The 57671-nt window shown below is 47.0% G+C and carries 50 protein-coding genes (1 of these 50 running past the window's edge); 24 read left to right on the top strand and 26 right to left on the bottom strand.

Features of this window, described 5'->3' with window-relative positions:
• Positions 1-131 carry the final stretch of a DUF1501 domain-containing protein gene (locus DXN05_RS23060; RefSeq protein ID WP_116849702.1) on the top strand. The gene continues 1153 nt to the left of window position 1, outside the view, so only the last 131 of its 1284 coding nucleotides appear in the window; the start codon falls outside the window, past its left edge; it ends in the stop codon at positions 129-131.
• Positions 132-237: 106 nt separating this feature from the next.
• On the opposite strand, the gene trxA is transcribed toward DXN05_RS23060, so the two are convergent.
• Positions 238-555 (bottom strand): thioredoxin, encoded by a 318-nt coding sequence (gene trxA / locus DXN05_RS23055; RefSeq protein ID WP_116849675.1) that lies wholly within the window; start codon positions 553-555, stop codon positions 238-240.
• Positions 556-1006: 451 nt separating this feature from the next.
• The gene (locus DXN05_RS23050; protein WP_116849674.1) at positions 1007-1465 is read right to left on the bottom strand and encodes a response regulator; all 459 of its coding nucleotides are present in this window, start codon (positions 1463-1465) and stop codon (positions 1007-1009) included.
• Between the two features lie 184 nt (positions 1466-1649).
• On the opposite strand from DXN05_RS23050, the gene DXN05_RS23045 reads away from it, so the two are divergent.
• From DXN05_RS23045 to DXN05_RS23030, 4 genes are read left to right on the top strand one after another with little or no spacing between them, the layout of a single operon-like run.
• Entirely contained in the window at positions 1650-3923 is a 2274-nt protein-coding gene (locus tag DXN05_RS23045; protein ID WP_158559416.1) for an Rv1355c family protein, read from the top strand.
• Positions 3924-3935: 12 nt separating this feature from the next.
• Positions 3936-4640 (top strand): hypothetical protein, encoded by a 705-nt coding sequence (locus DXN05_RS23040; protein ID WP_116849672.1) that lies wholly within the window; start codon positions 3936-3938, stop codon positions 4638-4640.
• A complete protein-coding gene (locus DXN05_RS23035; RefSeq protein ID WP_116849671.1) occupies positions 4619-6787 on the top strand; it encodes a sensor histidine kinase in 2169 nt (722 codons plus the stop codon). Before DXN05_RS23040 ends, DXN05_RS23035 begins: the two co-directional genes overlap by 22 nt.
• A 9-nt stretch (positions 6788-6796) precedes the next feature.
• Complete coding sequence (locus DXN05_RS23030) at positions 6797-7909, top strand: hybrid sensor histidine kinase/response regulator (protein WP_116849670.1); 1113 nt, start codon at positions 6797-6799, stop codon at positions 7907-7909.
• 26 nt (positions 7910-7935) lie between these two features.
• Here the strand turns inward: DXN05_RS23030 and DXN05_RS23025 are convergent, their stop codons facing one another.
• From DXN05_RS23025 to dnaE, 7 genes are all read right to left on the bottom strand, one after another.
• Positions 7936-8997, bottom strand: coding sequence for a Gfo/Idh/MocA family oxidoreductase (locus DXN05_RS23025; protein WP_116849669.1), 1062 nt, complete (start codon positions 8995-8997; stop codon positions 7936-7938).
• 89 nt (positions 8998-9086) lie between these two features.
• Complete coding sequence (locus DXN05_RS23020; RefSeq protein ID WP_116849668.1) at positions 9087-9581, bottom strand: hypothetical protein; 495 nt, start codon at positions 9579-9581, stop codon at positions 9087-9089.
• A 260-nt stretch (positions 9582-9841) separates the two neighbouring features.
• The gene (locus tag DXN05_RS25215; RefSeq protein ID WP_116849667.1) at positions 9842-10603 is read right to left on the bottom strand and encodes a LytR/AlgR family response regulator transcription factor; all 762 of its coding nucleotides are present in this window, start codon (positions 10601-10603) and stop codon (positions 9842-9844) included.
• A gap of 15 nt (positions 10604-10618) precedes the next feature.
• The gene (locus DXN05_RS23010; RefSeq protein ID WP_147314060.1) at positions 10619-12727 is read right to left on the bottom strand and encodes a histidine kinase; all 2109 of its coding nucleotides are present in this window, start codon (positions 12725-12727) and stop codon (positions 10619-10621) included.
• Positions 12728-13075: 348 nt separating this feature from the next.
• Positions 13076-14344: an alkaline phosphatase family protein gene (locus DXN05_RS23005; protein WP_116849665.1), complete on the bottom strand. Its 1269-nt coding sequence runs from the start codon at positions 14342-14344 to the stop codon at positions 13076-13078.
• Positions 14345-14665: 321 nt separating this feature from the next.
• On the bottom strand, positions 14666-15184 hold the full coding sequence (locus DXN05_RS23000; RefSeq protein WP_147314059.1) for a hypothetical protein: 519 nt from the start codon (positions 15182-15184) through the stop codon (positions 14666-14668).
• A 72-nt stretch (positions 15185-15256) separates the two neighbouring features.
• Complete coding sequence (gene dnaE, locus DXN05_RS22995) at positions 15257-18952, bottom strand: DNA polymerase III subunit alpha (protein ID WP_116849663.1); 3696 nt, start codon at positions 18950-18952, stop codon at positions 15257-15259.
• 330 nt (positions 18953-19282) lie between these two features.
• Here dnaE and DXN05_RS22990 point away from each other — a divergent pair, with 330 nt between their 5' ends.
• From DXN05_RS22990 to DXN05_RS25165, 13 genes are all read left to right on the top strand, one after another.
• A complete protein-coding gene (locus tag DXN05_RS22990; RefSeq protein WP_158559415.1) occupies positions 19283-19990 on the top strand; it encodes an NlpC/P60 family protein in 708 nt (235 codons plus the stop codon).
• A 139-nt stretch (positions 19991-20129) separates the two neighbouring features.
• On the top strand, positions 20130-20309 hold the full coding sequence (locus tag DXN05_RS22985) for a hypothetical protein (protein ID WP_116849661.1): 180 nt from the start codon (positions 20130-20132) through the stop codon (positions 20307-20309).
• 356 nt (positions 20310-20665) lie between these two features.
• Positions 20666-24580: a hypothetical protein gene (locus tag DXN05_RS22980; protein ID WP_147314055.1), complete on the top strand. Its 3915-nt coding sequence runs from the start codon at positions 20666-20668 to the stop codon at positions 24578-24580.
• A gap of 47 nt (positions 24581-24627) precedes the next feature.
• The gene (locus DXN05_RS22975; protein WP_158559413.1) at positions 24628-30885 is read left to right on the top strand and encodes a DUF6443 domain-containing protein; all 6258 of its coding nucleotides are present in this window, start codon (positions 24628-24630) and stop codon (positions 30883-30885) included.
• 2 nt (positions 30886-30887) lie between these two features.
• Positions 30888-31382: a hypothetical protein gene (locus DXN05_RS22970; RefSeq protein ID WP_116849658.1), complete on the top strand. Its 495-nt coding sequence runs from the start codon at positions 30888-30890 to the stop codon at positions 31380-31382.
• 175 nt (positions 31383-31557) lie between these two features.
• A complete protein-coding gene (locus DXN05_RS22965; RefSeq protein WP_317125887.1) occupies positions 31558-31875 on the top strand; it encodes an immunity 53 family protein in 318 nt (105 codons plus the stop codon).
• 137 nt (positions 31876-32012) lie between these two features.
• Positions 32013-32327 (top strand): immunity 53 family protein, encoded by a 315-nt coding sequence (locus DXN05_RS22960; RefSeq protein ID WP_116849656.1) that lies wholly within the window; start codon positions 32013-32015, stop codon positions 32325-32327.
• Between the two features lie 133 nt (positions 32328-32460).
• Complete coding sequence (locus DXN05_RS22955) at positions 32461-32937, top strand: hypothetical protein (protein ID WP_116849655.1); 477 nt, start codon at positions 32461-32463, stop codon at positions 32935-32937.
• A gap of 163 nt (positions 32938-33100) precedes the next feature.
• Positions 33101-33652 carry a hypothetical protein gene (locus DXN05_RS22950; protein ID WP_147314054.1) on the top strand — a complete coding sequence of 184 codons (552 nt, stop codon included), beginning with the start codon at positions 33101-33103 and terminating at the stop codon, positions 33650-33652.
• A 12-nt stretch (positions 33653-33664) separates the two neighbouring features.
• Positions 33665-33943, top strand: a complete 279-nt coding sequence (locus DXN05_RS22945; RefSeq protein ID WP_116849653.1) for a hypothetical protein — start codon at positions 33665-33667, stop codon at positions 33941-33943.
• Positions 33944-34182: 239 nt separating this feature from the next.
• Complete coding sequence (locus DXN05_RS22940) at positions 34183-34560, top strand: hypothetical protein (RefSeq protein WP_147314052.1); 378 nt, start codon at positions 34183-34185, stop codon at positions 34558-34560.
• A 269-nt stretch (positions 34561-34829) separates the two neighbouring features.
• A complete protein-coding gene (locus tag DXN05_RS24535; RefSeq protein ID WP_147314050.1) occupies positions 34830-35012 on the top strand; it encodes a hypothetical protein in 183 nt (60 codons plus the stop codon).
• Positions 35005-35133 carry a hypothetical protein gene (locus DXN05_RS25165; protein ID WP_262511516.1) on the top strand — a complete coding sequence of 43 codons (129 nt, stop codon included), beginning with the start codon at positions 35005-35007 and terminating at the stop codon, positions 35131-35133. Before DXN05_RS24535 ends, DXN05_RS25165 begins: the two co-directional genes overlap by 8 nt.
• Before the next feature lie 156 nt (positions 35134-35289).
• On the opposite strand, the gene DXN05_RS22935 is transcribed toward DXN05_RS25165, so the two are convergent.
• From DXN05_RS22935 to DXN05_RS22910, 6 genes are all read right to left on the bottom strand, one after another.
• Complete coding sequence (locus DXN05_RS22935) at positions 35290-35769, bottom strand: NUDIX hydrolase (RefSeq protein ID WP_116849651.1); 480 nt, start codon at positions 35767-35769, stop codon at positions 35290-35292.
• A gap of 71 nt (positions 35770-35840) precedes the next feature.
• The gene (locus tag DXN05_RS22930) at positions 35841-38306 is read right to left on the bottom strand and encodes a TonB-dependent receptor (protein WP_211330129.1); all 2466 of its coding nucleotides are present in this window, start codon (positions 38304-38306) and stop codon (positions 35841-35843) included.
• On the bottom strand, positions 38270-39634 hold the full coding sequence (locus DXN05_RS22925) for an HTTM domain-containing protein (RefSeq protein WP_116849649.1): 1365 nt from the start codon (positions 39632-39634) through the stop codon (positions 38270-38272). The genes DXN05_RS22930 and DXN05_RS22925 overlap by 37 nt, the downstream gene beginning before the upstream one ends.
• Entirely contained in the window at positions 39618-40745 is a 1128-nt protein-coding gene (locus DXN05_RS22920; protein WP_116849648.1) for an imelysin family protein, read from the bottom strand. The genes DXN05_RS22925 and DXN05_RS22920 overlap by 17 nt, the downstream gene beginning before the upstream one ends.
• A 77-nt stretch (positions 40746-40822) precedes the next feature.
• Positions 40823-41935: a DUF4856 domain-containing protein gene (locus DXN05_RS22915; protein WP_116849647.1), complete on the bottom strand. Its 1113-nt coding sequence runs from the start codon at positions 41933-41935 to the stop codon at positions 40823-40825.
• 295 nt (positions 41936-42230) lie between these two features.
• Positions 42231-43169: a magnesium transporter CorA family protein gene (locus DXN05_RS22910; protein ID WP_116849646.1), complete on the bottom strand. Its 939-nt coding sequence runs from the start codon at positions 43167-43169 to the stop codon at positions 42231-42233.
• Positions 43170-43324: 155 nt separating this feature from the next.
• Between DXN05_RS22910 and DXN05_RS22905 the strand changes: the two genes are divergently transcribed.
• Together DXN05_RS22905 and DXN05_RS22900 are read left to right on the top strand one after the other, a co-directional pair.
• A complete protein-coding gene (locus DXN05_RS22905) occupies positions 43325-43699 on the top strand; it encodes a hypothetical protein (protein WP_116849645.1) in 375 nt (124 codons plus the stop codon).
• Between the two features lie 51 nt (positions 43700-43750).
• Positions 43751-44221 (top strand): hypothetical protein, encoded by a 471-nt coding sequence (locus tag DXN05_RS22900; protein WP_116849644.1) that lies wholly within the window; start codon positions 43751-43753, stop codon positions 44219-44221.
• A 58-nt stretch (positions 44222-44279) separates the two neighbouring features.
• Here the strand turns inward: DXN05_RS22900 and dapF are convergent, their stop codons facing one another.
• The 6 genes from dapF to DXN05_RS22870 all read right to left on the bottom strand — a co-directional run bounded on the left by dapF (position 44280) and on the right by DXN05_RS22870 (position 49238).
• Complete coding sequence (gene dapF, locus DXN05_RS22895; protein WP_116849643.1) at positions 44280-45065, bottom strand: diaminopimelate epimerase; 786 nt, start codon at positions 45063-45065, stop codon at positions 44280-44282.
• Positions 45066-45274: 209 nt separating this feature from the next.
• Complete coding sequence (locus tag DXN05_RS22890) at positions 45275-46087, bottom strand: 2,3,4,5-tetrahydropyridine-2,6-dicarboxylate N-succinyltransferase (RefSeq protein ID WP_116849642.1); 813 nt, start codon at positions 46085-46087, stop codon at positions 45275-45277.
• A 65-nt stretch (positions 46088-46152) separates the two neighbouring features.
• Positions 46153-46902: a LytR/AlgR family response regulator transcription factor gene (locus DXN05_RS22885; protein WP_116849641.1), complete on the bottom strand. Its 750-nt coding sequence runs from the start codon at positions 46900-46902 to the stop codon at positions 46153-46155.
• Positions 46899-47975: a sensor histidine kinase gene (locus DXN05_RS22880; protein WP_211330128.1), complete on the bottom strand. Its 1077-nt coding sequence runs from the start codon at positions 47973-47975 to the stop codon at positions 46899-46901. The genes DXN05_RS22885 and DXN05_RS22880 overlap by 4 nt, the downstream gene beginning before the upstream one ends.
• Positions 47947-48306, bottom strand: coding sequence for a DUF4288 domain-containing protein (locus DXN05_RS22875; protein ID WP_116849640.1), 360 nt, complete (start codon positions 48304-48306; stop codon positions 47947-47949). Before DXN05_RS22875 ends, DXN05_RS22880 begins: the two co-directional genes overlap by 29 nt.
• Before the next feature lie 140 nt (positions 48307-48446).
• Positions 48447-49238 carry a LiaF transmembrane domain-containing protein gene (locus tag DXN05_RS22870; protein WP_116849639.1) on the bottom strand — a complete coding sequence of 264 codons (792 nt, stop codon included), beginning with the start codon at positions 49236-49238 and terminating at the stop codon, positions 48447-48449.
• 238 nt (positions 49239-49476) lie between these two features.
• Between DXN05_RS22870 and DXN05_RS22865 the strand changes: the two genes are divergently transcribed.
• The 3 genes from DXN05_RS22865 (at position 49477) to DXN05_RS22855 (ending at position 51544) form a co-directional block, all read left to right on the top strand.
• Complete coding sequence (locus DXN05_RS22865) at positions 49477-50625, top strand: glycosyltransferase family 4 protein (protein WP_116849638.1); 1149 nt, start codon at positions 49477-49479, stop codon at positions 50623-50625.
• Positions 50622-51197: an L-threonylcarbamoyladenylate synthase gene (locus DXN05_RS22860; RefSeq protein WP_116849637.1), complete on the top strand. Its 576-nt coding sequence runs from the start codon at positions 50622-50624 to the stop codon at positions 51195-51197. The genes DXN05_RS22865 and DXN05_RS22860 overlap by 4 nt, the downstream gene beginning before the upstream one ends.
• 134 nt (positions 51198-51331) lie before the next feature.
• Positions 51332-51544: a hypothetical protein gene (locus DXN05_RS22855; RefSeq protein WP_116849636.1), complete on the top strand. Its 213-nt coding sequence runs from the start codon at positions 51332-51334 to the stop codon at positions 51542-51544.
• Between the two features lie 80 nt (positions 51545-51624).
• Here DXN05_RS22855 and DXN05_RS22850 read toward each other — a convergent pair whose 3' ends face one another.
• The 5 genes from DXN05_RS22850 to DXN05_RS22830 all read right to left on the bottom strand — a co-directional run bounded on the left by DXN05_RS22850 (position 51625) and on the right by DXN05_RS22830 (position 55397).
• Positions 51625-51822 carry a hypothetical protein gene (locus tag DXN05_RS22850; RefSeq protein ID WP_116849635.1) on the bottom strand — a complete coding sequence of 66 codons (198 nt, stop codon included), beginning with the start codon at positions 51820-51822 and terminating at the stop codon, positions 51625-51627.
• Positions 51823-51951: 129 nt separating this feature from the next.
• Entirely contained in the window at positions 51952-52131 is a 180-nt protein-coding gene (locus DXN05_RS22845) for a Sec-independent protein translocase subunit TatA/TatB (protein ID WP_116849634.1), read from the bottom strand.
• 326 nt (positions 52132-52457) lie between these two features.
• Positions 52458-53015 carry a DUF1543 domain-containing protein gene (locus DXN05_RS22840; protein WP_116849633.1) on the bottom strand — a complete coding sequence of 186 codons (558 nt, stop codon included), beginning with the start codon at positions 53013-53015 and terminating at the stop codon, positions 52458-52460.
• 45 nt (positions 53016-53060) lie between these two features.
• Positions 53061-53798, bottom strand: a complete 738-nt coding sequence (gpmA, locus tag DXN05_RS22835) for a 2,3-diphosphoglycerate-dependent phosphoglycerate mutase (protein ID WP_116849632.1) — start codon at positions 53796-53798, stop codon at positions 53061-53063.
• Between the two features lie 48 nt (positions 53799-53846).
• On the bottom strand, positions 53847-55397 hold the full coding sequence (locus DXN05_RS22830) for an ArnT family glycosyltransferase (RefSeq protein ID WP_116849631.1): 1551 nt from the start codon (positions 55395-55397) through the stop codon (positions 53847-53849).
• Positions 55398-55709: 312 nt separating this feature from the next.
• Here DXN05_RS22830 and DXN05_RS22825 point away from each other — a divergent pair, with 312 nt between their 5' ends.
• Positions 55710-57068 (top strand): glycerate kinase type-2 family protein, encoded by a 1359-nt coding sequence (locus DXN05_RS22825; protein ID WP_116849630.1) that lies wholly within the window; start codon positions 55710-55712, stop codon positions 57066-57068.
• Positions 57069-57671 lie beyond the last annotated feature (603 nt).

Below are 57671 nucleotides of genomic sequence, written 5' to 3'. Positions count from 1 at the left end.
ACGACAATATTGACATGCAGCACGATTTCAGGTCGGTATATGCCACCGTATTACAGCAGTGGTTTTATCTTGATGCGGCCGATGTGCAGCGTGTGTTAGGTGGTGTGCATCCCTTGCTGCCGATTGTGTAAGTGTGGTTTTGCAGGGAAAATTCAAGAGAGCAAATCGTACAAAGTAAAAAGGTCCCCGAAGGGACCTTTTGATTTACAACCCATCATAATGAGTTCGGCCACCTTATCAGAGGTTAGCCTGTATTTTTTTATCGAGTACTGATTTAGGCACAGCACCGATTTGTTTGTCTACTACATTGCCACCTTTGATAAACAGGATGGCAGGGATAGAAGTGATGCCATACTCAACGCTGAGGTTGGGGTTATGGTCAACGTTTACTTTGCCAACGTTGATTTTGCCATCGTATTCTTTAGACAGTTCTTCAATAACGGGTCCGATAGCGCGACAAGGTCCGCACCATTCTGCCCAGAAATCTACTACTGTTAATTTGTCGCTATCCAGTACGCTGGTCTGGAAGTTCGCATCGGTCAGTTCTAAAGCCATATCAGAGAATTTAAATTGTTTAATAATTGTTACTGTGATAGAAGGTCAAATTTAGCTCCAATTCTCAAATGCAACTGTTTTGACTTTTCCACCTATGTGATTTGTGACGGAATAGCGGGAAAAACCTGACAGTGAGGCAGCGGGTGACAAAACTGTGTAAAGGATTAATTGATTGATTATTAAACTGTTATAGAAAGAGAAGTGGAAAATCTGCCTTAATAGATTTCTTCTATGAGGCGATAGAATTTGACAATGAGCAGCAGGAATGATGGATAACCTGTGTATGAGGCAGTGGTGACGGTATTTCAAAAAAGGCATGTGCACGCGGGCATAACGGCGACGATGTATACATGTGTGCCGCCTCTATATTGGCTGGTAAAAAACAGTAGGTTTTGAATAGGAAATGCAGCGCGTGCGGTAAAACTACACACCTGCAATGGGGGCAGTGATGTTATGACAATAAATTCTGCCTGGCCAGGAACTCCAGCTTTCTGTTGGCATCTATCAGCTGGTCGGTAAGTTCGATGTTTTCTTTGCGGAGGCGGAAAACTTCGTAGGCTTTTTCGATGTAAATGCGGATATCATCTTCCTGCCAGGGCTTGGTCAGGTACTTATACACCTGGCCGCGGTTGATGGCGTCGATCACTGCATTGATATCGGTATAACCGGTAATTAAGATGCGGATGGGGTCGGGGTACTGGTTGAGTATGGCTTCGAAAAATTCGATGCCGGTCATCCGGGGCATCCGCTGATCACTGAGCAAAATATGAATGTTTTCTTTTGCCAGTATGCCCATTGCTTCTTCTGCTGATTCTGCTGTGAAAACGGTAAATGTTCTTCTGAAAGCAGCTTTAAACGCCAGCAGATTGTTGGGTTCGTCGTCTACATAAAGTACTGTAATCTCTTTCATGCTGTCACACGATGCAAATAACCTGCTTTTTTAATGGGGGTAATTGCTAAACAAATCTCTTAAAAAGCTGCTACACCAGCAATTAATTATAGCTAAAAATTTGTCTATTCTGCTTTTTGTTGTCAATATTGCTACACCATAACTTTTTAATATGCCGTTAACCCCTGTTTTCCTTGTTGAAACTTTGAAAAATAGTGCAACAAACTCGCTGAAAGAGAACAATTTACACACCCCTGTTTTTTACCGTTTAAACAATGAAAAAGATGCTGCAGCACTGCAACAATTGTTGCATCAAAACACGCATATAAGGGTGTACAATACACTTGCTTCACAGCTGAAAGAACTGGTTAAATCACGCACACCTTCACGCACCTTAACAACAGCTGAAATTGAAGCAGGCATTAAGCATATTTTAAATGATACGGATGCCGATGCCTATGGTGTATGGGTGTATTATCCATGGAGCAGCAGGCTGGTGCATATACTGGATGAAGCAGAGTTTATTGAACTGCGTACAGATCGCAACCGCTATAAAATTACACTGGCAGAACGCGAGTTGCTGGCAAAGAAAAAAGTAGGTGTGATAGGGCTTTCCGTTGGTCAGTCTGTATCGCTTACATTGGCCATGGAGCGTACGTTTGGTGAGTTGCGTATTGCTGATTTTGATGAGCTTGAAATTACCAATCTTAACCGTTTGCGCAGCGGTGTACACAACATGGGTTTAAAGAAAACGGTAATGGTGGCAAGAGAGATTGCAGAGATAGATCCGTTTTTAAAAGTAACCTGTTTTCATGAAGGCATTACTGCTGAAAACATGGATACGTTTTTACTGGGCAATGGCAAGCTGGATGTGCTGATTGATGAATGTGACGGCGTGGATATCAAAATCAACTGCCGCATAGCTGCCAAGAAACACCAGATACCGGTGCTGATGGAAGCAAGCGACCGCGGCACGATTGATATGGAGCGTTTTGACCTGGAGCCCAACCGCCCTATACTGCATGGTTATGTAGAGCACCTGGATATTTCAAGGGTGAAGGAACTGAAAACAAACGAAGAGAAGCTGCCGTTTATATTGCCGATTGTGGGTATCGAAACCATGTCTGTTCGCCTGAAGGCATCGGCGGTGGAAGTAGGCAAAACCATTTCTACCTGGCCGCAGCTGGCCAGTGCGGTTACTTTTGGCGGTGGTGTTACAGCCGACATATGCCGCAGAATGCTGCTGGATCAGCTGCGCCAGAGCGGCCGCTATTTTCTTGACCTGGATGAGCTGATCAGCGACCCGGTAAAACCTGCTCCTGTGCTGGATGATTATGCGGGCATAACACCGCTTACCCAACAGCAGATGGCTGAGCTGGCGGCCCAGGTAACCGTGCCTGCCACAGCAACACCTGTTACAGGTGATGAAGCAAGGCAACTGGTAGAAGCCGCTGCACTGGCGCCTTCTGCAGGCAATAACCAGCCATGGAAATGGTATTTCAACAAAGGCAGCCTGCTGCTGTTTCATGAAGCATCCCGTTCGGCTTCCTTTGCCGATGTTGACAATATGGCCTCGTATGTGGCGCTGGGCACTGCGCTTGAAAATATAGCGCTGAAAGCAGGCGCTATAGGCCTGAAAGCAGGCGTGCAGTTATTCCCGCTGCAGCACCAGCCGCAGAACCCGGTAGCGCTGGTGCATTTTACCAGGGAGCAGCAACCGGCTGATGAACTGGTGAATTATATCGCTACACGTTATACCAACCGCAACAATGGTTCGGGCAAAACAATTGATACGGCTGTTTTTGATGCCATGCAGGCTGCCATAAGCAAGGTGCCGGGCGCACAGCTGCATGTGCTGCATACCACAGAACAGGTGGCTGCCATGGCCGATATTATCGGCCCCTCAGAAAAGCTGCGCCTGTTTATACCGCAGGGGCATTACGATTTGTTTGCCCGTGAACTGCGCACCACAGTAGAAGAAGCAGAAGCAACCCGCGATGGCCTGGATATGCGTACATTAAGTCTTACCGCACTCGAAGCAATCGGTTTAAGGGTGTCCCGCGATTACCGGGCATTGGATTTGCTGGATCAATGGAACCTGGGCTCAGCCATGGAAACCATGGCGCGCAAGGGGGTAACCAGTGCCGCTGCGGTGGGTGTGGTAACCATGCCGGGATTTACGGGCGAAGATTTTATTAACGCGGGCAGGGCCGTAGAGCGGATTTGGCTTACCGCCAGCCGCAGCGGGCTTTCCATGCAGCCGATGCTGGCCCCGCTGTTTCATTTTGCCCGGTTAAACCACCACCATGGCAAAGGCATGGCCGATCATATTCAACGCCAGTTTGCGGCATTACAGGCAAATTTTCGTAAACTTGTCAATACCCAGTCAGAACCTGTTTTCATGTTCAGGCTGTTTTACGGTGACGAGCCCCTGGTGAAATCCCTCAGGCTTAATCTGGATGATATTTACATACAATAGAAGAGACAATCAATGATTTCGGTAAAATTCAGGGCTTTTCCTGCGGTGAACGATCCTGAATCATGCCGCAGGTTTATTTTAGGGCATCGTAAAGTATTAGAGGCTTATGGTATTACCATGATCACTTCCAATAATGCCTACTGGATGGAACATGCCAATACCTATGTTATATTGGCTGAAGATGCCGATGGTAATGCAGTTGGCGGCGTGCGCGTGCAGATAGCCGATGATACCCACCTGCCCATTGAAGATGCGGTGGGCAATGTTGACAAGCGTATTTACGAGGTGGTGAGCAAGTACAAATCGTCACGCACGGCAGAGGCATGCGGTTTATGGAATGCAAGGGAAGTGGCCGGTATAGGACTGAGCTTTTCCCTGCTGCGTGCAGCCATAGCCCAGGCCGGTTTGCTGGGTGTACAAACGTTGTTTGCCCTTGCTGCACCCGTTACCGTGAATATGTGTCTTAATGCAGGTTTTGTTATTGAACGAAGCCTGGGAAAGGATGGCTTTTTCAACTATCCCAAGTTAGACCTGGTGGCTACCGCGATGTTTATTGATAATATTGCCGACATGAACAATGCCAGCGATGAAGACCGCAGCCATATTTTTGAGATCAGGAAAAATCCCAGTATTGTACGTATGGAGACAGGGCCCAAGGGCACGGCTATTATTGAATATAAACTTTTAGAGAACGCTTGCGAAACAGAAAACAAATAACTCTCCGGCTCATTTACCTGTTTGTTGCCCTGGTGCTTGGGGGCAATAGTATTGTAAAGGCACAGGCCCCTGTTATTACAAACGAAGCAGGACTTACCTGCCGGTTGTCGGTGCTGGAAGACAAAACTGCGCAGCTTGATGCAGATGCGGTAAAAAATGCCGCCTTTACACCTTTGCAGAGCAATGCGGTGAACTATGGCCTGTCTAACTCGGCTTACTGGATTAAAATAGATGTCACCAACCCCTCTCCACAGAAAGAATTTCTTTTCGGCATACGCAATGGCACCATTACAGAAGCTACGCTGTATGTAAAAGACAGTACCGGCCATTACCGGCAAACCGGCGCAGGCGGATCTACCATACCGGTTAGCCTGAAAATATTCAGAACACAGTACCCGGTATTTGATATGTACGTGCCGCAGGGCAATAGTGTTACCTACCTGCTGCGCATTAAAAGCGATGATGTACTTGACCTGCCTTTCCAGCTGAACACCGAATCAAAAATCCACGACAGCATCAGTGCCGATCTCTATATTTTCGGGATATACCTCGGTATTATCCTGATCATGTTTTTGTACAACCTGTTTATCTATCTTTCTGTAAAAGACAGCAACTACCTGTATTATGTGCTGTATATTTTAACCATCGGCATTACGCAGGCTTCGCTGAAAGGTTTTTCCACCCGGTTTTTCTGGCCCGATAGTCCCTGGCTTATCAGCCAGGCGCACAATGTATCCATCGCCCTGTCTGGCATAGGATCGCTGTTGTTTGTGTTACAGTTTCTGCATGTGAAACGGTTCAGCAAGCGGGTGTTCTATTTCTTCCTGCTGCTGATGGCAGTGTATGTGGCAGGTATTGTTATCAATCTCTCGGGCAATTATATGCTGTCGCAGCAAATTTTGCAGCAGAACGCAACGGTGGTAGCGCTGTCTATTATGTCGTGCGGCATATGGATCATGCGCAAGGGCGTGCGCGAGGCGGTATATTTCAATATCTCCTGGTTCTTTTTCCTTGCAGGCGTGATAATTTATATCCTGAAAGATGCGGGCATACTGCCGTTTAACGATTTTACCAGCAATTCGATACTGATTGGTTCGGGGCTGGAAGTTTCTTTGCTGTCGTTTGCGCTGGCAGATAAAATCAATACCTATAAAAAGGAAAAAGAAGAATCGCAGGCCATGTCGCTGCGCATATCACAGCTCAACGAACAACTGGTAAGGGAACAGAACGTGGTGCTCGAACGTAAGGTAACCGAACGTACCGAAGCGTTACAGCAGGCCAATGCCCAGCTCAGTGAAACGTTACAGGATTTGAAGGAAGCGCAGATGCAGCTGGTGGAAGCAGAGAAAATGGCCTCACTGGGCCAGTTAACGGCCGGTATTGCGCATGAGATCAATAACCCCATCAACTTTGTAAAATCGAATATCAAGCCCCTGCGGCTGGACATACGTGACCTGTTTGAAGTAATTGGCGAATACGATGCCCTGCACAGTAAAGACATCAACGACATACCTGCAGCCCTGAAAAAGATCGACGCACTGAAAACAGAGATTGATATGGGGCTGGTGAGTGCAGAAATTACCAACCTCATTAAAGGCATTGAAGACGGTGCAGAACGTACAGCAGAAATTGTACGCGGACTGCGCACCTTCAGCAGGCTCGATGAAAGTGAGTTGAAACTGGTGAATGTGCACGATGGTATTGAAAGCACCCTGGTATTGCTGCGCAACAATATACCGCACCAGGTAAGCATCATTAAAAAATTTGAGGCAGAAGGCAATATTGAATGTTATCCCGGTAAACTTAACCAGGTGTTCATGAACATACTCAATAACTCGGTTCAGGCTATCAATGCAAAAAAAGATAGCATGGAAAATGAGTTTATTAGTATCTTAACAAGAGATATTGCAGACAACTGCATTGAAATTTCTATCAAGGATTCGGGTATCGGGATGACGGAAGAGGTGAAACAGAAAATATTTGAGCCATTTTTCACTACCAAGGAAGTAGGGGAGGGAACAGGTTTAGGCATGGCTATTGTTTTCAAAATCATCGGATCGCATCATGGTAAAATCAATATCGTATCTGAACCGGGAAAAGGTGCGGAATTTATTATTACACTGCCATATCTGCAATCTATCATCTAAAGCAAGCCCATGAATGTCACTGAAAAAATAACGGTTCTATACATTGATGACGAGCCCAATAACCTGCAATCCTTCCAGGCTACCTTTCGCAGAAAATACCATATTTTAACGGCGTCTTCGGCTGCCGAAGGCATGGGGGTACTGAACGAGCACCCCGAAGTGCATGTGGTTATTGCCGACCAGCGCATGCCTTATTCCACCGGTGTGGAATTCTTCAATATCGTACGCAAATCGCATCCAGAACCCATTCGCATACTGCTTACCGGTTATACTGATGTAGAAGCCATTGTAGACGCGATTAACAAGGGTGAAATATACCGTTACATAAAAAAGCCCTGGGATGAGGTGGAACTGCAGAACGCCATCCAGAACGGCTATGATATGTACATCACCCGCGGACAGCTGCACCAGAAAATTGATGAGCTGGAGAAAAAGAACAGCGAACTGAACCGCTTTGTGTACAGCATTTCACACGACCTGCGTTCGCCGCTGGCTTCCATTATGGGGATATTAAGCCTCGCAAAAATGGAAGATTCTGTAAAAGACCCCAATAATTACATGGGGATGATTGGTACCTGTGCAGACCGGATGGATTTATTTATCCAGAAAATTATTGAATACTATAAAGGCCTGCGGGCTGATGATGAGATTGTGCCTATTGATTTTACTTCTTTGCTGAACGAGAGCATCGAGATGTGCCGCATGCAAAACCCGGCCATACAATTCGAGCTGTCTGTTTCGCAGGAGGATGAGTTTTACAACGATGCATTCCGGTTGTCGATTATTATGAATAACCTTATCTCCAACGCCGTAAAATACCAGAAAACCACGGAAGTGCAGCCAAGGGTAAAAGTGAGTGTGCATACCACCGCCGAAATGGCCAAGGTAAGTATTGAAGACAATGGCATTGGTATTCTTGACCAGCACCTGAACAGTATATTCAAGATGTTTTTCCGCAGCAGCAGCAACACCTCCATTTCAGGTGTGGGCATCGGGTTGTTTATTGTAAAAGAAGCCCTGCAGCATATTGGCGGCGACATCAGCGTACACTCTGTATTTGGTGTGGGCACCACGTTTACGCTTACTTTACCCAATAAGTCGCCGGTGGTGTATGCACGCTGATGCCGTTATGCGGCAGGGCTTGTACACTACATGTCAAACAGGCCTGTGCAGGGTACAGGCTGCTTCAGGCGGTTGCTTTCAAACGCCAGCTCAATAATGCGGATATTGTTGTACGATTGCTCGGGTTTTACCTGTAATGGTGCGCCGTTCACAATGGTATTGTATAAATCCACATAGTAGTTTCCGTAATGGCCTTTCTTTGAGGGATATTTCTTTTTAATCACTTCACCGTTCACTGCCGTGTGCAGCAAGCCAAAATGTTCTTCCGGTTCCTGGCCCCAGTTGTCCCCCACAGGCATGGCGCCCTGCTTCAGTAATGCTTCCTGCGGGTCTTCCCCATATTTAATAAAAGAACCTTCGCGGCCGTGTATCATGTAGCGCGGGCCTGGTTCACGAACAAGCATCCCACCTTTAAGTATTACTTTGTTAAAACCATAATCCAGGTGCAGTTCAAAAAAATCATCTACCCGTGCATGCGGGCGCTGGCAACGGATATCGGCATACAGCGCTTTGGGTAAACCAAACAAACAAAGGGCCTGGTCAACAATATGCGGGCTCAGATCGAAAAATACACCGCTGCCGGGTATGTTTTCTTCGCGCCATGCATTGGGTTTGGCTTCGGGACGGTAACGGTCGTAATGCGCCTCGTAAGTATGTATTTCGCCCAGCAGCTGCTGGTCTGTTATTTCCCTGATGGTTAAATAATCCGATACATAGCGCCTGTTCTGGTACACACTTAACACTTTGCCGCTGTTGCGTGCGGTGGCTATTAACCCGAGTGCATCATCGCTGGTAATGGTGAATGGTTTTTCTACCACTACATGTTTCCCGGCGCCCAGTGCTGCTGCGGTATAGGGTACATGGGTATCGTTGGGTGTGGTAATTACCACCATGTCTATGTCTTCCTGCAGCATGGCATCAATGTCGCGCACAATCTTCGCATCGGGAAACAGCTGTTTCGATTCTTCCCTGCTGCGTTCGAGTACGGTTGTTACTTTAAACTGCGGGAGGGTGGCCAGAAAGGGGGCATGCATAACTTTGGCCGCTACGCCGTAACCAATTAATCCTACTTTGATAACTGTTTCCATCTGTTTGTTTTTTCAACCAGGCTTACCGCATACTTTATGCCAGCCCGCTTTGTGAATGCAAACAAAAGTAGGAAGAAGCGGTGAGATGGTTAGCGCTGATTTTCGAATGCTTTGGTTACCTGCCAGTCGCCATTGTGCCACTGTATGGTTTTAAACCGGGTGTTGTCTTTGTTGTGGATATTGATGAAGTACACATGATCGGTGGGCAGTTCCAGCTCGGCTATGTTGTTGATTTTATATTCGTCGAAGTTTCTGCGAATATCTTCTGCTACATTATAGGGCAGGTGTTCTTCGGTATATACCAGTTCATGGCATTGCCATACGCCGCCTGCGGTATAAAACTGCATGTGTTTTACATTGTTTGCTTCAAAGCTGGCTACCCATCCGCCGTCTGATGTAATGCTCCAGTTTTCATCTGCAGGTGAGCCGGATTGTTTTCTGAAATCACGCACGGCTTTTATGTTTACGGTTTTACGTACTTCTGCAGGTAATACAGAACTTACGATGGTGGCGGTTTGTGCGCTTGCTTTTTCTGCACCTGCCAGCAATAATGCAAGCAGCAGGATGATGAGGTTCTGTTTCATGGCTGTTGATTTTATTGTATGCCATAAAGCTACTGTGCTATGCAGGGCAAGTCCAGCGCGGTTGTGTGGTTGGGGTGTTTGGGTGAGTGGATGGGAGACAATCGTGAGTGGGAAAACATCGAGAGCCGAGAATGGACAGTCGAGATGACCGAAGCGGAGATTTTTACCGCAAAGTGCACAGAGGAATACACACGGAGCGCACGGAGGATTTGAGCGGAATATTCACCAAGGAGCCATTGAACAATGACACCATTGAACCATTAACCAGCGGTTCTTCCGGGTTGCAGTTTGCGCAGCAGGGCGTCTTTGCGGCTTTTGGATACGTCGACGTGGCTGTTATCGGTCATAACAAGGTAGCCGCCTTCGCCGCGGATGTATTTGGTGATTTCGTCGAGGTTAACAAGGTAGCTGTTGTGTACACGTGTGAAGCTGTATTCATCCAGCATTTCTTCTATTTCCTTGAGCGTGCGCGATACGGTGAGCTTTTGCTGCTGTTTCAGGTACAGCGTGGTATAGTTGCTGGCAGAGGCACAGTAAATGATGTGGGCAATATCAATAAGCTGCAGCCCTTCAAAAGTAGGCATGGCTATTTTACGCATGCTGGCAGCGGGTTGCTGCATTTTTTGCAGCAGCAGGCCCAGTTGTTCGTTCAGGTTGTTGCCTGCAGGTGTGCGTTGCAGTTTTTGTATGGCCTGCTGTAACTCTTCACGGTCTATCGGTTTCAGCAGGTAATCCATGGCGCTGAAGCGGATGGCTTTAATGGCATACTTGTCGTAACTGGTGGTGAAGATGAGGTTGAACGATACGTCCTGCAACTGTTCCAGCAGCTCAAAGCCATTCATGTGCGGCATTTCCACATCCAAAAAAACCACATCGGGTGTTTGCTGCCTGATGGCGATCAGTGCTTCGTGGGCCGAGTTGCAGCTGGGTAATATATAAATACCGGGGTGGTATTTCTCCAGCAGGGTTTGCAGCACCTCGCATGAATTGGGTTCGTCGTCTACAATCAGGGCTTTCATCATAACAATGGATTTGTATTAATCAGGTAAAATCGGGAATGGTTGTTCAACAGGCAGCTTTATGAGTATCTCAGTGCCACAGGCTTCACCATAGGAATCAACAAGATCAGTTACTTCCAGCGTTACTTTTTCCTTGCGCTGCTGTTGCAGCAGGCCCAGCCGTTCTGATGTAATGCGCATGCCAAAGGATTTGCGGTTGTTGGCAGATTTGCTTTTGAGCTCTGCTGCTTTTGCGCGGCCGATACCATCATCGGTAATACGGCAGCACAGGTAATCTCCTTCGCTGTACAGGTGTATGGTTACCAAACCCCTGGTAGGCTTGTGCAGCAGGCCATGCCAGATGGCGTTTTCTACAAAGGGCTGTATCAGCATGGGCGGTGTGTACAGCATATCTGCATTCAATGCTTCTTCGCATTCAATGTGGTAACTGAAGCGGTCGCCAAAGCGTACCTGTTCCAGTTTAAGATATATATCCAGCATCTCCAGTTCTTCTGCCAGTGTAATCTGGTTTTTATCGCCGTTCTGCAATACCAGCCGTATCAGCCTGGAAAACTTGGTGAGGTAATCAGCCGCGGTTTCCGTTTCATTTTTCAGGATAAAGCGGTTGATGGAATTAAGACTGTTGAAAATAAAATGCGGATTCATTTGTGCATGCAGGGCGCGCATCTTCAGTTCTGCCGTATGTTTTTCAAATGCTGCCTGCTGCCGTTCACTTTCTGTTTTCTGCAACTGCAATTCCTGCTCCAGCTGTTCGCGGCGTATGTGTTCGTTCCTGCGTTTGAGCATGTTGTTGCGCAATACCACAAAACCCAGCAGCAGTAAGGCGCCTATGCCTGCCAGCAGCATGTTGATGCGCATGTTGTTGGTTTCGCGCTGTTGCTCCAGCTGGCAAATGCGGGCCTCGTTTTCCTGGTTCTTGATAGAGGCTTTGTAAAAAGCCAGCTTGCGGGCCGATTGCTCCACGTCTATCGAGTTGTTGAGCGCCGTGTAACGGGTAAGGTACACGTAAGCACTGTCTGTATTGCCGGTGCTGTGATACGCGTGCCATAACAATGCATTGCCATCGCGCAGGTATTGTGCTGCACCGGTGCGCATGGCCAGGTCTATGCTTTCGCGCCCGTATTGCAATGCATCCTGGGGGCGGTTAATATCGAGACTGGCCTGGCCAAGCAGCTGCAGCGTTTTGAGCACCTGGTTATTGTCTTGCCCGTGCTTAAAAAACTGGTAAGCGGTAAGCAGCATTTCCATGGCCTGTGCATGTTGCCCCTGCGTAAGCAGTATCTGGGCCATATCTGTTTTGGGAAACATGGCATACCGCAGTTTCAGCAGCGAATCTACCTGCATGGTATCTATATGGTGCAGCTGTTCCTGGTAACAGGCAACGGCCGAATCGTACATGCCACGTTTGAAGTATACATTGCCCATGTACAGGTACGGTGCTTTTTGCGATACATGGTATTTGCGCCTTTGTTCTTCTGCCTGCCTGAAAAAATCCATTGCCGCATCAATGTCATCTATCGTATTGTACAACTCGCCAAATATCACCAGTGCGTATACTGTGCCCACAGAATCTTTAGCCCGTATGCTGCGCTGCAGGCCTTCGTTGCAGTATTCAAATGCTTTGCCGTAGTTGCCCATTTCCTGGAACATACAGCCCAGCATGCTGGTGGCTGTGGCTGCAATGCGGGCTCCTTCTATATCAGCAGGGTTAGCGGCTGCCGTGGATATCAGCGCACGGTATACTTTTTCGCCTTCTGTAAACCGGCTCTGTGCATACAGTGCAAAGGCTAAACAATTCAATGCATCCAGCACTTCCCGGTGACGGCCCAGCTGTTCGTTTAATTCAAAGGCTTCCCGCGCGGCAGTTTCTGCTTCCGGAAAATTGCCGATCTCTGTTTGCAGTTTGCTTTCCAGGTAACGGGCGTCTGCCAGGGCCGAGGTGTATTCCAGCTCTTCCGCAATAGCAGCAGCCTGTTGTAATTGCTTCATTGCCGCGCCGGTGTGCTGCAGCAGCTGGCGCCTGGCCTGCGCAATCAGGGTATCGGTGCCGGCCTTTGTAGCAGGCTGTTGCCGGGCTGTAGCGTACTGGCAAACGCAAACGAGCAGGGTAATGAAAAATAGCCGCATGTGCACTTTCCTTTTCTCTTTATAATGTACAAACAATTGTGCGCACGGAAGTACGCTTTTTTATGAACGGCAGGCAAGAGGGAATGAGTGTTTGACGGGTTTGGGTGAGTGAGTGGGGGACGAGAATCGTGAGTCGTGAGTCGTCAGTCGTGAGTGATCTTAGCGGGTATTATTATCTTAGCGGAGATTTTAACCGCAAAGAACACAGAGGCAAAACCCGCTAAGATCACAAAGGGAGGTGGTAACGGTAAAACAATGCCCCGCGATCGAAGATGGCGGGGCATTTTATTCACTATTGACTATTGACTATTCACTGGCTTTTATCACTCACCACTCACTACTCACCACTCACTGTTTCAGCGTGGGCGCCAGTACTTTGGGGTCGCCATCGATTTTTTCGGTGTAGTGGAGGCCCAGGATGCGGGCTACAAGAGGGTATACATGTACATTTTCGAAACCTGCAATGCGCTGGCCCTGGTTAAAGGCCGGCCCCCAGGCATAAAAGGTGGCGTGCATATCGGGCAGGGCCGGGTCGAAGCCGTGTTTGCCGGGCATGGGCCTGCGGGTGTTCATGCTGAAAAAGCGGGGCAGGTGCGGAACCAGTATAATGTCGCCAAGGCGGTTGTAACGGTCGTCTTTTTTGCTGTAATGCCAGCGTTCGGGCATGTTGGCAGGGAGGTAAACATCAAACGAACCGGAATCTTTGGCCTGCTGCTGCAGGGCTTTGTAAGTGGGTTGTACGTCTTTTTTGTCTTTCGCGTACAGGTGCAGCAGCGCATCGCCCCAGGGAATGTAAAATTTGGTGGTGTCAATCACTGAAGGCAGGGCTATCGGGTGTTCAATATCCGTTTGCGTCATGCCGTGGTCGCTTACAAAAATGAAGTTTACCGGGAGGTGCAGTGAATCGACTGTTGCTACCAGTTTGGCTACGCTGGAATCGACAAACTGAACGGCGGCAGCGGCTTCCTTGCTGTCTGGCCCGTACATATGCTCCTGGTGATCAACGTCGGATAAATAAAAGGTAATGAAGTGGGGTCGCTGGTTTTCAGGCAATTGCAGCCATTTTTTCACTGTGCCGATGCGCTCGTCGATGCCTGTTGCATCGTTGAAATTGTAATAATAGGTAGGACGAACACCCTTGATGGCGCTTTCTGAGGCTACCCAGAAATAGCTGGCGGTTACCATTTGCTGTTGCTCGGCAAGCACCCACAGGGGCGTGCCGCCATACCAGGAGCTGTCTGCCACGGCCTTTTTATTGCCCATGGTATAGGATGCCTGGCGGTTTTCATCGTAAAAACCATTGTCTACCAGTCCATTGTGAGCAGGGTACAAACCGGTAACAATGGTATAATGGTTGGGAAAGGTAAGTGAAGGGAATGATGGCTGCATATAATCGGCCTGTACACCGCCGGCGCGCAGGCGCTGGAGGTTTTTAGCGTTGAATTTGTCGGCCAGGTCAGCGCGGAAGCCGTCTGCAGAAATCAGGATAACATAGGGTTTTTGTTCCTGGGCCGGGCTGTTGAAGCGGTTAGGGACTATTTTCTGCGTGGTATCCTGGGCAAAACTGTGCTGGGTAAAGGCCAGCGCCAGGAGAAATGCGACTTTTCTAAGCACCATAATTTGTTTTTTACGCGCGCAAAATTCGAGTAACGGGACGAGAAATGAGCGCCCACGGCAAAAATTAAGGGAATGATAGCAGATCTTGAATCGTGAATCAATGTCATTTAGTTAAGCGTGATTTATATTTTTACCGCAAAGAACACAAAGGGAAAACCCACAAAGTTCACAAAGGAACCGTTAACTAAACGACATTGAATCGTGAATTGTGAGTGGGAAAAATACTGTGTCGTTGTCATTGTGCGTAAGAATGTGGCTGTGGGGACACAGCCACGCGCATAATTTTATTCACTATTGACTATTCACTATTCACCGGCTTTTTTACTCACCACTCACTAATCCGTTACGCTGCAGGAGCGTGATGATATCGCTGTAGGGCATGTTTTCCAGCTGAGCCCTGGTATAGCGGTTTAACAGGCTTGTGCTGCGGCCGCCTGCTACGCTGCCCGGGATAATGACGTAGCGGAATTTAAGACCCGTGTAATTGTAAAAGGACAGCAGTTCGATTGTGCCCGGTTTTAAGCCTACCTGGCCAAAATAGGTATTGGCGTTTACCACACTTTGGGTACCATCGCTGCCGGTGAACGTAAGGTAGGTTAATACCACACCACTGTCGAGAATGGATTGTGTAATACCGGGGGCGCTAATGCTTTGAAAGTAAACGGAATCACTCCTGATTAATGACATGTTTAAAGTAATCCAGGGAGAATGGATTACGTTAGCCGTACCTGTGTCGCCCTTGGGCCCTTCTGTGCCGTTTTTTGAACAGCCGGTGTTGATGCCCATGTACAGAATGCTGCCAAAGAACAGCACCAGGAATAGCAGTTGCTTTTTGTGCATGATATGTTCTTTAATAATGGTATTAGGTTTAAAACACATTAAAGATAATCATATCATGCACACGTTACAACACTAGCGGTCGTTTAAACCCACATTTACGTCCACATCGGGGTAATCCATCAGGAAAAGGGCCATTTCATCGTTCATCTGGAACCCGCGTTCCATGGTATACATGCTTATTTTGAGGTTTTCTCTTGGTTCGTAAAAGTTGAAGCGCAGGGAAGCCTTGCCGGGGTTGGCTTTTACATTGTTCTCGATAAACTCCACAAACTCTTTGGAGATGGCTACAGGGTGTGCACTGATCTCCAGCTGTTTGGTGAGCGATTGTTTTACGGTTTCGAGCAGGTTGATGCTGCTTACCTTAAACTCGTAGCTGTCGCTGTTGAAGCGTTGTTTAAAGAAGCCGTTCACCATTACGTTCTTGCCTTTTTCAATGTAGTTCTGGAAGCGCACGTAATCATCACTCCACAACATGATATCGGTTTTGCCGGTGAAATCTTCAATCACCAGTATGCCGAAGTTGCGGCCTGTTTTGGTAATGCGGTGCTGGGCATCGGTTACCAGGCCGGCGAGCCTGAAGTTGCGGCTGCCAACGGTTTGCAGGTTAGATGGGGTGTCTTTTATTTCATTGAAATCGGCCAGCGTCATAATGCCGTAATGCTTCAGCTCAAACTTGTAATGATCCAGCGGGTGACCACTGAGGTAGATACCGGTGACTTCCTTTTCAAAGTCGAGCCTTTCGGTTAGCGACCATGTTTCGCAGGGCGGTAATTTAGGCGGCGGTATTTCCTGCATTACTGCATCGCCAAACAGGCTGTGGGTTGACTGGTGTTTGTTGGCCTGGTACTGGTTGCCAAACATAATCACACGTTCCAGCCCGCTTTTTTGCTCGTTGGGTGCTGTAAAAAAATACTGTGCACGGTGTATATCGGTGAAGCAATCAAATGCGCCGGAATAAATAAGGCTCTCCATTGATTTCTTGTTCACCGCACGCTGGTTAATGCGCTTTACAAAATCGAATATGTCTTTGTAAGTGCCATTCAGCGCGCGTTCTTCAATTATGCTTTCAATGGCTGCTTCGCCCACGCCCTTCAGGCCACCGAAACCAAAACGGATAATGCCCGGTTCTTCAATGGGGGCGCCGGGTTTTTTATTTACCGCGAAGCCTTTGGTTGATTCATTGATGTCTGGTCCCAATACCTGCAGTCCCATGCGTTTGCACTCTTCCATGAAGAAGGTGATTTTTTCAATGGCACCTGCGTGGTTGAGTACGGCGGCCATGTATTCGCTGGGGTAGTGTGCTTTGAGATAAGCGGTTTGGTAAGCCACAAACGCATAACAGGTACTGTGCGATTTGTTGAAGGCGTATTGCGCGAAGGCTTCCCAGTCGGTCCATATTTTATCCAGCTTATCGGCAGGATGTCCTTTGGCCTGTGCGCCTTCCAGGAACTGCGCTTTCATTTTATTCAGTACCGCGATCTGCTTTTTACCCATGGCTTTACGCAGTACGTCGGCATCACCTTTCGAGAAGCCGGCAAGACTTTGTGACAGCAACATTACCTGTTCCTGGTATACGGTGATACCATAGGTGTCGGCCAGGTATTCTTCCATCTCCGGCAAATCGTAGGTAATGGTTTCGCGGCCGTGTTTACGGTCAATGAAGTTGGGGATGTAAGCGATAGGGCCCGGGCGGTACAGGGCGTTCATCGCAATAAGGTCTGCGAATTTATCGGGCTTCAGCTCGCGCAGGTATTTCTGCATGCCCGGACTTTCAAACTGGAATGTACCGTTGGTTTCTCCTTTCTGGTACAGCTGGTAGGTTTTTTCATCATCCAGCGGTATGTAGTCGATATCTATTTCAATACCGAAATTCTTTTTGATAAGGCCCAGTGCGGTTTTGATGATGGACAGGGTTTTGAGACCCAGGAAGTCCATCTTGATTACGCCTGCATCTTCAATAATACTGCCCTCGAACTGGGTAACCCATAAGTCAGAATCCTTTGCGGTAGATACGGGCAATAATTCCGTAAGGTCTTTCGGGGCAATGATGATACCTGCGGCGTGTATACCGGTGTTACGTACCGAGCCTTCCAAACGTTCGGCTTCGCGCAGCACCTGCCCGCGGATATCTTCACCCTGGTATATATCGCGCAGCCTGCGTACGTTATCGAGGTCTTCAGGGCCAAGGCCTTCTTTTTCTTCGAGTGATTTGGCGCCGTCTTTCGATGTAATGGGGGCCTGTAACACGCGACCCAGTTCAATACCCGGCTTGTCGGGCACCATTTTGGCCAGGGCATTTGATTCAGGCAATGGAAGATCCAGTGCGCGTGCCACATCTTTGATACTCATTTTGGCGGCCATGGTACCATAGGTGATAATCTGCGCCACCTGTTGTTTGCCGTATTTCTGCACCACGTAATCAATTACACGCTGGCGGCCTTCATCATCAAAGTCGGTATCAATATCCGGCATGCTTTTACGATCCGGGTTCAGGAAACGTTCGAACAGCAGGTTGTATTTAATGGGGTCGATATTGGTGATGCCAATGCAATAAGCCACTGCACTGCCTGCGGCCGATCCGCGGCCCGGGCCGATGAATACACCGAGGTCACGGCCTGCCTTGATAAAGTCACTCACAATAAGGAAGTAACCGGCAAACCCCATGGTTTTAATGGTGAACAACTCAAAGTCTATACGCTCGCGTATGTCTTCCGTAATCTCGCTGTAGCGCGCTCTTGCACCTTCGTAGGTAAGGTAGTGCAGGAAGTTCCACTGGTTGATGTTGGCATCTTCTGTTGTCTGAAACTCTTTGGGAATAGGGAATGCAGGCAGCAGGATGTCTTTCTTCAGGTTCAGCACCTCGATCTTGTCAACAATGGCGTTGGTATTGTCGAGCGATTCGGGTATGTCGTGGAAGAGGCGGTTCATCTCTTCCGTTGTTTTGAAATAGAACTGGTCGTTCGGGAATTTAAAGCGGCGGTTTTTGAACTGCAGCTCATCATTCACAAAGTCGTCGAACCCGGGTGTGCTTTGCTTTTCACCAGTGTTAATACAAAGCAGGATATCGTGGGCATTGGCATCTTCGCGGTCGGTGTAGTGACTGTCGTTTGTGGCAATGACGGGTACATTGAATTTCTTCGCGAATTTCAGCAGCACTTCGTTGATGATGCCCTGCTCTTTAATGTCGTGGCGTTGTACTTCAATGTAGTAGTCTTCACCAAAAATATCCAGCCACCATTTGAATTCCTTTTCTGCTGCTTCTTCACCATCGTGCAGGATGGTTTGGGGCACATAACCGCCAATGCAGCAGGTAGTGGCAATAAGTCCTTCGTGGTATTTTTCAATCAGCTCCTTATCTATACGCGGGTACTTGCTGTACATACCTTCGATAAAACCGAGCGAGGTAAGTTTGATGAGGTTCTGGTAACCAACTTTATTTTTGGCGAGCATTACCTGGTGGTAACGTTCGTCTTTTACTTCTTTGGAGAAGGATTTTTTGTGCCTGTCTTCCACCACGTAAAATTCGCAGCCTACCACGGGTTTAACCACGGGCTCGGTAATGTCTTTGCCTTTTTCGTCTTTCCCGATGACGCGGGTATTTTTCCATGCCTGGCTTACAAATTCAAATACGCCGAACATATTGCCATGATCGGTGATGGCGAGTGCGGGCATATTGTCTTTCGCTGCTTTTTTATACAGGCTGTCAATAGAGGCCGCCCCGTCGAGCAGGGAGTATTGCGTATGGGTGTGTAGATGCGAAAATTTCATAATCGTACGTAGCGCTGTTTTTTAACCGCAAAGGGCGCAGAGGGAAAACCCGCAAAGGCCACAAAGCGATATGGAACTAACGGCGTAATACGCTTGTGATGAGATCGCTGGCGCGGAGGTTGGTATGATGCCGGATTCTGTAATTCCGGTTGCGTTTGCACTTATTCCCAGGTTCTGCATCTCAGGCGTCCGCCGTCTGCAAATGTCGTAAAAAAGCAGGGTTTGAACAGCTTGCAGTTATCCACAAACTGGTATTATTTAACAATATACAAAAACTTGTGCAGGTTTGTTGGTGGCAAAGCGCAGGACAATTATATTGCGCAAATGTTGATGAAGAACCGGAAATTGGGCCTGTGCTGCTGTGTAGCCTTATTGGTGTTTTCAAGCTGTAAGAGCCTGAAAAACGCAGGATCGGCCGACCATTCCAATTCAGCACCTGCAAAACAGGGCAAAAAGAGCGGTAATGTACAGTTTATTGACGGCATCGCCGTAACGCCGGGTACAATCGTTACTTCCAAACACAGCTCTAACGGCGATATTCCCGGCAACAAAAAAGTGATTTATGCACCGCCGGATGATGTGAACTCCACCCATTTTAATATTGAAACAGCCGACTGGCTGCAGCTGAAATACGCCATTGTGCTCGATGCCTCCATCGAGAAACTAACCAATGTTGATCTCCTGAAGATAATTGACCATTGGTGGGGCACCCGCTATGCACTTGGCGGCAGCACCGAAAACGGGATTGACTGCTCGGCTTTTTCACTCACAGTAGAGCGGGATGTATACGGCAAATCGGTACCACGCACCGCACAGGAACAATACGACCAAACCCAGCGTGTAGAAGAAAATGACCTGCGGGAAGGTGACCTGGTATTTTTTCATACCAGCGGGCGCAAAATATCGCATGTAGGCGTTTACCTGCTTAACAACAAATTTGTACATGCATCTACCAGCGGTGGGGTAATGGTAAGTGATTTGAATGATACGTACTGGCGGCCGAGGTACAGGGGAGCGGGGAGGATCGGGAAGTTGTGAGGGGTGAGTGGCGAGTGGGGAATCATTGGTGAATAGTGAATAGTCAATAGTCAATAGTGAATATAAAAAAGCAATCGTCCCGGTTAGTGTCGGGGCGATTGCTTTTTTGTTATAAAGCGGTTGGCAAAATATCCGGCAGGTGTGGCAAAATGTTGCGCAGGTGTGTGCGCAAGGCCGGCAGGTGTCTCCGCAATTGCGGCAGGTGCGTACAAACAGGGCGCAGGTACCTGCGTTAAGGCGGCAGGTAACTCCCCAACTGCGGGCGATGACTGCGCAGTTGCTGCAGGTGGCTGCGGTAGTTCCGCAGGTAGCTGCGTAATATGGGCAGGTGGCTGCCGGGTTAGCGTTGGCGCCGCAATTTCGTGCGGAGGGAATGCCGGAATTTGAATTTTCTGCTATAGATTCGCGGGCAATTATTTCAACTCAAAATATAAACCTGTAACCATATTTAACTGCATGTCGTTTTCCTGTTGCCTTTTTCCCCAACCATTTATTGTTTTATAATACCAGCTTTTTGATGTGTTCCGGCAGGGGCCTTCAAAAACTGTTAACCGTTTTGGCCTATGCTGCTGAAGATGGTGGGTGCGTGTTTGCGGGTACCGGAGGGCGATGTGTTGGCTTGTGTGTATGGGTTGGAGTTGAATATGGATTGTAGAATATCTAATGCACCTAAACATGATGAGAAGGATTGTTACCGTTGTTTTATTGCTGTGTTATTTTCCGCTGGTACAGGCGCAGGTGATGAAAGCTGCGTCATCCGGAAGCGGTGGGCCGTTCCAGGTGGCGATACCGGAATTATTGCCTGCTTCGCCGGATGCCACTGCGTTTGTGAAAGAAGGGATAGGTAATGTAAACCTGTCAACAGGTGCCATTGGCACGAGGATACCGCTGTATGAAATAAAACTGGGTAAATTCTCTTTCCCCATCAGCTTATCGTACAGCAGCCAGGGGATGAAGGCCGATGAAGTGCCGGGCAGGATGGGACAGGGATGGACCATCAGCAATACAGGGATGCTAACCCGCAGTGTGAAAGGTACGCCCGACGAAACATCGCAGCGTATACCGATGCCGGCTGGTATTCTTGACCCCGCCGATTTTTCTGATGCTGTTTACCTGTATGCAACTGCTGCGTCGGAAGGCACCAGTATTATGGACACGCAACGCGACGAATACAGCTTTAATGTAAACGGTGTTTCCGGGAAGTTTGTAATGGATGATAATGGGGTGCCCTTGTTAACCAGCCAATCGAATGTAAAGCTTACCGGTGTACCGGGTGGTAATTTTACTTTAACAACACCTGATGGTGTGGCGTATACCTTTGGCGGTATTACTGAGATTACCAAGAGCTTTACTGTTGCAGGGACTATTGTAAAGAAAGACAGGATTATTACTGCGTATTTTTTAAAACATATCACGCTTTCTAACGGGGAATATATTGATTTTAGTTATGCGCCTATTACCACGCAGGTGTATACCGGATTGAACCAAACGTTGCAGGAAGGTGTGATTGGTGGTACAACCTGCGATAATGGCTGCGGTACTATTTTATACAATAATGTAATGAATCGTGTGGAATATGAAACCAACTATCTTACCGGTATCACGGCATCTAATGGTTTGGTGATAAATTTCGCTTATGAAAACAGGCCTGACCAGAGCGGCGATAACAGGCTGGTGACCATGACTGCGCCGGGCAAGACTTACCATTTTCAATATTATGATGTTCCTTTCTCCAGGAATGAAGTGCAAAATGTAAACGACCGTTTCTTTCTTACCAAGGTATCGCAGGTGGAGATTGACCAGCACGAAAATACAAGTACGCATGACTATTTACTTGAGTATGACCATATAGAAGGTGTTGCAGGACCAGTATCGGGGCGGCAGGACTTTCTCGGATTTTATAACGGGCAAACCAATACCTGCGCCTGTTTAATACCGCCTGTAACGGATAATAATTACCAGATTGACTGGGGTTTCCGCAATCCTGACTGGAAAGCGGCCATGCAGGGTGTATTAAAGGCAATTACGTACCCTACAGGCGGGCGCGAAGAATACACTTATGAGCCCAATGTAACCTCGGCCTGGGGTACGCCTGCGCCTGTATACCGGCATACTGATGTGAGTGGCGTTGGTACAGATGGAATTGGGACTATCTACACATCAGATATAGTAACCGCCACAAAAGACCAAAGCGCTGCACTTACTGCAACCTGTGATGTTCGGGATGCAAGTGATCATATACGTGACCCTAATGCCAAAGCGGTAGAAGTGGTTGTATATGACAATGGTACACAGGTGTACCGGAATTTCGTAATTGGTGAAGATCGTTCTTTGTTAAGGAACATAGACTTTTTTGCCGGTCATACTTACTATTATACGATCAGGGTAATCGGCGCTAAATATGTTGGTACCGGATCAATTCAGTATGACATAAGCGGAACACAGCAGGTAGTTAATTTTGCCGAGGTGCCAGGCATTCGTGTAAAACAGATCACCTACCGTGACCTTGTTTCGGGCCAGTCTCATAACAAATACTATAAATATACGTCGCTGGATAAGCTCAATGAATCCAGCTGCCAGTATACGCCACCGTCTTTTCAAAACAGGATTCAATTTGCCAATACAAGTTGTAATGGAGAAGTGGGAGTTTGTACAAGAGATTTGTACACATCCAGTGGTACTACCAGGGCTTATGAAATATCCGGCAATTCGCCTGTTTACTATAAATCTGTGATAGAAAGTGACGATGCGGGTTTTGCAAACGGCGGTACTGAATACACTTTTGCAGACCTTGACAATGGTTCCCTGTTTGTTGTTGCCCGCGGTCAGCAGCAGTTTCTGCTTCCTACAGATCAGCAACCGACATTAACAGGTACCGTTCTGCGCACCAGGGTGTTTGATAACAGGTTAGTTATACTGACAGATAAAAAAGATGAGTATGAAGTGTTAAACGGCACTGATACACGCAACCTTTCTTCGGTATACGTGCGTAAAAATTATCAGCCTGATATAAACCTGGGTAACAGGATGGATTGCTTTGATATAATAGTGGCGCACTATGTAAATCGCTGGAACAGACTGAAGCAAACCACTACTACCGAGTACCTGGCAGGAGGGGCGGTAACGAAAACAGTGCAGTATGCCTACGGCGATGTGGTGAATACAGAACCGGTTGCCATTACTACCAATGACAGCCGCAAACAGGTGTTGCGCAGTGAAAAGAAATATCCCACGGATTTCCCGGCTGATCCTATTTATGCCAAACTGGTAGCCACCAACCAGATTGCTACACCGGTTGTGGAAACCGCTTACCTGAACGGGGCTTTGCAGGAACAGAAGAAGACCATTTATGATGACTGGTTTGGAGACAGCAAGGTGCTGGAACCGAAAACAGTACAGGTGCAATTATCGCCCGGTGATGCACTGCGTGATGAATTGCTGTACAGCCAATACGACCAGCTTGGCCACCCCATGCAATTGCAGAAAGTTAACGATAAACCCATTACTTACCTGTGGTACCAGCAATACGGCTTACCGCTTTGCCAGGTGGATAATGCGCAGAGTGACCAGGTGGCCTGTACCGGTTTTGAACTGGATACCTGGGGCAATTGGGTGATGGATAACGGAAGTATCAGCAATGCAGCCTATTTCACGGGTACCGGAAGTTTTACCGGCGCTATTCATAAAAATATTGCTACAGCCGGAACCTATGCAGTGAGCTTGTGGACCAACAGTACTGCTACCGTTAACGGTGCAAGTGGTAAGCTGGTAAAAACACACCAGGGCTGGCGCATGTATTACTGGGAATTGCAGAACCCTTCGGTTGTTACGGTGCAGGGAACCAATATGGATGAAGTGCGGTTGTATCCTAAAAACGCGGCGATGGTTTCGTATAACTATATTCCCTTTGTAGGTCCGACATCAAAAATGGATGCCAACGGAATGGTGCAGTATTACGATTATGACCAGTTAAACCGCCTGGTTGCAGTGCGCGATATAGACAATAATATTCTGAAACAATACCGTTACGATTATATGGCAAGCGGTGTATTAAACGATGCTGCTACCTGGCAGCCAACCGGTAATACCCGTGCAAAGCCTTGCCCCGCAAACAGCAATTATAAAACTGCTTTATTGCAGGTGGAACAAAAAGATGTAAATACCTCCAGCAGCACTTATGCACAAACGCGCTGGACTGATGCGGGTATTGATGTTTCACTTCAAAACAATGGTGTGTGGGTAAATACAGCTACTCCTTTGCGTTGTGTGGTAAGCAATTTTACAGACAATACCGGTGAGCAGGAGCAGGAACAGACTGATGTGAACCCGTGCAGCAGTACGTACAATCAGAAGCGGTGGAACAAGCTGGCCGGACAGAATTTTACTGCCTGCCCGGTGCCATGTGTCAATTGTGTGGCGGAAGGGATGAAGTGCATTAACAGGGTTTGTTATGCAGGCACCAAAGTGGTTACGGCTTCGGTAAAAAATTCGGAAACCAGCTGGACGTGTACGTACCACTACGAGTTCCCGGATGGAAGCCGGTCTGCTGACTATACTGTTCAGTCATCCCAATCCTGTAATGCACAATAATCTATTGCCAAGGTTAAACCATCATGCGTTATTTTCAATCTGAGCCCATGTTTCATTCAAAACGTATTCTTTCTTTTCTTAGCTATATATGCATTGTGCTGGCGGTATGCTGTACTACAGCCCGTGCGCAGATGCAGATACTGGGGCCTGTTAGTGTAACAGGCAATTCAAGCCAATGTTATTCCACCCGTACAGATACTTACAATTGCAGCCCCACAGGTTTTTGCTGGACGGTTACCAACGGTACCACCAGTTCTTCCCAATGCGGCGGTGGCGAGGTATTTGCTGCCCTTGCTGCACCTGTTCCGCCCCCGGGCAGCTGCAGCGACTATCCTTCAACCAGCGTGACCTTTGCCGATGTGGATGTGGTGACGAGTGCTACCGTGCAGGTAAATGACAATTGCGGGCATAGTAAAACCATTACCGTAACCGTTAATCCACGCTTAAAAAACGTGGTTATCAGCCCCGGTTTGCTCAATGCCTACGTGGGCCAGCAACCGGGTACTTTTACCACCAATACACCCACCGGTGGTAACGGCACGTATACCTACCAGTGGCAGGTATCGGCCAATAACACCAGTTGGACCAATGTTAGCGGCGCTACGGCTAAAAATTATAGTCCGGCCATACCCACAGCAGCAGGGGTACTGTATTACCGCGTACTGGTAAGTTCCGGTGCAGAAACATTTACCACTGCATCAGCCAGTTTAAATTCAGGCGTATATGCCACACTTGACGGCGGTACGGCTTACCCGGATGCAGATGCCATTTACCCGGGAACATCAACCGCCTTCTTTTATGGCACGCAGGCAACCGGTGGTATTGGCACCTATACCTATCAGTGGCAGGGTTCAACAGACGGTGGCGCGCATTGGTTTAACCGTACAGAAGCTACGGCCACAGCACTCTACATGATACCGCCTGTACAAACTGTAACCACCTGGTACAGGCGCATGGTAAGCGACGGGGTAAGCCAGGCATACACCAATGTATTTGCCGTGAATGTGTTTCCGCCATTGAGCGATGCAGGAACCATTACAGCTACTGCAAACACGTGTTTTTCCGGAGGTAGTCCGGGGTCAATAACCGGCACCACACCAACAGGTGGTATAGGCGGATATAATTATCAATGGCAGTCATCGGCAGATGGCAACAGCTGGACAAACGTATCCGGTGCTACTGCTGCTGCCTATACACCTGTAAACCTCACCACCAATATTTATTTCCGTCGCCAGGTTAACTGCGATGGCACCCTGCTGGCAAGCAATAGCGTATTGATAAACGTATACCAGCCATTGCGTGTTGCTATAAACCCGGGCGGTGTGGTATATATTGAACCAGGCAATTCATTGCCCACCTTTGCGGTATGGCAGGTATCTGGCGGAGACGGCAGCTATACTTACCAGTGGCAGGTATCGGTAGACGGCAGCAACTGGACGAATATAACCGGCGCGAATGCCGGCAGTTATACACCTGCTGCGATAACGGCCAACAGTTTGATACGATTGCAGGTGAATGATCTTGGCAGTTATGTTTACAGCGCTGTAGCCAGTATCATATACCCATTGTCAGGCGGCACTATACAGGCCAGCGCCGGAACCGTAGCGCCAAACGGCAACATTACCCTTTCAAGCGTTCAGGCACCCTCTAACGACCGGTGCGAGGGAAATTATATCATCATATGGCAAAGCAGCACAGACCAGGCAAACTGGAGTGACCAGCTATCAGCCAGCTACAGCGGACTTACACAGCCTACCTGGTTCAGGCGTATGGCGAAATGCGGTATAAATACTGCTTATTCCAATACCGTGTTTGTAGGTATCGGCCAGGTTGCACAGGGCCATTTACCCACTACAGAAACAGGAGCAAGCGCAGGCAGCGGCACGGCTTATTTGCCTGCAGCTTCACCAATGGCCACACCGCAACACTTCAACGCTATTCAAACAAGGGATTTCCTGAAACCGGGCATACTTGATTTGAATACAGCTGATGGGCAGACCGCATTAACCGATATGCACCAGGCCACTGCTTACTTTGACGGGCTGGGCAGGGCTGCGCAACAGGTAAGCTGGCACGAAGGAGCAGGCGAAACCGATATTGTTACACCTGTTATATATGATGAATACGGAAGGGAAACACACAAGTTTTTGCCCTATGCCAATGGTACAGACGGTAACTATAAAACAGATGCGTTTACCAGCCAGGCCAACTTCTATAAAAGCAGTTATGCAGCACAGCAACCTGCCTTAACCGGTGAACATTTCTTTTACAGTAAAACCGTGGTAGAAGCATCCCCGCTGGCGCGGCCGCTGAAAAGCCTGCAGGCCGGCAATAGCTGGGTAGGCAGTGAGCGTGGCGTGCAGCAGCAGTATATGACCAATACAGCAGCAGGGGATAATGTACGCGTGTGGACGATTGCCAATGATGCTGCCATACAGGATGATATCAATATCCCGGTTGCCGGCAATGCTTATGCAGACGGTACATTATATAAAAACGTAACCCTTGACGAGAACGGCAATGCAGTAGTAGAGTACAAGGATTTTGATGACCATGTGATCCTGAAAAAAGTACAGAACGGCGCAGTGAATGCAGACTTCAGCGGTTACACCAACTGGCTTTGCACTTACTATATATACGACGATTTGAACCAGCTGCGGTTTGTAATACCACCCAAAGCAGTAAACGCCGCCATTGGTGCCAACTGGATACTGCAGCAGGATGTGGTGAACGAACTTTGTTTCCGCTATGCCTACGATGCCCGCCAGCGCATGATTGCCAAAAAAGTACCGGGCGCAGGCTGGGTATACATGGTATATGATGTGCGCGACAGGCTGGTATATACACAGGATGCCAATATGCGGCAGAACAGCAATGCCTGGATGGAGACGGTGTACGATGACAGGAACAGGGTTATCCAGTCTGGCATGCTGCAAGGATACACCGGGGATCGTGCTGCCCTGCAACAAACATTAACCGGGTTGGTAAACGTTGCGGCAAACCTGGTGGTGAGCCAGTATCAAACCGGCCAAACGCTTTACCAGGCAAGTAACAGCATTGAGTTTACGGATGGATTTGCAACGCCTGCAGGTGTTGAGATTACCGGGGAAATAATTAATTCAGATGTTACCAACCCAGCACCTGGTTCAGGCAATTTTGTGCCGCTGATTTATACCTATTACGATAACTACGAGTGGACACAGAAGAACCTGGTGACTGCTTATAACACGTTGCTGCCTGCTGGTAATAGCCTGTATGCAGAAACAGTGCCTGGTGCGCGTAATGAAATGTTGAATGGTGTGGTAACAGGTAAGCGTGTTCGCGTGCTGGAAGACCCCAATAACCTGGAAGCAGGCAAATGGCTGGAATCAGTAAACTTCCCTGATGAAAAAGGCCGCATGACCCAGGTACAGCAGGAGAATTACAAGGGAGGACTGGACGTTGTTACCAGCCGGTATGATTTTTCGGGCAAGGTGCTGAGCAGTTACCTGGTGCACAACAACCCTGCGGGTAATATCAATAATCACCGTGTGCTGACGCAGTTTAGTTATGACAATTACGGCAGGCAAACTGTCATTGCCAAAACCATCAATGACAATGGCCAGCCACGCATTATTGCAGTGAACAACTACGACCTGCTGGGCAAGCTGCAAACGAAACAGCTAGGCCAGAAATTGGATAACAACGGCCAAACCCTGCCTAATCAATACCTGGAGCAGCAGGATTATGCTTACAGTATACGCGGCTGGTTAAAAGGACTGAACTGGAAAGATTACGGGCAAACCAAAACCTCGGCCATTGACCAGCGCTGGTTTGCGATGGACCTGAGTTACGACTACGGCTACCAGTCGCCCGCTTTTAACGGCAATATATCCGGTGCCCGCTGGAAAACACAGGGCGACCCGCAGGAGCGTTCTTTTGGGTATGGCTATGATAATGTAAACAGGTTACTGAGTGCCGAGTTTAAACAGTACGATGCGGGCAATGCTTCGTGGGGCAACCCCGGCGGCATTGACTTTAGCGTTAAAATGGGGGATGGGCTTACCGCAACATCAGCCTATGATGAAAACGGCAATATACTGGCCATGCAGCAGAACGGCTTTAGTAAAATGGCTTATCAATCCATTGATCAGCTGAGTTATGCTTACACCGGCAACAGCAACAAACTAAGCAGCGTAGCAGATGCGGCCAATACTACCGGTGCCAAACTGGGCGATTTCCAGGATGGCAATACTACCGGCGCAGATTACAGCTATGATGTAAACGGCAACCTGGTACAGGATAAAAACAAACAGCTTGCAGGCATCGTTTACAACCACCTGAACCTGCCCTGGCAGATTACCGCCAACACCGATGATAACAGCAGTGTAAAAGGCACCATCAAATACCTGTACGATGCTGAAGGCAACAAGCTGGTGAAACAGGTAAACGAAGCCGCCAGTGCAGCCAACGGCAATACGGCCAAACAAACCATTACAGACTATGCCGGCGGCTTTGTGTATGAAAACAACCTGCTGCAATTCTTTGGCCAGGAAGAGGGGCGTATACGGCCGCAGCTGAACACCGATGGCAGCGTTAAAGGCTATGCTTTTGACTATTTTTTGAAAGACCACCTGGGCAACACACGCGTGGTGCTTACTGATGAAAAACAGCAGGATATTTACCCTGCTGCAACTTTGGAAGGTGATGCAACCAATGGTGCGCTGGCTGTTGAAAAGAACTACTACAGCATTGACGAAAACAATATTGTAAGCAGACCTTCCGGTGTGCCTGATTATGCCAACAACAATGGCATTGCCAACAATAATCCCAACTCGCAAACCACTGCCAACAGCGCCAAAATGTTTAAGCTGACGGGTGGCGGTGCCAGTGCAACCGGTTTGGGTATTACACTGAAAGTAATGTCTGGCGATGTGATTGATATTTTCGGTAAATCGTACTACAATACGGGTAACCCCGGCGGCAATACAGGTATACCTACGGAAAGCATACTTTCCGGCTTGCTGGGTACACCCGGTGGTACGCAGGCAGCTGCAGCGCATGGTGTAACAGCTGCCGGCCTGAATGCCATACCCTCTGCCATCTCGGAAATTCAGCTGCTGCAGGCAGACCAAACGACCGCCAGCAATGCCAGCAGCACTACACCCAAGGCCTTTATCAACTACCTGTTTTTTGATGAGCGCTTTAACTGTGTAGGTCATGGTTTTAGCATGGTAGGTGGCAACGGTACACTGAAAGATCACTACAGTGAACTGCAATCGCGCAAAGCACCTGCCAACGGTTACGTTTATGTATATTGCAGTAACGAAAGTCCTGTAGCAGTTTATTTTGATAACCTGCAGGTGGTACTTAACCACGGGCCATTGCTGGAGGAGACGCATTATTACCCGTTTGGGTTAACAATGGCGGGGATTAGCAGCAAGGCTGAGGGGAAGGTGGAGAATCGTTACAAATACAATGGTATTGAGTACGATAGTTCTTTGGGGTTAAATGAGTATGAGGCGCATTACAGGGATCTGGATCCGCAGATTGCAAGATGGTGGCAGGTGGATCCGAAGATTGATGATATGGAAATGTGGAGCCCGTATGCATCAAATTACAATAACCCAGTTAGTTACAGTGATAATTTAGGTGATTGGCCTGATTGGCTGGATAAAGCGGCCCAAGTTGGTAAAAAAATAATATCAGAAGGAGCAACCGGGCTCTTAGGTGTAGCCAATGCTTATAGTTCAGATAATGTTGGAGGAGTTGGTCGGGTAGATGGTAGCAATTTAAGTGGTGGGGCAGGAACTGCTTTTAGGTTCGGGCAGAAAGTAGGGGATGTTTTAGCTTTGGCAACCGGCGGAGTGGAAGCCTTGGGAGGGACGCTTGCGACTGTTGCCTCGGGCGGTACACTGTCTTTGGCAAGTGTAACTGTGGCATTACATGGAGGATTAACAGGAACTGTTGCTGTCAAAAATTTGATAAACAATAATGTGCATAGCGAAGGCGCATCAGATCAGTCTGCACAACAATCATCCAAATCTAAAAATAAGCCTAATGAGAGTGGTACTCCAAACTCGAGTAAGATTGAAGGAAAAGATGCATCAGGTAAAACGACAAAATATAGTACTTATGATGAAAATGGAAATATTGTAAAACAAGTAGAATCTGATAGAGGAGTTGATCGTCACGGAGTACAAGGGGCAACTAAGAAAGTACCTACATACAATACTTTGCCAAATGGGACTGTTAAACAAGGGAAATACAAAATAGAACCTGCTACCCCGGTTGAAACGCCTCCGGGTAATAATACAAGATTATAGCTATGAATATAAAGAGTTTAATAAATGCAGATCTTGATTTGCTGATTGATTATAATCAGGCAATGCAATTGAATCCGACAAATTGGGATATTAGTGAGTATGTTAACTGGAAATATGATATGAACGCGGCTTTGGCATTCAGTAAGTTCTTTTTCCCTGATTTCCTGGAAGTGGATGGATGTATTATACTTGCTTTTCGCTATAATACAGAAAGTTTCGCTGCCTGGAAGGCCCATTTTGAGGGAAACATTCCTTTAATAGAAGCTGCATGTAATAGATATGAGGTCGCTGATTATTTCTTCAATACAGATATTTATACAGACGATGAACACTACCACAGAGCTTTGATTGCATTTGCACATGTTTTAAAGTCAGCCTGGGAATTTGGCATTAAAAACCTGTTTCCGGATAGAATTTTTGTATTTGAATTATTTGAAAACCAAAAAGAAACGAGTATTACGTTTTATTCCCAAGCGGTATCGGGTGAAATAAACTAGTGCTCCACAAAAGCACCAATCTATTTAGGTTGGTAAAATTGTAATAGATTAAAGGGAACAACCTAAGTTGCCTTTTCAAATTGTTTGTGCAAGTTTTGGGAAGAGTTTGTTCTGCCTTTTTTAAGCAGAAGGCTTAATACTATATCAGCGATTGATAGATGTTAATAATTGACAGATACAAAACATTACAGATTGGATATCCGGTTGGATGGCATCGCAATGCGATGGAGACTGGGAACATGAATATGGGATAAAGACTGAGACTACGGATAATCCCGGATGGAGTGTAACGATCGATTTGGCCGATACCGCATGGGAAAACTTAGAGTTTGATTGGATTCTTATTGAGATAGATGACAATAATTGGTATGGTTATAAAGTAAAGAATAAAAAGTTTTTCGGCACAGGGGACTTGAATAAACTAGAGCTTTTACTGGAAAAGTTTAAAGAACTGATTGAGAACAATGATAGAATGCCTGGATTCAATAAATAATACATCAATTTTTATTGAAAACATTTACTTATTTAAATATTGATAAGTTCGGGTATTGGGAAGAGTTTGTTCTGTCGTTTTTTTAAATTGAAGACTTAATACTACATCAGCAACTGATAGACATTAATAATTGACAGATGCAAAACATTATAGATTGGATATCCAGTTGGATGGTATCGCAATGCGATGGTGACTGGGAACATGAATATGGGATAAAGATTGAGACACTTGATAATCCTGGATGGTTGATAAAAATTGATTTAACTGATACTGAATTGGAAAATTGGGATTTTGACGGAGGGCTGGTTGAGAAAAACGATGATGATTGGTATACTTATAAAGTGGAAGATAAATGTTTTACAGGTGTGGGTGATTTATTCAAACTGGAGTTTTTATTGGGAAAATTTAAAGAACTGGTTGAAAGCAATGGCGGTTATGAACCAGGATGTTAAACAATAACATATTTGGATGATGAGGAAATAATGAGCAAAAACAGATTATATACTGATAATATATAATTGATACAGCGGAGCAAAAAACATGTAAAGCAAACTTAAGTAAAAATAAAAGCCAAGTTAGTGAAACATGGAACGTTTTATTTTAGAAAAGATAGTTTGGACAGATGATGATTTTGAAAAAATGGGATGGCATGACAATACTGTTCATGCAATATCTTTTGGCAGCAATTACGAATTTTTGCTGGATTTAGATTATATCTTCGAATGGAGTAGCGCCAAGGGGGAAAATGTGTTTTATGAATTTTGGGTTTCACCATGCACTTTGATTTTTGAGAACGTTAGCGATTTGAATTTTAATATTACCATTACTGAGCCATTTTTGCTGGAGATTGCAGATGTAAAAAGAAGTGACCCCAAAAGGCCTCTTAATGCAGATTATATTAAACGAGAAATTGAATATCAATGGTTGATTGAGACAAATCAAGGTGACATAACTTTTAGATCAGTTGGGTATAAACAATTTGTGAGACGAGAACCGTTGTTAATAGATAGTCAACAGATTAGTCTTTCTAAACGTGGTGGAATTTCATTTGACAGGCAATAAATAATTTATTAGGTAACGTATCAATTAAGCCCGGCATAGTCGGGCTTAATTGTAGTTAGCGTCTAAGGCTGTCAATACGGATAAAAACTATGATGGACAAGTTGAACAAGCTGGAATACAAGCAGGTGAAAAAGCTGCAGAGGAGTAAAAATAAATATATCGGGTGTTTTTTGCGCTGATATTAAGCGCATGTAATGAAAGCGTAAATACAAGGTTTGATAATGCAAAAGTCGAACTAGCGGCAGCCAATTTGAAATCTAGGATGATAATGACCGCTGCATATAAAGTAGTAGTTCAGTCGTCAAATGATAGCGTTAAAAAAACAAAGGCAATATTGCTATTTGAAACTCTTTACAAAACAGATGAACTTATCAATAGGCTTAATACAGACTTGAGCACATATAAAGAGGGTAATGCAGAAAATATTAGCAAGGTAAGAGAATTGTTAGTGGATGGGGATTTAGGAGATAGTTTAAATAACTGTTTAATGAAAAATTTAATAAAGGCGCGAAATTTTTCTGGGAATCCTCAACAGGTTCATAAGATAGATAGTCTTAAAAATATTATTTTTAAAACTGCTTCTTCCGATAAAAATTGGCGGGATGAATTATTCGGCACTACTAATTCAGTAGGTGCATCGTTCATTTTACTTGGATTGCAAAAAGAAGTATACAGTATTGGGTCTATAGCTTTTTCGGGGAATGATTTAAAGTAAGATGTTTGATAAATGAATCTAGAACTATTGGTTATAGAATGCTGTAATAATCTGATTTCACGCTACGGATTTGAAGTTAAGAGCGAAGGTAAGTCAGGTAAGACAGTATTCCTTTTTAATCAAAAGTGTATTCTGAAATTTATTTATGATTACGGCGATATCGGTTGTAATATAGTAGATCCTATTGATAAAATTAAGTCAGATGCTTTATCTAAAAACGGAAAGGTGCTGATAGGTTATCCGATGTATCCGGCATGGGCGGGAACGAATTTACCCCAACGATTTAAATAGTTATTCAATTAGCGGAACTGTGTCGGAGCAGTTAATATGCATCGCCAGTTTGCTAATTGATAAATTACCACATGTGCTTGAGGGAGATTTTAGCTGGAAACATATTTTTGATAATTGAATAAATTGTTTAGGATTAATAACCTCAGTCACTGATCATCGCTGGTTTTCGATGGACTTGAGTATTTTAACTAAGTTAAATGGAGGCCTTGATTCTGTAGACAGGTTAATAGATGCTAAATATGGTAAACGCAATCAAAGAAAAATATCATGAGTTTGGTGATGCCAAAATTGAAAGGATTGAATATCGGTTAGAGGGCGAACAGTCTAAATACTACATGCTATCTATATATCTTGTTTGTTTTAACTGGCCGTCAGAGAAATGGGAAAATGTAAGGCTTGACTTTTGGGATGTATTTGTGTTCAGGTATGTAGATACGATAAAGCTTCGTAATTCGGTTGTGTTTGAAGCAATGTTAGTTGAAGATGAGACGGGAATTATATGCGACTTTTATCCAATTCAGGTTGATGGGCTGGGAAAATTAGGAGAGGATCCAAAGTCTAGTTTTGTGGTACATAGCAGAACTATTGCTTATGAAGTATTGTCTCCGATTGATTAGTATTGAGATCAATACGAGTTGTTGAATTTGTATCTAATGGCTTACAATTTATGTAGATTGGCGGGGGATGCTTGCCTTGAAATGATTACTGTTCATATATCGAAAGGTGATAGGGTGATTTCACATTTTGCTAATTATATCGAAATATTTGGATCAGAAAAAATAGGAAATGATATACTCAGAAGAGATGCGATAAGAAAGGGTATTTACTATTTGGGTTAGCTAAAACAGTTAGTGGATTTGGAATAGGAATTGACCCCTATCTTCAAGTGCTAGAAAATAATATAGATGCAAGTATTGGCGCAGCAATAAAAAAGATATTAGAGACAGATGATGCTAAAAGAGTTCCCGATCCTAAAAATTGGAGTGAACACAGCAAAGAGTTTTTGAGAAAAACAGGTTTGAAATCTTCAAAAGAACTTAATAAAACAACCACCCTTTGTTGTGGCTAAGCGGAAAGAAAGGGAGTTTGAATGGGTGCAGCGTATCATTAGCAATGCCAGAATGCTTATTGAACCAGGTAAAAAGGCATTGTTTGATGAATGGGAAAAAGAAGCCGGCAAAGCCTATTGAAATGATACAATACTCGCAAAGCTAGTCCCCAAAATAAATAAACTCTTTATTACATTCACCCACAGGATATTGCAAGGTATACCGGTACATGTACCTGATTTTGTAGCTATTTTTTTCTTCTATTTGCATTGTAAGCGGGATGCTAATGCCATTCGCCTACAACTCACTCGCCGCATGCTTCAGCTGCTGTACCACTACCTTATCTATCGGCAATGTCACCGTATCGGGGTGCAGCTCGTGCCAGGGTACCCAGCGGAAGACTTCACTTTCGCCGTTGGGGTCGGCTACCTGGTGAGGAGCGAAGTCGAAAGGTTGGGTTTTTGTTTCCAGGTTTACTGGCTCATCGGCTATGACGTAGTAGTAGATGCAGATAATCTGGTCACGGTTGTTGAAGGCCGAGATCTGGAAAAAATCAGTGGTGTACAAATGTGCACCGATGGATACATCGAGGTTGGTTTCTTCTTTAAACTCACGCTTCAGGCATTCGCGGGTGCCTTCACCAAATTCCAGTCCGCCGCCAGGGAACTTGGTAATATAGGCGCCGCGGATAAACTCGTCTGCTACCAGTACACGTTGCTGGCTGTCCATCAGGATGCCGTAAACCCGAACATTGAATAAACCGGATAAGGTGCTCATAAATGTGTTGCGTTAGGTGATTGCTTGCCCTACAAATATATTCTTATCCGGTTTATCCGCTGCATGTGGTTTTACAACCTGGCCTGCAGGGTTAAAAAGAAACTTCTGCCATCTGCAGGTACAATGCCGGGGCCGGGATAGCTATCTGCCCGGCGGGTGAAATATTTCGCATTGGCCAGGTTGTTTAGTGAACCTGACAGGCTGAAATGTTTGCTGATACGGTAATCGGCAGAAAGGTCCATGATGTTGTAGGCAGGCACAAGTCCGTCGATGGCATTATCGGTATAGGTGGCATTGGTGGCATCGGTAAACTGTTTGCCGGTGTACGAGAACTGGTAGCTGACAGCCCAGCGGTTGTGGCGAACGGCAACACCGGTTTTAAACACCACATCGGGCACAAACTCTACGCGCCGGCCTTCTATCGCGCTTTCCTTGCTGTGTATGTATTTGGCACTGATTAAAGAGAAATTCGAAAACAGCGATACAGCAGTGGTTGCTGCAGGGCCTTTTATCCATTTCCAGATATCGGCTTCTGCATAGGTTTCCAGGCCGTAGTGACGCGATTCGGCTACGTTGGTGCGCAGGTTATAGATCAGGAAATTGGTGGCATCGGTAGAAAGAATGCTGCCTATTTTGTTGTTGTAATGAATCATGAACAGGCTGGCATCAAAATTAAAAATGCCCGTGCTTTTGCGTATGCCAAGGTCTGCAGAGTACCCTTTTTCATCCTGCAGCGAACTGTCAACCCGCAGGTTGGGGTTGAGTGTGCGCAGGTCGTTAAAGTTAAGTGCCTTGTAGTTCTGCGATATGTTGGCGTACAGCTGGATGGGCTGAGTGAGATTATAGGTAAAGCCAATGCCGCCAAGCAGGAACTGCCGCTTGTTCTGTTTGTTATCGGTGATCTGTTGCGGGTTAATGGGGTTGCCTGCAAGGTCGAATACTACGTTTGTATAAGTGCCTTGCGCGCGCGTGGTAATGTTCTCGTAACGCACGCCGGGTATGATGTTGAGCTTTGGTGTAATGCGGAAAATGTTTTCGGCAAATACGGCGGTATTGTGGTTGGGAAACACGTAATCCGAGTAACGCAGGCTGTCTGATGCCTTGGTCGGGGTGAACGTGAAGTCGCTGGCATTGCCGCCTGAGCCGTTGTTGCCATAGCCCTGCTGGCGGTTGGTGTGCCCGCTATAGTAACGAAAACCAACAAGCGCGGTAGCAGGCATGTTGCCGATGTTGTATTGATATAGTAACCTGCTTTCGTTACCCCAGTTGCGGTAATGATCAATATACAGGTTGCGGTCGCTGCCGTCATCTATGCGGTTGATGAAGGTGAGCAGACCAAGTGCCTGCCTGTTGGCCAGCAGACCGAAGAAACGGGTGTTGAACGTGAGCTGCGGGTTAAGGTGGTAGTCTAACGATACGGCGCCGAGGTTCCAGTTTACTTTAAACCAGTTGCGCGCGCGTACAGACTGACGCGGGTTTTTCGCAAAGTCTGCATCGGTTAAGCCACCGGGCTGGTGCTCCAGGTAATCGAGGTGCGTGTATTGCGCGGTTACGGATAGTCTGTTGTTGAAACTATAGGTGGCCGCTGCATAACCGGTATTGGCATTGAACGCTGAATTGGGCCGGTAACCATCGCCTGATTTATGCTGGAAGAAGGCGTAATAGTTCAATTTGTTTACTGTGCCGCCAACGCTGGTTGCAGTGTTGAAAAAGCCGTAAGAACCGCCGGTGAGGCGGGTGTTGATGGCAATCTTTTCGCTGTCTGAACCGTGGTTCATTTTAAAGTTGATCATGCCGCCGAACTGTGTGCCGTATTGCAGGGAGGCCGCACCGCGCACAATTTCAATACGCTCTACTGCTTCAGCAGGTGGTGTGTAGTAACTTTCAGGGTAGCCCAGTGCATCAGCGCTGATATCGTAACCGTTTTGCCGGGTGTTGAAGTTGGATACGCGGTTAGGACTAAGCCCCCTGCCACCAATGGCCAGTTGTATGCCGGCACCATCATTTTCCCAGATGTTCAATCCTGCAACTTTTGCATATAACTGGCGGCTGTTGTTGGTGGCCTTGTTAGCCACCATGTCTTTCATTACTACCACTTCTGTTTTTTTGCCTGCGTAAATAGCCATGCCTTCTACATCGTGCAGTCGCGTAAAGCCGCTGTGCAGCTGGCCGGCGGCTTGTACCACCACGGAATCCAGCTGTCGTGTGCCGGTGGTTAAAGGCACTTGTACAAACAGGTTGGTGGTACCGGCTGTGATGTTTTTGTTAACGATGGTATAACCCACGCTGCTTACCTGCAGTATATAATTGCCGGGTGGTATATTGGTTAGCGTGAAGTCGCCGTTTTCGTTGGTAACGGTGCGATAGCCGGTGTTTTGCAATACTACCGTAGCACCGGCAACCGCATGTTTATCGCCGGTTACGGTGCCTGTAATAGAAATAGTTTGCGCGCGTGCCGCAGTACATACAAATAAAAGAAACAGGATATAAAAAGCTTTCATTACCGGCTTTGTTTGTTGGTAAAGGGTAGTACCCATGTATTGTGTTTAAACCAGGTGTTGTTTTCATTGGCCAGGTTCACTGTGCTGTCGATATACAATCTGCTGCCGCTGCCGTTCAGGGTAACATAACTGTGTACGGTTACCTGGGGCTGCGCAATGCCCTGCTGCTGGTAAACGTGTTTGAGTATGTGTGCGTATTGTAACATCATATCGGGTTGCGTTTCCATCATACGTTCCTGGTAAGGCGTAAGAAAGGCGCGGTTGTTGACTTCAAACTTTTTGCCGGTGGCTGCATCTTTTACATAAAAGAATGTGGTGCCGCCTTTTTCCATCAGCATTACACGCCATGAAAAACGGTAGCCTTCTTCTGTCCACAGCAGGGTGCCGGGGTACAGCATATAGCGGAAGGGCAATAGTACCTGGGCCGCGAAATACAGTGCCAGTAAGTAAAACAGCATACGCTGTTTACCGGGCCGTACCGGCAGCAATACGGTTTGTTCCTGCGCAATGGGTGGCCGGGAAAACCAGCTTCTTATTGAACTGATCACTTTTTTATGAAAATCTTCAGAAAAGAATATCAGGGTAGCGCTCATCATCAGGTAGGGGAACATGCCTATCTGGAAAAGCACTGCTGTTAATACATGGAAGATGATCACCAGCACATAACCAAAACGCCGCGTGGGTTTGGCCAGTAATAAAAATGCAATGCAAAGGTCGAACGAGGCACCTCCCCAACTGAAGAAGTAAGCGGTGAATTCATATTTCAGCAGCGGTCCCAGTACAGGAATGTCTGCTTTCGCTGGCAGCCATATTTTCAGTGGCATGGCATTGAGCAGCCAGTCTTTCGTGAGTTTGGACAAGCCTGCGCAGCAATAAATAATACACAGCTGGTACTTGAACAGCAGTATGCTCCATGCAGGCACCTGTGTTACTTGCAGCGAAGGTTTACGCAGTACATCTACTGAGCAATAGCGGTGTGCAGGTACCAGTGTAAGTAAAAAGGCGCAGATGGTAACAAAGTAGTAATGGTTAAGGTAATAGGTTTTATCGAGCAGTTCTGCATAACAGAAACACAGGAAAAACACCGGTGCCGCAACCCGGTAAAACAGCCCGATGCAGATGCATAGTGCTGCCAGTGCCATCACGGCGTACAGGGCATACATACCTGCTGCCGGTAACGGGTGCAGCCATTCAAAACCTTCAAAAGGGAAATGATAGGTGGGCACTACATAAAAATCGTGTACCCATCCCTTGCACATAAAACGCAGGGTGCTGATAAAAAGCACGGCCCCGAAGGCCATACGGAGTACGGCCAACGGAGCAATATGCCTGTATCGTGTAAAAAAATTAGTCGCCATCGTCATCCTGGAATGAAATTTTGATGCCCAGTGCAGAGCTCATGTCCACTTTCAGCAATACCGTCATTTTACGGATTTCGGTGTATGCATCGTTAATGGAGCTGGCATTGTTGCTCACGCCTGTTGAAAGCGGTTCAGGTAATGCCTGGAACTTCGTGATCAGGGTGGTGAGCTGGTTGGTGATTACATCATTGAGCGATGCTCCATTGTTCTGTGCTTTGGTGGCAGCTACTTTGGCATTCAGCCCGGCCAGGTAAATTTTCTGGTAAGCCTGTGCCTGTGCAATCAGCAGCTGGTCAGACAAGCCGCTGTAATAGCCTTCCACTTTGGTAGGCGCTTTGGGCAGCATCGATGGGCCGTACAAGCCAATGGGAATACCCACTTTGTAGTTCTGCAGGTTAACATCAAAGTCCAGCACATAGGCGTTCAGCAGCAGGCTCAGTGAGCTGCCTGCATCCACACCGGTTGCTTTGGTAAACCTGGCCAGGTAATTACCGCCAGCAGGCGACCATGCGGTAGCCACTGCTGCTGCCTTGGTTTTGATTGAACCAGACAATGCTGCGAGGTATTGTTTGGCGCCTGCTGCATTGGCACTGGTGGTAAAACGCGCCAGTACAGCATCGTTGCCATTGCCAAACAACAGGTAGTCGATGGCAGGAAAGCCTTGTGCTGCATAGTTGGCCAGGCCGTCGATGGCATAGGTGGCGCCGGCAGTATTGCTTTTGATCAACGCCGTATCTGTAGGAAAGCTGTTGGTGAAATGCGTGGTGAGAAAAAGGTCTGCTGCAGGACCAAATTCAAACTCACTGATTGCTGCCCAGTTTTTATACGCGGTTTTAAACGCATTTTGCGCAGCAGTTAACGTGGTGGCTGTTGGTGCTGCATTAAACGCAGTAATGGCCGCATCCAGCGCTGCTGTGCCGGTGCCCAGCTGCTGGTAGGCTGGCAGTATAACATTGGTGCCGAGGTTTACCAGTACCGTATCGCCGCCGCTGTTGCCGCCGCCGGTGGGTGGTGGTGTGGTGTCGTTGTTGCCCGACTTGCTGCACGAGAACAATACCACGGCTGCACACAAAGCGCTGCCAACGATTACTGTTGCTAATTTTTGTGATCTCATGGTCGATGTATTAAATGAGTAAGCTGATACCCGGCCATTGTGTTTGCCCAGGTATCAGCCGTAAAAAAGAAATACGTTTACAGGTTAGCTTTCACATTATCCCAGCCGTAAATGCTGCTGATTTTATTCAGGATGGCATCAATGCCGGCAGGTGTAATGTTATAAAAGTTGGTGCCATACAGGGTTAACACGGCCTGGTAATCGGCATCGCTGATTTTTTTGTGTGCGTTGTATTTGAGTGCTATCCAGAAACCGAGCGATTCAGACAGGTTGCCGCATACAGCAGCTGCACCGTTGGGCAGGTTGCCTTTTGCTTCGTTCAGTTCATGTAAAGCTGCTGCCGCTTCCATTGTTTCGAAGAAAGGAATAATGATGGCGGCCTGCTGTAATGCAGTGGCGTTGTCGTTCGCTGCCAGCGCTGCACGGCCTTTCAGGAAGGCATTGAGCAGGGTTGGGTTTGAATTGATGCCGGTAAGGTTGGCAACGGGCTTGGCGATGCCTGAATCAATCTGGCTGGTATAAGAGCCCCAGTATTTAACACCTGTTCTGTTGGCAGGGAAGTTGGCAGGCACACACCAGAGGTAGAAAGCCTGGTCCCAGGCGTGTTGTTTGGCTGCTGCGCTGATATTGCTGTTGAGTGAATCGCCCAGGTATACATCGGTAATCTGGTGGCCAATGTATACACCCATCATGGTTTTGGTAAAGAACTGGCGCCAGTAAATGCCGTTGGCTGATAACAGCGTTTTTCTTGAACTAACGCCCGCAACACCATTTGATGCTACCTGGCCCGTTGCGCTGGCAGCTGCAATGCTGTCCATCACCCCTTCAATAAGCGCTTGTGCTGCTGTGACAGTGCCGCTTTTCAGCTGTACGCCTGAAGTATTCAGGTGTAGGGTTGTGCCGTTAAACACTGTATCAGTAAAATAGTTGCCGGTATTGCTGAACATGCCTTTCAGCGTAGCGCTGCTTACTACCGTACCTGCATTGTTACCGAGGTTGATGGTGTTTTCTATTTCGGCAAGCATTGACAAGGTTGTTTTTGCCTTCAGTGAATCTGCATTGCTGAAATTATAGGTAGTAGGAACGGTGTAGCTTGGAGTTGCATTGTTGTTATCGTCTTTTTTGCAGCTGGTGGTGAATAACAATGCTGCCGATGCAAATCCTATAAAAGGAGTTAAAGTTCTTTTCATAAATGCTTTTGGTTAATTGGCGGCAACATTACAGCGCGAAAGTGTCGTACTGTTTACGCTTTCGGGAATACCGGCTTACGGAATCGGGAAACAAAAAAAAGTTGCATAAAATGGTATAGGGCAGGCAACTCCCTGCAGGAGTGTTACGTTTATACAAGGTTCGCGTGTTGTGAACGGGGGCGAGGGCAAAAAACAGTGAATAGTCAATAGTGAATGAAATACAAAATGCCACTGTCGCTGACGCGAACAGTAAACTTTAAACCTTCAAACCATTAAACATTTAAACAGTCCTTCTTTAGAACCACTTTTTCTTCATGAAATACCAGCTGATCACGATAGAGATACCCAGCGATAACAGTACGGGTATATAAAATGCGTGTGAAGAGTGGGAGAAGGGGATGTCTACGTTCATGCCGTATATGCTGGTAACAAGTGCGGGCAGCGAGAGTATGATGGTGATAGAGGTGAGCCTTTTCATCACATTGTTCAGGTTGTTGCTGATAATGCTGGCAAAGGCATCGAGGGTGCTGCTGAGGATGTTGGTATAGATGTTGGCCATTTCCAGGGCCTGGCTGGTTTCTACAATCAGGTCGTTGAGGTAGGCGCGTTCTTCTTCATTAAGACCGAGAAAATCGGTGCGTTCCAGTTTCATCATCAGCAGTTCATTGCTGCGCAGCGCGGTGATGAAATATACCAGGCTTTTCTGGATACGCATCAGGTACAGCAGCTCTTCATTGCGGTTGCTGTCGTACAGTTTCTGTTCGTACAGGTTACGCTTCTGGTTAATCTCCTTCAGGTATTCCATGAAGTTCTGTACAATTTTCTCAAACACTTTCAGCACCATCATGTTCCTTTTATCGGGATGGCGCTTCTCAAAGGTGTTGAGGAATTTTTTGATGGCGCCGTTGTCGAAGGAGTTCACCGTTACAATCTGGTTATGGGTTAAGATAATACAGATGGGAATGGTGATGTAATAAGCATCGCTGTCGTTGAAGGAATTGTTTTCAGCCGGTGTTTTGATCACGATGAAACGCACATTGTCTGCCAGCTCAAAACGGGGGCGTTCATCTATATCGAGCGAATCGCGTAAAAACTCGATAGGTATGTCCAGTGTTTCGCTGAGGTCAACAAATTCTTCTTCCTTAAACGGCGGAACAAGGTTTACCCAGGTGCCGTTTTCAGGTTTGTCGATCTCTACTGTCTGATGGTTGATATTCTTAAAAAACTGGATCATAGTTCGTTAGTCGTGCCGCGAAGTTAACCTTAGCCGGGCAATACAGGGAATTAAGTTAATAAAAAGCTTTGACAAAGCGGGCTTAATATGCATGTGGCAGGGCTTTTTATGCGTAGTAAATAGTTAACTTCACCGCTGAATTCTTATCTTTCGCCATGATCACCAAAGCAGCCATTACAGCGTTAAACGAACTATTGCAGCTACCGGCAACAGGCAATGAACAGGATTGGGAAGTTGAACTTGCAGATAAAAACAGGATTGCCGGTTTTGTAAATGTTGCGCATACGGCCAACCTTTCTGCAGCGGAGCGTTTTGCATTGGTAGCACTGATCCTTTGCTCTTACGAAGAATTTCTCTGGGACGATTTTGACAATGGCAATGTATTGTGGAAAACCATTGCGGAAGTGCTGAACCAACACAAAGGCGCGTACGATGAGCGGCTGAATTACTGGGCAGTATGGAATGCAAAAGAGCGGGCAGACTGGTTTGCGTTAACGCCGCTGGTAAGGAAATACCTGAAGCAGGGATAGTGCATCCCGGAACCAGCCCCCTTATTCTATCACTTTGTTAAACACCTGAATATGTTTATTACTGATGCTATCCGTGCATTTGGCGGCTTTTTAGATTATAGCTGGGGTACCCTCAATCCCGTTATTGCCAACAAACAATATACATCCAATGAAAACACATTGGCCGAATGGCTGCAGCTGAACTGGGAACTGCTGGTTGTACAGCCGTCATTACCCGCCGGTAATGTATTGCCAGTGTATGGCAATGGCCTGCTGGTTTGTGAAGATGGCAGCCGTATAACTGCGCCCGCAGTTGTGCCTGATTACATTATTTATGCAGTGCCTGCAGAAGAAGTGCGGGATGTACTGCATCATACAAAGGCAGGGAAAGGTGCTTTCCGTTTCAGCAGGCTGGTAGGGTTTGAAAACGGGAGCTACAGCAACAAGCCGCCGTTTGCCTATGTACTTACACACGATGAAACAGGAAGCATGGAAAGGGTTTGGCCGCTTGCGCAGGTGCAGTTTGTGTTGCAGCGTGTATAAATAAAAAGCTTCCTTACCACAATGTAATAAGGAAGCTGTAAGTTATTGTGATGGCTGTTTATTCCCCAACAGAAACCTTGCCGCTGAAAACAAAGTCTGCCGGTCCGCAGAGCCAGATGTTTTCAAAACGTTCTTCCCCTATTTTATCGTATTCAACTGCCAGGTGGCCGCCCAGTGTTTGCACTTCTATGCGGTTAAAGCCTTTTTCGTTGTGCGCAAAAACCAGCGCAGCAGCTGTTACACCGGTACCGCAGCTGAGTGTTTCATTTTCTACACCACGTTCGTAGGTGCGTACAAAAATGGCGCACTCGCTTTTTTCCTCCACGAAGTTTACATTGATGCCTTCTTTCGCAAAATCGTTGCTGTAGCGTATTTCACGGCCTTTGTTAAACACATCGAGCTTTTGCAGGTGGCCGGCGCTTTTAACATAGTGCGGTGAACCGGTGTTGAGCACAAAATCACCGTAGTATTGTTTAATGCCGTCTACATCTTTCATTTTAAGATATACCCAGCCATTGTCTTCAATGGTGGCATCATGCGGACCGTCTATGGCAATGAAATGATACTTGTTTTTATGAATACCCTGGTGGTAGGCGAATTTAACGAGGCACCGTCCGCCGTTACCGCACATGGTGCTTTCTTTACCATCTGCATTGTAGTACTGCATTTCAAAATCGTAACCCGGTTTCTGCTTCAGCAGCATCAGTCCGTCGGCACCAATGCCAAAGCGGCGGTTACATAATTTTTCTACCTGCTGGGTGGTAAGGTTGATGTTTCCTTCGCGGTCGTCAATGATAATAAAATCGTTACCCGTGCCCTGGTACTTAAAGAAATGAATGTCCATGATCTTGTCGTTACTCCTTTTATTCTAACTGTAAAGTACCTACTTTTTTGCAAATTATGCCATAACCGGCAGCAAGGTTAACAGTTTGTATTCCAGAACACTATCGGGTGTTAGTATGCAAACAAAAATCCCCGGTAAGCCAACAGCCTGCAATACCTGGTATGAATGCGGGTGGCCGGCTTGCCGGGGAAAGGTGTATGTGATAGCCGTTACACGCTTACGTTGAAATCGCGCAGTGCATCGTTGAGGCTGGTTTTAAGATCGGTGCTGGCTTTGCGCTGGCCAATGATGAGTGCACAGCTTACCTGGTATTCGCCTGCAGGGAATTTTTTGGTATAGCTGCCCGGGATAACCACGCTGCGTGCCGGTACGCGGCCTTTGTATTCAACAGGCTCACTGCCGCTTACATCTATAATTTTAGTGCTTTGTGTTAATACCACGTTGGCGCCCAGTACGGCTTCTTTTTCTACTACCACACCTTCCACCACAATACAACGGCTGCCGATAAAACAACCATCTTCTACAATAACCGGGGTAGCCTGCAGGGGTTCCAGTACACCGCCAATGCCAACGCCGCCGCTCAGGTGAACGCCTTTGCCTATCTGTGCGCAGCTGCCTACGGTAGCCCAGGTATCAACCATGGTGCCTTCGTCTACAAATGCGCCGATGTTTACATAACTCGGCATCAGCACCACGTTTTTAGCGATATAGGCGCCATAGCGGGCTACTGCATGCGGAACGGCACGTACGCCAAGTGCTGCGTAATCTTTTTTCAGCAACATTTTATCATGAAACTCGAACGGGGGCAGGTTAAATGTTTGCATCTGCTGTATGCCGAAATACATTAAAATCGCTTGTTTTACCCATTCGTTCACCACCCAGCCATTGTCTGAAGGTGAAGCAGTGCGCAGACGGCCTTTGTCAACGTCTTCAATTACCGCTCTTACCGCGTCGGTATAAGTGGCATCTTTTAATAAGCTCCGGTCGTTCCAGGCCGCCTGAATCAATTGTTGCAGTTCCATTTTGAAAAATTTTCGCAAAAATAGGGTCTTTGCAATAAAAACACCCGTAACCTGCCGGGTATCTCTCAAATCCCCAGCACATCCTTCAGTTTCGCATAGCCGCTTTTACTTACAGGCAGGCGTGCGCCGGTTTGCAGTATGGCCTGGTGATTTTCTTTTTCGTAGGGGTCAATACGCGTAATAAGCTGTACGTTGATGATGTACGAGCGGTGCACGCGCACAAATTGCTGGGCAGGCAGCAATGTTTCAAAATGCGCCATGGTTTTGTTTTTCAGAAACACGCCTTCACCTGTATGAATTTTTACATAATCATCAGCAGCTTCCAAATATTGTATGTTGGGTATGGGAATGATCTTGATTTTGGTGCCATCTTTTACCACCACGCGGTTTTGCTGCGCCGGTGTGTGTGCAGCTGTTTCCAGCAGGGCCTGTGTATTATCGGTATTCGCGGCAGCGGTGTTTTGCCTGGCTGCCAGCCATTTTTGTACGGCCTTGTCAAACCGTTCCCGGCTAAAGGGTTTCAGCAGGTAGTCGGTGGCATGCGCTTCAAATGCTTTGATGGCGTACTCCTCAAACGCAGTAGTGAAGATAACGGCAGGCGGCTGGTCAACCAGCTCCAGCATTTCAAAGCCATTGATCTTGGGCATTTGTATATCGAGAAAAATAATATCGGGCTGATGCCTGGCAATGGCTTTCACGCCTTCAAAACCATCGTTGCATTCTTCTGCTATTTCAAATTCAGGATAATGCTGCAGGTACTCGCGTACAATGCTGCGTGCCAGCGGTTCGTCGTCTATCAGTATGGCTTTCATCATGCAGGTTGTGGTATAGTTAAGGTGGTGATAAAATGGTTGCCGATGGCGCTGGTTTGTAGCAGGTCGGTTCGTGCAAACAGGAGGAACAGCCTTCGTTGTATGCTCGATAAGCCAAAGCCCGTGCCTGTACTGGCTGCTGCCGTATCAGGATCAAAGGGGTTGCTGATGGTGATCAGCAGCTGCTTGTGCTGCACAATTGCTTCCAGTGATATTACCACGGCTTCGGTGGTATCGTACAGGCCGAACTTAATGGCGTTTTCTACTACCGGCTGTAACAGCAGGGCCGGCAAACGCTGGCTGCAGGCGGTTTCACTGCATTGTATACTGGTTTGTAACCGGTGACCGAAACGTACTTTTTCAATTTCAAGGTATAACTGCAAATGATCCAGCTCTTCCTGCAGGCTTACCCAGGCATGTTCTTCCTTGCGCAGGGTGCCGCGCAAAAAATCGGACAGTTGCTGAATCATGTGCCGCGCTTTCTCGGGTTGGGCACCGGTTAATGCACTGATGGAGTTTAAGCTGTTGAATAAAAAATGCGGCTGCAGCTGCTGGCGCAGTTTAAACAATTCTGCCTCGCGTGCCAGCCGTTCCGCATCACTCTGGCGTTTGGCTGTTTGTGCCTGTTCCTGCTGTGTGTACCATAACAGGCTAAACATGGCCATGCAGCCAATCATCAAAAAATCGAGCGCAAAGCGCAGCCCGGTTGACTGCCGCAGAAACAGGGCATAATCACTGTGTATGCCGGTAAGCCAGAATAAGAGGTATTTGGATAACAACAGGCAGCATCCGCTGAGGCCAAGACTAATGATGAGTACATACCAATATTTCTCATGCCTGGGCAGGTAGTACTGCATGTTGTTGGTAATAAGCAGGCAGCTGGCTGCAAGCAGTATATTGCTCACCAGGCTGTCTTCCAGCGCCAGTGTAATATCCTGCCGGTACTGGTAAACAGCCAACGTGTGAATAAATGCACCGGCAAGCCACCAGGCAATGAATGTGTAACGGAAACTTTTATCTGAGAAGGAAGAGGCCAACAGCAATGGTTTAAAGGGTTTGCAAGAATTGTTCTGCATTTTCTGAAAGCAGGTGCGCTGCTTTCAGGTTGGTTACATGAATAAATGAATCGGCATCTTCTTCTTCCTTTATTTTCGAATACAGTTCAGCGCCGTCTATCAATGTATCGAGTTTGTGCAATTCGCTTACATTGATAAATTTCCATTGCACAAGCGTTTGTTTCGTATTTAAAAACGTTTCCTGTTCACGGTCGCCCAGCAGCTGCGCTTTATTGAATGCATGCAACTCATCTTCTGCTGCAATTAAACGCAACTGTTCATCAAACTGGGCAGTATGTTCGCCTGCGCCGCAGATGATGCGATAAACGATTTTTGCAAGATACCAGTTCATAGAAACAATTTGAAAATTTGAAAATGTGAAAATTTGAAAATGATATAACCACTTACAAAATTCACTATTGCCTATTCACTATTTACCTCCGAAGGAGTGATCACCCGTACTCCGCTAAATCATTCACTACTCACCACTCACTAGGTGAAGCTGTTCACTTCAATTCCGCCGAATACTGATGTGCCTCTCAGTATAATGGTTTTCGCCGGGTCGAGTGCGAGGCCGTTGGCAGGGCGCTTGTCTTCCATGCCTGCGAATACGGCCACTATTTCTGATTTAATGTTCCAGTGCGGCGGTACTATAATCTTGGTGCCGCCAAACACCTGTGTTACTTCCAGTATTACGGGCGACTGTATATCGGCCTGCGAAAAATCAATTTCCGAACCTCCCATAAAACACGTGATCTCGCCACCCTGGAAATTTTTGCTCACGATCTTTTTCTCAATTCCACCGAATACCACTACTGAATCGAGGTATTCCCCGGCCATCTGTTCTGTTGCACCAGTTGCAGTATTGACGGGTGCAGGTGGGTTCTCCTCAAAAAAATCGCGGTGCCTGCGTCTTGAATCACGGTAATTGCGTTTCCAGTCATCCTCGTCCTTCCACCTGCGTTTGGGGCGGAATATAAAGGCCAGTCCAATCAGTATTACAATGGCCGGTGTGCTGTACTGTTTGAAATTGGAACCCGGGAACCAGTCGTCCAGCGAAAGAAAACAGCCAATGAGCATCAGTATTAGTCCTGCCGGGCTGCGGAAATGGCTTTTAAAACCAATGAGCACACCCAGGGCAATAAGACCTGTGTTCACTGTAAACAGCCATTCGGGCAAAGGGGCGCCCATGGTGCGGGCTAGCAGTAAAATGCCAATTAAAACCATCAGCAGGCCTGTCCATATATGATTGTGCTGTTTTTTGTACCGGGTACCTTGTTCCATATCCTGATTTGTAAGTCAAAAATAGCAGATGAGCTGCGCCGGGGAAAGTCGTTTTAGGTTATGCCGCCTGGTTTTACCGGTTAACGGCATAAAAATGCCGGTGAACCGTGGCTAATTTTTGAAACAATGACCGGTAAACCAAACAAATGCATAGTTTTTGCCATCTTTGCGGGCATTTTACTGGCATCGCCCAGCAAACAACCGGAAGATCGGTATTAACCCAACAGAGATCTGTACTATGAACATTGGATTTGAAGCAAAAAGAGCCTATACAAACGGAACAGGACTGGGCCATTACAGCCGCACGCTCATCAGCTCGCTGGCGGCTTATTATCCCGGGCACGAATATTTCCTGTTTACGCCCAAACATACCAACCGCTTTAACGCACTGAATTTTGCGAATGTGCACGAGGTTATTCCATCCCGTTTTCCCGGCAATATTTTCACCTCGGCCTGGCGCAGCAGCTGGGTGAAGAAAGATCTTAGATTGCTGGATATCAATCTGTATCACGGCTTAAGTCATGAAATACCCATGGGTATTGCCCAAACAGGCATACCCTCGGTGGTTACCATGCACGACCTTATTTTTGAACGTTACCCCAACCAATACAAACCGCTGGATGTACTGATTTACCGCAACAAGTTTAAATATGCATGTAAAAATGCCAGCCGTATTATTGCCATCAGCAAACAAACACGCGATGACCTGGTGCAGTTTTACCAGGTAGATGAGAAAAAAATAGACATCTGTTACCAGAGCTGCAACCCGGCATTTGGCGAACAGCAAACCGCCACACAGCTGCAGCAGGTAAAAATGCGTTACAACCTGCCGGACAAATTTTTCCTGTACGTAGGGTCGGTGATTGAGCGCAAAAACCTGCTGCTGATTTGCCAGGCTTTGCGTGCACAGCCTTCCATTACCATTCCGCTGGTGGTGATAGGGGATGGTGGCGCCTACAAACAGCAGGTGCAGCAGTATATTAAAGACAATGGCCTTACCGGCAGGGTGATTTTTTTGTCGGATAAAACCTCGGCACAACTGCCCGGTTACCAGAGTGCGGCCGATTTCCCGGCCATTTACCAGCAGGCACTTTGCATGATATACCCATCGGTGTTTGAAGGTTTTGGCATACCCGTGCTGGAGGCCTTGTGGAGCGGTTTGCCGGTAATTACCAGCAACGTATCGTGCCTGCCCGAAGCAGGCGGTGATGCGGCATTGTACATTGACCCGCACAGTGTATCTGAAATGGCGGCCGCTTTAACGGATGTGGCCGGCAACAGCGCCCTGCGCGATACCATGATTGAAAGGGGCTACCGGCATGCACAACGTTTTTCGCAGCAACAATGTGCCGAAGCGGTAATGCAAACTTATCTTCGTACCGTATGATAGAAAACGACTTTACCGCCGATGTAGAACAATGCCTGCAGGTACTGCAGCAGGGCGGCATTATAGTATACCCCACAGATACCGTGTGGGGACTGGGTTGCGATGCCACCAACAGCGAAGCTGTGGAAAAGATTATTGCATTGAAAAAGCGACCGGCCGAAAAAAGTTTCGTGGTGCTGGTAAGTTCAGAGCGGGAAGTGCTGCAATATGTGGCAGCGCCTGACCTGGCCGTGTTCAGTTATCTTGAACAGGCGCCGAAACCCACCACGGTAATTTATGAAAATGCGATAGGGCTGGCCGATAATGTACTGGCAACCAACGGATCGGTAGCCATGCGTATTTGCAGCGATGCCTTCTGCAAGTATCTTATCAAACGGTTCCGGAAACCTATTGTAAGCACATCAGCCAACACCAGCGGCATACCTGCGCCGGCATTTTTTAAAGACATAGAACCGGTGATTGTAGACGGGGTAGATTATGCCGTACGTTACAGGCGTTCAGATACCACGCCTACCGAACCATCGGCCATTATCACCTGGCAGAACGGAATGATTCACTTTATCAGGAAGTAACGTATGAATAACCATTTGTCGAAATAGTTAAAATGCACGTTAACAGATTAGGATATTCCTGTTCTTTTTAGTAGTTTGTTAATAGAAGTGCCTTTTCTTATTTACTGTTGTGTACAGCATTGAAAAACTCCTATATGACAAGGGTTATACTTGACATACCTACAGACAAAATGCGGTCATTCGTGCGTTTGCTGCATGAATTAGGTCTCGATGGCAGCTCCATCCGCCAGGCCATCCACGCCCCTTACAGGTTAAAAAACCGCGAGAAGAACCTGCTGCGTAAAATATACCGTTCTTACCTGCTGTTCGATTGGGAATTTTACAGCAATGAGCTGGAATTTGAATAAGGAAAACAAATAACATCGATAAAAAAATCCCGGGTTGTGATACCCGGGATTTTTATGTATGGCAGCAAACGGCTGTTGTATTATACGGCAGTATTGCCCATTTTTTGCATGGCAGCAATAGTTTGTGCAATGGAGTAACCATTTTCCCTGAATGTTTGTTGTAACACTTCGGGGCTGATGTTATACTTCCTGGCCCAGTAAGCTATTTCTGGTGACTTACTGAAATTGAACTGTACATTATTGGCGCCCGGATTTTCTTTAAACACGGCCTTTGACATATTCGCTAAAGTTTGCAGTTAACAAGCAAATGGTATGCCCCGTGTTTTTTACAGTGATGCTACCGGTTTTATGTACAGTTGAACCGGCTTTTGGGGAATGGACTGTGTATTTTTGTAAGCAATGCCGCACTATTTTTTCTCTTCTTCTTTTTCCTTTTCTTTCTCTGAACTGTCTTTGTCTTTTTCGTTGTTAAACTCGCGCAATCCTTTACCCAGCCCACGCATAAACTCGGGTATTTTTCTGCCGCCGAATAATATCAGTACTACTACTGCAATAAGTAATATTTCCTGGAAACCTAAACCGCCCATGGTACATGTATTTAAGTGAATAAAAGGGAATCAATGTAAGGTACGAAATAATCGCATGCGGCAAGATTTGCATGTTTTAGCTAAATCGCGCTGCCATGCATCAATTGGTGCCGTGAATCGTGAATCGTCAGTCGTGAGTGATCTAAGCGAGTATTAATTTCGAGAATCGGGACATCGACACGTCGAGATGATCTTGTCGGAAAGTCATTCCTCCATGTGCCATTGCCGGTGTCCTCACCGGCAACCTCCGCTTCGGTCATTCACTATTCACTACTGACTATTCACCGTTTTTTCACTCACCACTCACCACTCACCACTCACAGTCCTCACAACTCATTCAGCTTAAAATATCCCATTGACATTTTATCTTCAGGGGCAGGTGCAGCCAGTGGTGTAACAATTACGCTGTACGCCTTATTCATTGCAGGCGGCAGTATATCTTCTATCTCGTAAATATCATCTACATCAATACCGTACTTGTCATCTACATGTGCAGACTGGCTGTGTTTAAAAAAGGCCGTTTCCTTTGCCTGTTTAACAGCAGCTTCCCTGGTATGGGCTACTACCAGCATGCGGTAATGAAACTCGTCAAATTCGTTGGGCTTGTAACCGCCAAGGTTAATGAAAAACACCCTGGGCTGGTTTTGCTGAACAGCAGCAGCTACCCGTGTTGCAATGCTGATGCGGTAATTGCCTACAACAGTTACCTCGCGCCATGCATCAATGTGTATTTTAGGTGCTGCCTGCGGCCAGAATGCAATGATACCGGGCACCAGGCTCTTTAAGTCGTTGCCAATGCCAAAATAAATATCGTGCTGTTCGGTATGGCGGCCCGGCGGTTTGCAGCCCAGCAGCAGCATGTACAGGTTTTGTTGTGTGGTCATATCGGGCAGTGAAAATAAAGGATTTGCTTTAACTGCAGCAACGCTTTACTCATCGTGTTTGCTTTTTTGCAGGGCCTGGTGAATGGCATCATCATCGGCCAGGTAATATTTCTGTACAGCTTTTAAAGCATTGTCCAGCTCATATACCAGGGGAATGCCGGTAGGTATCTCCAGGTTTACGATGTCGTTATCACCGATTGTTTCCAGGTATTTGATCAATGCGCGCAAACTGTTGCCATGCGCGGCAATGATGACTTTTTTGCCTGCCTGTATTTCGGGTGCAATGGTGTGCTCCCAGTAGGGCACTACCCGGGCCACCGTGTTTTCAAGACTTTCAGTTAAGGGTAGCTGGGCGGGTGGTAAGTGTGCATAACGGGTATCGTTACCGGGGTAGCGTTCATCTTTTTTATCGAGTGCGGGTGGTGGCGTGTTGTAACTTCTTCTCCAAGTATGTACCTGTTCATCGCCATATTTGGCGGCTGTTTCGGCCTTGTTAAGGCCCTGTAAAGCGCCGTAATGACGCTCGTTCAGCTGCCATGCCTTGGTAACCGGCAGCCATAGCTGGTTTACTTCATCCAGCACAATGTTCAGTGTTTTAATGGCTCTTTTGAGCACCGAGGTAAAAGCAATATCAAAAGTATAATCTTCTTCGCGCAGCAGCCTGCCGCCGTGGTGTGCCTCTGCGATACCTTTTTCACTGAGGTCCACATCTGTCCAGCCGGTGAAGCGGTTTTCAAGGTTCCACTGGCTTTCGCCATGGCGTATCAGCACCAGTTTTTTCATATCCGTTTATTTTGCAAAGGATATTAACAGGTGTGCTGCACAAATGTTTTACTGTGTTTGTATTTCAGGAACTGTGCCGTGGAAATTCTTCAGGCGGTACACGCTGAAATAACGGCAAACCTTGCCGCCGCGCAAAACAGGGTAGGTACCTACTGAATCAATATGGGCAAACTCCCCGCTGTACAGGCCGCGTACATCAGAATTATAATTGGAAGGCACAATGCAGTAAGCATCCCGCAGCTGCGAGCCTTCCTGCTGCATGGCATAGGTATTCATCCATACGTAATGGTGCAGGTCAAACATATTGCCCATGCCAATTACTTTCATGCCAAGCGGGCGTGCAATGTAGTAATCAGTATGTGCTGCAGGAAACCATTTATTGGAAATGAAAACACTACCGGGCGCCATTTTGCCTGCCGCCACATCGCGCTGCTCAATCAGCGCCATTTGTTTTGCCGTTTGATCCCAGCCGTACATGTCCAGCGTAAAATCGCCGGAGCCGGCATTGATAGCTGTTTTCTTGTTGCTGAGTGTGCCGGGAAAGTGGTTCACCAGTAGAATGGCGCCCACCAATGTTACCATTAGCAAGCCCATGGCATAACCTGCGCTGCGTGGCATGGTGCGCTCAGGCGCACACCGTGGTGAAAAGTGAATGGCCACCAGCGGTATCAGGGTTACATAGGCTGGTCCGCTCCAGTGTGGCAAAGTATCATTGAACATCGACATGCCTATCAGCACGCCGATCATTGGCAGTGCAATCAGCAGCGATGCTTTCATAAACGGTGAAGCGTGCTGTGGTTTTCTTTTAAGGAACAGCGTAACGGCAATGGCCGTTAAAACAAAATTGATGGGGTTGTTGTACATAATTTCACCCACTATCTCGCGCAGGAAACTATCTGACTGAAATTGCAGGTGATGTGTACCCACGCGCTGGCTGTGAAACTGGTACGTAATAAAGTTGTTATCGTAGTTCCAGAAGAAGATGGGCAGTGCAATGGCAAAACAAACCACGAAGCTGATGTACAGCCATGGGTTACGCAGCCACTCGCGTTTATAGAAAATAACATACAGCGCAAAACCGAAACAGATAAACACGCCGTGTATTTTACTCATAATGCACAGGCCGGTAAACGTACCCAGCAGCAACCATTGCCAGCCTTTGGTTTGTTCACTGGTAGTAAGTATGGCGATCATGTAAATGGATAATACCCACCATAACATCTGCGGTGAATCGGGCATAGCAAACACCCCTGCGATAATGCTGCTGTAAAGTGATGTGGTATACAAAACCGCTGCGGTAAAACCTGCCTTTTCAGAACTGATGCGTGTAACCAGTTTGTAGATGAACCAGGTAGCCAGTCCGCCGCACACAATACTGCCCAAACGAACGAACAATTCGCTGTACTGGAACAACAGGTTACCGGTAAATAACTTGATCATGAAAGCGATCATCGGGGGATGATCGAAGTAATTCCATTGAAGATGCTGGCTATAGGTCCAGTAATACACTTCATCGTTACCCAATTCAACAGCAGACGCAACGATGCACCTGCCCAAGGTGGCCAATACAATCAGCCAGATCAGCGATTTTTTGTACATGTTTACAGTAGGTAAAGTAGGTTCTTTTTAAAGAGATCCCCTGGATCGGGGGCAAGATAGAACTTACACATCAAATTTGATGAAACGGACAATTGATTTAATGGTGCTTTAACAGCAATCGCCGGATTGTCTGGTATGGGTAAAATTCATATATGTTATATGAACGGGATTACGGTCATGAATCGCCAGGGCAATGGACAAGGAAATGCAAAGGGAACCCGTTTCGGTGAACAACCGAAGCCATCGGGGGCGTGTGCACTGGATCGATATTGTATGGCTGACAGTCTTTTTGCTGCCCCGGTAAGATAGCTTATGTTTGGAAAGAACAATTCAACCATTCAACAATCAAACAATCCAGCCATCATTCCACGATCTGACGCCATTACGATATTCAACGCAGCCATAGCAGCGGTACAGCCGGGCCGGCTGATGCAGCAGCATTTGGTGGCAAACGGGGAGGCAGTTGTTATTGCAGGGCATGTATTGCCGCGCGCTGCTTTCAGCAAACTGTATGTGATTGGTGCAGGCAAGGCAGCAGCTGCAATGGCTGTTGCGGCAGAAGCAGTGCTGGGCAGTTTAATCACCGGCGGTTTGGTAACCACTAAATATGCACATGCTTTACCCACACAAAAAATACAGGTGAGGGAAGCGGCGCACCCGGTGCCTGATGAAAGTGGTGTACAGGCTGTGCGGGAAACAATACAGTTGTTAAGTAAGGTTACTGCGCAGGATGTAGTGCTTTGCCTTATCAGCGGCGGCGCTTCTGCCTTGTGGTGCGATGTGCCTGCATCGCTGACGTTGGAGGCGATACAAACCACGTTTGACCTGCTGATTAAATCCGGCGCAGGCATACATGAAATCAATACGGTTCGTAAACATTTATCCGGCATCAAGGGCGGGCAGCTGCTGCGGTACTGCAATGGTGCGCGCGTTTTTTCACTCATCATCAGCGATGTGCCCGGCGATGCACCGGAAGTGATTGCCAGCGGCCCTACGGTTGCAGATACCACTACCTTTCACGATGCTTATGCTGTGCTGGATAAATACCGTTTACTGCCGCAATTGCCTGCTGCTGTTGTGCAGTACCTGCAAAAAGGCCTGCTTAATGAAATAGCCGATACGCCAAAACCCGGCGATGTGCTTTTGCAGCATGTAGTGAATACCATTGTGGGCAGTAACCACCTGGCTTTGCAGGCTGCTGCAGCACAGGCGCGGTTGCTGCACTATCATACACATATTGTTCCGCACCTGGTTACAGGTGAAACCACAACGGCAGCAGCTGAACTGGTGCAAATGGCTGCAACTTACACCGGCATAAAGCCGATATGTATTTTACAGGGCGGCGAAACTACCCTGCAGGTAACAGGCAATGGCAAAGGCGGGCGCAACCAGCATTTTGTACTGGCTGCTTTACAGCAAATAGCTGTACAACAGTTAAAAAATGTACTTATTTTAAGTGGCGGTACCGATGGCACTGACGGCCCTACAAATGCTGCCGGTGCAGTTGCAGATACAGGTACGCTGCAACAGGCTGCAGCAAAGAAGCTGCGTTTGCAGCAATACCTGCACGAACACGATGCCTGGCATTTTTTCGACGCAGCAGGCGGATTACTGGTTACCGGTCCCACACAAACCAATGTAATGGATATCATGATGGCACTTGTATACTAAATCAGCAGCATGACCCAGTTTCGAGAATCGAGAATCGACACGTCGAGACGATCTCAGCGGGTGGCTTTCGTGAGACGTCAGTCGTCAGTCGTGAGTGATCTTAGCGAGTACCAGTTTCGAGAATCGAGAATCGACACGTCGAGACGATCCAGCGGGTGGTTTTCGTGAGACGTCAGTCGTCAGTCGTGAGTGATCTTAGCGAGTACCAGTTTCGAGAATCGAGAATCGACACGTCGAGACGATCCAGCGGGTGGCTTTCGTGAGACGTCAGTCGTCAGTCGTGAGTGATCTTAGCGAGTACCAGTTTCGAGAATCGAGAATCGACACGTCGAGACGATCTCAGCGGGTGGTTTTCGTGAGACGTCAGTCGTCAGTCGTGAGTGATCTTAGCGAGTACCAATTTCGAGAATCGACAGTCGACACTATCTTAGCGCAGCACATCCTTTCCTCTTTTCCTCCGCGGCTTTTTTATTCACTATTCACTATTGACTATTCACTGTTGTCCGGTAAAGTTTTAAAATAAGGCACAAAAAAAGGGGCCGAAGCCCCAGTTATCAGATAATTTTAAGTTACCACACCAAAAATTAGCCTGATGCGCAAACA

The sequence above is a fragment of the Deminuibacter soli genome (assembly GCF_003412455.1).
In the GTDB taxonomy this organism is placed as follows: domain Bacteria; phylum Bacteroidota; class Bacteroidia; order Chitinophagales; family Chitinophagaceae; genus Deminuibacter; species Deminuibacter soli.
Note: the sequence above shows the minus strand (reverse complement) of the source record. Positions and strands in the feature narration are given on the sequence as shown.

What these genes read in the sequence shown, in the direction of transcription:
- trxA (WP_116849675.1), bottom strand. Translation starts at nt 555, where the DNA reads ATGGCTTTAGAACTGACCGATGCGAACTTCCAGACCAGCGTACTGGAT.
- DXN05_RS23050 (WP_116849674.1), bottom strand. Translation starts at nt 1,465, where the DNA reads ATGAAAGAGATTACAGTACTTTATGTAGACGACGAACCCAACAATCTG.
- DXN05_RS23040 (WP_116849672.1), top strand. Translation starts at nt 3,936, where the DNA reads ATGATTTCGGTAAAATTCAGGGCTTTTCCTGCGGTGAACGATCCTGAA.
- DXN05_RS23030 (WP_116849670.1), top strand. Translation starts at nt 6,797, where the DNA reads ATGAATGTCACTGAAAAAATAACGGTTCTATACATTGATGACGAGCCC.
- DXN05_RS23025 (WP_116849669.1), bottom strand. Translation starts at nt 8,997, where the DNA reads ATGGAAACAGTTATCAAAGTAGGATTAATTGGTTACGGCGTAGCGGCC.
- DXN05_RS23020 (WP_116849668.1), bottom strand. Translation starts at nt 9,581, where the DNA reads ATGAAACAGAACCTCATCATCCTGCTGCTTGCATTATTGCTGGCAGGT.
- DXN05_RS25215 (WP_116849667.1), bottom strand. Translation starts at nt 10,603, where the DNA reads ATGATGAAAGCCCTGATTGTAGACGACGAACCCAATTCATGCGAGGTG.
- DXN05_RS23010 (WP_147314060.1), bottom strand. Translation starts at nt 12,727, where the DNA reads ATGCGGCTATTTTTCATTACCCTGCTCGTTTGCGTTTGCCAGTACGCT.
- DXN05_RS23005 (WP_116849665.1), bottom strand. Translation starts at nt 14,344, where the DNA reads ATGGTGCTTAGAAAAGTCGCATTTCTCCTGGCGCTGGCCTTTACCCAG.
- DXN05_RS23000 (WP_147314059.1), bottom strand. Translation starts at nt 15,184, where the DNA reads ATGCACAAAAAGCAACTGCTATTCCTGGTGCTGTTCTTTGGCAGCATT.
- dnaE (WP_116849663.1), bottom strand. Translation starts at nt 18,952, where the DNA reads ATGAAATTTTCGCATCTACACACCCATACGCAATACTCCCTGCTCGAC.
- DXN05_RS22990 (WP_158559415.1), top strand. Translation starts at nt 19,283, where the DNA reads ATGAAGAACCGGAAATTGGGCCTGTGCTGCTGTGTAGCCTTATTGGTG.
- DXN05_RS22980 (WP_147314055.1), top strand. Translation starts at nt 20,666, where the DNA reads ATGATGAGAAGGATTGTTACCGTTGTTTTATTGCTGTGTTATTTTCCG.
- DXN05_RS22975 (WP_158559413.1), top strand. Translation starts at nt 24,628, where the DNA reads ATGTTTCATTCAAAACGTATTCTTTCTTTTCTTAGCTATATATGCATT.
- DXN05_RS22970 (WP_116849658.1), top strand. Translation starts at nt 30,888, where the DNA reads ATGAATATAAAGAGTTTAATAAATGCAGATCTTGATTTGCTGATTGAT.
- DXN05_RS22960 (WP_116849656.1), top strand. Translation starts at nt 32,013, where the DNA reads ATGCAAAACATTATAGATTGGATATCCAGTTGGATGGTATCGCAATGC.
- DXN05_RS22955 (WP_116849655.1), top strand. Translation starts at nt 32,461, where the DNA reads ATGGAACGTTTTATTTTAGAAAAGATAGTTTGGACAGATGATGATTTT.
- DXN05_RS22945 (WP_116849653.1), top strand. Translation starts at nt 33,665, where the DNA reads ATGAATCTAGAACTATTGGTTATAGAATGCTGTAATAATCTGATTTCA.
- DXN05_RS22940 (WP_147314052.1), top strand. Translation starts at nt 34,183, where the DNA reads ATGGTAAACGCAATCAAAGAAAAATATCATGAGTTTGGTGATGCCAAA.
- DXN05_RS22935 (WP_116849651.1), bottom strand. Translation starts at nt 35,769, where the DNA reads ATGAGCACCTTATCCGGTTTATTCAATGTTCGGGTTTACGGCATCCTG.
- DXN05_RS22930 (WP_211330129.1), bottom strand. Translation starts at nt 38,306, where the DNA reads ATGGGTACTACCCTTTACCAACAAACAAAGCCGGTAATGAAAGCTTTT.
- DXN05_RS22925 (WP_116849649.1), bottom strand. Translation starts at nt 39,634, where the DNA reads ATGACGATGGCGACTAATTTTTTTACACGATACAGGCATATTGCTCCG.
- DXN05_RS22920 (WP_116849648.1), bottom strand. Translation starts at nt 40,745, where the DNA reads ATGAGATCACAAAAATTAGCAACAGTAATCGTTGGCAGCGCTTTGTGT.
- DXN05_RS22915 (WP_116849647.1), bottom strand. Translation starts at nt 41,935, where the DNA reads ATGAAAAGAACTTTAACTCCTTTTATAGGATTTGCATCGGCAGCATTG.
- DXN05_RS22910 (WP_116849646.1), bottom strand. Translation starts at nt 43,169, where the DNA reads ATGATCCAGTTTTTTAAGAATATCAACCATCAGACAGTAGAGATCGAC.
- DXN05_RS22905 (WP_116849645.1), top strand. Translation starts at nt 43,325, where the DNA reads ATGATCACCAAAGCAGCCATTACAGCGTTAAACGAACTATTGCAGCTA.
- DXN05_RS22900 (WP_116849644.1), top strand. Translation starts at nt 43,751, where the DNA reads ATGTTTATTACTGATGCTATCCGTGCATTTGGCGGCTTTTTAGATTAT.
- dapF (WP_116849643.1), bottom strand. Translation starts at nt 45,065, where the DNA reads ATGGACATTCATTTCTTTAAGTACCAGGGCACGGGTAACGATTTTATT.
- DXN05_RS22890 (WP_116849642.1), bottom strand. Translation starts at nt 46,087, where the DNA reads ATGGAACTGCAACAATTGATTCAGGCGGCCTGGAACGACCGGAGCTTA.
- DXN05_RS22885 (WP_116849641.1), bottom strand. Translation starts at nt 46,902, where the DNA reads ATGATGAAAGCCATACTGATAGACGACGAACCGCTGGCACGCAGCATT.
- DXN05_RS22880 (WP_211330128.1), bottom strand. Translation starts at nt 47,975, where the DNA reads ATGCAGAACAATTCTTGCAAACCCTTTAAACCATTGCTGTTGGCCTCT.
- DXN05_RS22875 (WP_116849640.1), bottom strand. Translation starts at nt 48,306, where the DNA reads ATGAACTGGTATCTTGCAAAAATCGTTTATCGCATCATCTGCGGCGCA.
- DXN05_RS22870 (WP_116849639.1), bottom strand. Translation starts at nt 49,238, where the DNA reads ATGGAACAAGGTACCCGGTACAAAAAACAGCACAATCATATATGGACA.
- DXN05_RS22865 (WP_116849638.1), top strand. Translation starts at nt 49,477, where the DNA reads ATGAACATTGGATTTGAAGCAAAAAGAGCCTATACAAACGGAACAGGA.
- DXN05_RS22860 (WP_116849637.1), top strand. Translation starts at nt 50,622, where the DNA reads ATGATAGAAAACGACTTTACCGCCGATGTAGAACAATGCCTGCAGGTA.
- DXN05_RS22855 (WP_116849636.1), top strand. Translation starts at nt 51,332, where the DNA reads ATGACAAGGGTTATACTTGACATACCTACAGACAAAATGCGGTCATTC.
- DXN05_RS22850 (WP_116849635.1), bottom strand. Translation starts at nt 51,822, where the DNA reads ATGTCAAAGGCCGTGTTTAAAGAAAATCCGGGCGCCAATAATGTACAG.
- DXN05_RS22845 (WP_116849634.1), bottom strand. Translation starts at nt 52,131, where the DNA reads ATGGGCGGTTTAGGTTTCCAGGAAATATTACTTATTGCAGTAGTAGTA.
- DXN05_RS22840 (WP_116849633.1), bottom strand. Translation starts at nt 53,015, where the DNA reads ATGACCACACAACAAAACCTGTACATGCTGCTGCTGGGCTGCAAACCG.
- gpmA (WP_116849632.1), bottom strand. Translation starts at nt 53,798, where the DNA reads ATGAAAAAACTGGTGCTGATACGCCATGGCGAAAGCCAGTGGAACCTT.
- DXN05_RS22830 (WP_116849631.1), bottom strand. Translation starts at nt 55,397, where the DNA reads ATGTACAAAAAATCGCTGATCTGGCTGATTGTATTGGCCACCTTGGGC.
- DXN05_RS22825 (WP_116849630.1), top strand. Translation starts at nt 55,710, where the DNA reads ATGTTTGGAAAGAACAATTCAACCATTCAACAATCAAACAATCCAGCC.